Source organism: Planococcus kocurii (assembly GCF_001465835.2).
GTDB lineage: Bacteria > Bacillota > Bacilli > Bacillales_A > Planococcaceae > Planococcus > Planococcus kocurii.
Genome location: NZ_CP013661.2, coordinates 1,038,086 through 1,095,756, shown reverse-complemented (window position 1 = coordinate 1,095,756; position 57,671 = coordinate 1,038,086). Strand labels below are relative to the sequence as shown.

47 protein-coding genes and 1 pseudogene (2 of these 48 running past the window's edge) are annotated in these 57,671 nt (G+C 40.0%); 35 read left to right on the top strand and 13 right to left on the bottom strand.

Annotation, left to right across the window (positions count from 1 at the left end):
- Both gltS and hutG read right to left on the bottom strand, forming a co-directional pair.
- Positions 1-1,052: the 5' portion of a sodium/glutamate symporter gene (gene gltS / locus AUO94_RS05395; protein WP_058386264.1), read on the bottom strand. Its footprint begins 151 nt before the window's first position; 1,052 of the gene's 1,203 nt are visible here — the first part of the coding sequence; its start codon is at positions 1,050-1,052; its stop codon lies off the left edge, out of view.
- Between the two features lie 4 nt (positions 1,053-1,056).
- The gene (gene hutG / locus AUO94_RS05390) at positions 1,057-2,022 is read right to left on the bottom strand and encodes a formimidoylglutamase (protein WP_058386263.1); all 966 of its coding nucleotides are present in this window, start codon (positions 2,020-2,022) and stop codon (positions 1,057-1,059) included.
- A gap of 134 nt (positions 2,023-2,156) precedes the next feature.
- Between hutG and AUO94_RS05385 the strand changes: the two genes are divergently transcribed.
- A complete protein-coding gene (locus AUO94_RS05385) occupies positions 2,157-3,059 on the top strand; it encodes a LysR family transcriptional regulator (protein ID WP_058386262.1) in 903 nt (300 codons plus the stop codon).
- A gap of 421 nt (positions 3,060-3,480) precedes the next feature.
- Here AUO94_RS05385 and AUO94_RS05380 read toward each other — a convergent pair whose 3' ends face one another.
- Both AUO94_RS05380 and AUO94_RS05375 read right to left on the bottom strand, forming a co-directional pair.
- The gene (locus AUO94_RS05380; RefSeq protein WP_058386261.1) at positions 3,481-4,104 is read right to left on the bottom strand and encodes a PIN domain-containing protein; all 624 of its coding nucleotides are present in this window, start codon (positions 4,102-4,104) and stop codon (positions 3,481-3,483) included.
- Positions 4,094-4,537, bottom strand: a complete 444-nt coding sequence (locus tag AUO94_RS05375) for a MerR family transcriptional regulator (protein WP_058386260.1) — start codon at positions 4,535-4,537, stop codon at positions 4,094-4,096. The genes AUO94_RS05380 and AUO94_RS05375 overlap by 11 nt, the downstream gene beginning before the upstream one ends.
- Positions 4,538-4,835: 298 nt before the next feature.
- On the opposite strand from AUO94_RS05375, the gene AUO94_RS05370 reads away from it, so the two are divergent.
- From AUO94_RS05370 to AUO94_RS05350, 5 genes are all read left to right on the top strand, one after another.
- Entirely contained in the window at positions 4,836-7,595 is a 2,760-nt protein-coding gene (locus AUO94_RS05370; RefSeq protein ID WP_058386259.1) for a type I restriction endonuclease subunit R, read from the top strand.
- 464 nt (positions 7,596-8,059) lie between these two features.
- Complete coding sequence (locus tag AUO94_RS05365; RefSeq protein ID WP_058386258.1) at positions 8,060-9,631, top strand: type I restriction-modification system subunit M; 1,572 nt, start codon at positions 8,060-8,062, stop codon at positions 9,629-9,631.
- A complete protein-coding gene (locus tag AUO94_RS17000) occupies positions 9,618-10,781 on the top strand; it encodes a restriction endonuclease subunit S (RefSeq protein WP_082707504.1) in 1,164 nt (387 codons plus the stop codon). The genes AUO94_RS05365 and AUO94_RS17000 overlap by 14 nt, the downstream gene beginning before the upstream one ends.
- Before the next feature lie 49 nt (positions 10,782-10,830).
- Positions 10,831-11,208 carry a DUF6680 family protein gene (locus AUO94_RS05355; RefSeq protein WP_058386257.1) on the top strand — a complete coding sequence of 126 codons (378 nt, stop codon included), beginning with the start codon at positions 10,831-10,833 and terminating at the stop codon, positions 11,206-11,208.
- A 438-nt stretch (positions 11,209-11,646) separates the two neighbouring features.
- A complete protein-coding gene (locus tag AUO94_RS05350) occupies positions 11,647-13,374 on the top strand; it encodes a reverse transcriptase domain-containing protein (RefSeq protein WP_058386256.1) in 1,728 nt (575 codons plus the stop codon).
- Between the two features lie 479 nt (positions 13,375-13,853).
- Here AUO94_RS05350 and AUO94_RS17530 read toward each other — a convergent pair.
- A pseudogene (locus AUO94_RS17530) lies at positions 13,854-13,979 on the bottom strand (ATP-binding protein); the annotation flags it as partial.
- Positions 13,980-14,218: 239 nt separating this feature from the next.
- Between AUO94_RS17530 and AUO94_RS05345 the strand changes: the two are divergent.
- The 3 genes from AUO94_RS05345 to AUO94_RS05335 all read left to right on the top strand — a co-directional run bounded on the left by AUO94_RS05345 (position 14,219) and on the right by AUO94_RS05335 (position 17,381).
- Positions 14,219-14,785, top strand: a complete 567-nt coding sequence (locus AUO94_RS05345) for a DUF4126 domain-containing protein (RefSeq protein ID WP_058386255.1) — start codon at positions 14,219-14,221, stop codon at positions 14,783-14,785.
- A gap of 581 nt (positions 14,786-15,366) precedes the next feature.
- Positions 15,367-15,813: a hypothetical protein gene (locus tag AUO94_RS05340; protein ID WP_058386254.1), complete on the top strand. Its 447-nt coding sequence runs from the start codon at positions 15,367-15,369 to the stop codon at positions 15,811-15,813.
- A gap of 338 nt (positions 15,814-16,151) precedes the next feature.
- A complete protein-coding gene (locus AUO94_RS05335) occupies positions 16,152-17,381 on the top strand; it encodes a hypothetical protein (protein WP_058386253.1) in 1,230 nt (409 codons plus the stop codon).
- 671 nt (positions 17,382-18,052) lie between these two features.
- Here the strand turns inward: AUO94_RS05335 and AUO94_RS05330 are convergent.
- Positions 18,053-18,382: a GGDEF domain-containing protein gene (locus AUO94_RS05330; protein ID WP_058386252.1), complete on the bottom strand. Its 330-nt coding sequence runs from the start codon at positions 18,380-18,382 to the stop codon at positions 18,053-18,055.
- Positions 18,383-18,676: 294 nt separating this feature from the next.
- On the opposite strand from AUO94_RS05330, the gene AUO94_RS05325 reads away from it, so the two are divergent.
- The 6 genes from AUO94_RS05325 (at position 18,677) to AUO94_RS05300 (ending at position 26,728) form a co-directional block, all read left to right on the top strand.
- The gene (locus tag AUO94_RS05325) at positions 18,677-19,192 is read left to right on the top strand and encodes an RDD family protein (protein WP_058386251.1); all 516 of its coding nucleotides are present in this window, start codon (positions 18,677-18,679) and stop codon (positions 19,190-19,192) included.
- A 380-nt stretch (positions 19,193-19,572) separates the two neighbouring features.
- On the top strand, positions 19,573-20,445 hold the full coding sequence (locus AUO94_RS05320) for an SAV1803-related protein (protein ID WP_058386250.1): 873 nt from the start codon (positions 19,573-19,575) through the stop codon (positions 20,443-20,445).
- A gap of 263 nt (positions 20,446-20,708) precedes the next feature.
- A complete protein-coding gene (locus AUO94_RS05315) occupies positions 20,709-22,979 on the top strand; it encodes an ATP-binding cassette domain-containing protein (protein WP_058386249.1) in 2,271 nt (756 codons plus the stop codon).
- Positions 22,980-23,300: 321 nt separating this feature from the next.
- Entirely contained in the window at positions 23,301-24,608 is a 1,308-nt protein-coding gene (locus tag AUO94_RS05310) for a PQQ-dependent sugar dehydrogenase (protein WP_058386248.1), read from the top strand.
- Between the two features lie 333 nt (positions 24,609-24,941).
- Positions 24,942-26,186 (top strand): TerD family protein, encoded by a 1,245-nt coding sequence (locus AUO94_RS05305; protein ID WP_058386247.1) that lies wholly within the window; start codon positions 24,942-24,944, stop codon positions 26,184-26,186.
- Positions 26,187-26,419: 233 nt separating this feature from the next.
- Entirely contained in the window at positions 26,420-26,728 is a 309-nt protein-coding gene (locus AUO94_RS05300; RefSeq protein WP_058386246.1) for a hypothetical protein, read from the top strand.
- 230 nt (positions 26,729-26,958) lie between these two features.
- Here the strand turns inward: AUO94_RS05300 and AUO94_RS05295 are convergent, their stop codons facing one another.
- Both AUO94_RS05295 and AUO94_RS05290 read right to left on the bottom strand, forming a co-directional pair.
- The gene (locus AUO94_RS05295; RefSeq protein ID WP_058386245.1) at positions 26,959-27,690 is read right to left on the bottom strand and encodes a DUF6904 family protein; all 732 of its coding nucleotides are present in this window, start codon (positions 27,688-27,690) and stop codon (positions 26,959-26,961) included.
- Between the two features lie 603 nt (positions 27,691-28,293).
- Positions 28,294-29,298 carry a GTPase gene (locus AUO94_RS05290; protein ID WP_058386244.1) on the bottom strand — a complete coding sequence of 335 codons (1,005 nt, stop codon included), beginning with the start codon at positions 29,296-29,298 and terminating at the stop codon, positions 28,294-28,296.
- 214 nt (positions 29,299-29,512) lie between these two features.
- Between AUO94_RS05290 and AUO94_RS05285 the strand changes: the two genes are divergently transcribed.
- On the top strand, positions 29,513-30,211 hold the full coding sequence (locus AUO94_RS05285; RefSeq protein ID WP_058386243.1) for a DUF4085 family protein: 699 nt from the start codon (positions 29,513-29,515) through the stop codon (positions 30,209-30,211).
- 122 nt (positions 30,212-30,333) lie between these two features.
- Here the strand turns inward: AUO94_RS05285 and AUO94_RS05280 are convergent, their stop codons facing one another.
- Complete coding sequence (locus tag AUO94_RS05280) at positions 30,334-31,326, bottom strand: MsnO8 family LLM class oxidoreductase (protein ID WP_058386242.1); 993 nt, start codon at positions 31,324-31,326, stop codon at positions 30,334-30,336.
- 591 nt (positions 31,327-31,917) lie between these two features.
- On the opposite strand from AUO94_RS05280, the gene AUO94_RS05275 reads away from it, so the two are divergent.
- The 10 genes from AUO94_RS05275 (at position 31,918) to AUO94_RS05230 (ending at position 43,059) form a co-directional block, all read left to right on the top strand.
- Positions 31,918-32,937 carry an asparaginase gene (locus AUO94_RS05275; RefSeq protein WP_058386241.1) on the top strand — a complete coding sequence of 340 codons (1,020 nt, stop codon included), beginning with the start codon at positions 31,918-31,920 and terminating at the stop codon, positions 32,935-32,937.
- 35 nt (positions 32,938-32,972) lie between these two features.
- Positions 32,973-34,568: a glutathione ABC transporter substrate-binding protein gene (locus tag AUO94_RS05270; protein ID WP_058386240.1), complete on the top strand. Its 1,596-nt coding sequence runs from the start codon at positions 32,973-32,975 to the stop codon at positions 34,566-34,568.
- Positions 34,569-34,629: 61 nt separating this feature from the next.
- Positions 34,630-35,550, top strand: coding sequence for a glutathione ABC transporter permease GsiC (gsiC, locus tag AUO94_RS05265; protein ID WP_058386239.1), 921 nt, complete (start codon positions 34,630-34,632; stop codon positions 35,548-35,550).
- Between the two features lie 54 nt (positions 35,551-35,604).
- Positions 35,605-36,468, top strand: coding sequence for an ABC transporter permease subunit (locus tag AUO94_RS05260; RefSeq protein WP_049694922.1), 864 nt, complete (start codon positions 35,605-35,607; stop codon positions 36,466-36,468).
- A gap of 24 nt (positions 36,469-36,492) precedes the next feature.
- Positions 36,493-37,509: an ABC transporter ATP-binding protein gene (locus AUO94_RS05255; RefSeq protein ID WP_058386238.1), complete on the top strand. Its 1,017-nt coding sequence runs from the start codon at positions 36,493-36,495 to the stop codon at positions 37,507-37,509.
- Positions 37,475-38,449 (top strand): ABC transporter ATP-binding protein, encoded by a 975-nt coding sequence (locus AUO94_RS05250; RefSeq protein ID WP_058386237.1) that lies wholly within the window; start codon positions 37,475-37,477, stop codon positions 38,447-38,449. The genes AUO94_RS05255 and AUO94_RS05250 overlap by 35 nt, the downstream gene beginning before the upstream one ends.
- 12 nt (positions 38,450-38,461) lie before the next feature.
- Positions 38,462-39,457: a hypothetical protein gene (locus AUO94_RS05245; RefSeq protein ID WP_058386236.1), complete on the top strand. Its 996-nt coding sequence runs from the start codon at positions 38,462-38,464 to the stop codon at positions 39,455-39,457.
- A gap of 158 nt (positions 39,458-39,615) precedes the next feature.
- Complete coding sequence (locus AUO94_RS05240) at positions 39,616-40,434, top strand: M55 family metallopeptidase (protein WP_058386235.1); 819 nt, start codon at positions 39,616-39,618, stop codon at positions 40,432-40,434.
- Between the two features lie 434 nt (positions 40,435-40,868).
- Positions 40,869-42,527: an SWIM zinc finger family protein gene (locus tag AUO94_RS05235; protein WP_058386234.1), complete on the top strand. Its 1,659-nt coding sequence runs from the start codon at positions 40,869-40,871 to the stop codon at positions 42,525-42,527.
- Positions 42,528-42,603: 76 nt separating this feature from the next.
- Complete coding sequence (locus tag AUO94_RS05230) at positions 42,604-43,059, top strand: hypothetical protein (RefSeq protein ID WP_058386233.1); 456 nt, start codon at positions 42,604-42,606, stop codon at positions 43,057-43,059.
- Between the two features lie 124 nt (positions 43,060-43,183).
- Here AUO94_RS05230 and AUO94_RS05225 read toward each other — a convergent pair whose 3' ends face one another.
- From AUO94_RS05225 to AUO94_RS05215, 3 genes are all read right to left on the bottom strand, one after another.
- Entirely contained in the window at positions 43,184-43,525 is a 342-nt protein-coding gene (locus AUO94_RS05225) for a hypothetical protein (protein ID WP_058386232.1), read from the bottom strand.
- 333 nt (positions 43,526-43,858) lie between these two features.
- Positions 43,859-45,733: an SEC-C metal-binding domain-containing protein gene (locus AUO94_RS05220; protein WP_058386231.1), complete on the bottom strand. Its 1,875-nt coding sequence runs from the start codon at positions 45,731-45,733 to the stop codon at positions 43,859-43,861.
- 348 nt (positions 45,734-46,081) lie between these two features.
- Positions 46,082-47,545, bottom strand: coding sequence for an amidase family protein (locus tag AUO94_RS05215; RefSeq protein ID WP_058386230.1), 1,464 nt, complete (start codon positions 47,543-47,545; stop codon positions 46,082-46,084).
- A gap of 172 nt (positions 47,546-47,717) precedes the next feature.
- On the opposite strand from AUO94_RS05215, the gene AUO94_RS05210 reads away from it, so the two are divergent.
- Positions 47,718-48,560 (top strand): aldo/keto reductase, encoded by an 843-nt coding sequence (locus tag AUO94_RS05210; RefSeq protein ID WP_058386229.1) that lies wholly within the window; start codon positions 47,718-47,720, stop codon positions 48,558-48,560.
- 78 nt (positions 48,561-48,638) lie between these two features.
- Here the strand turns inward: AUO94_RS05210 and AUO94_RS05205 are convergent, their stop codons facing one another.
- A complete protein-coding gene (locus AUO94_RS05205) occupies positions 48,639-49,685 on the bottom strand; it encodes an FUSC family protein (protein WP_058386960.1) in 1,047 nt (348 codons plus the stop codon).
- Between the two features lie 390 nt (positions 49,686-50,075).
- On the opposite strand from AUO94_RS05205, the gene AUO94_RS05200 reads away from it, so the two are divergent.
- The 8 genes from AUO94_RS05200 to AUO94_RS05165 form a co-directional block, all read left to right on the top strand.
- Positions 50,076-50,681 (top strand): ECF transporter S component, encoded by a 606-nt coding sequence (locus tag AUO94_RS05200; protein ID WP_237150178.1) that lies wholly within the window; start codon positions 50,076-50,078, stop codon positions 50,679-50,681.
- A gap of 52 nt (positions 50,682-50,733) precedes the next feature.
- Positions 50,734-51,471, top strand: a complete 738-nt coding sequence (locus tag AUO94_RS05195; RefSeq protein WP_058386227.1) for an energy-coupling factor transporter transmembrane component T — start codon at positions 50,734-50,736, stop codon at positions 51,469-51,471.
- On the top strand, positions 51,471-52,334 hold the full coding sequence (locus tag AUO94_RS05190) for an energy-coupling factor ABC transporter ATP-binding protein (protein ID WP_058386226.1): 864 nt from the start codon (positions 51,471-51,473) through the stop codon (positions 52,332-52,334). Before AUO94_RS05195 ends, AUO94_RS05190 begins: the two co-directional genes overlap by 1 nt.
- On the top strand, positions 52,327-53,151 hold the full coding sequence (locus AUO94_RS05185; protein WP_058386225.1) for an energy-coupling factor ABC transporter ATP-binding protein: 825 nt from the start codon (positions 52,327-52,329) through the stop codon (positions 53,149-53,151). The genes AUO94_RS05190 and AUO94_RS05185 overlap by 8 nt, the downstream gene beginning before the upstream one ends.
- Positions 53,152-53,525: 374 nt before the next feature.
- On the top strand, positions 53,526-54,761 hold the full coding sequence (locus tag AUO94_RS05180; protein WP_058386224.1) for an ABC transporter substrate-binding protein: 1,236 nt from the start codon (positions 53,526-53,528) through the stop codon (positions 54,759-54,761).
- Positions 54,762-54,872: 111 nt separating this feature from the next.
- Positions 54,873-55,856 carry a carbohydrate ABC transporter permease gene (locus tag AUO94_RS05175; protein WP_058386223.1) on the top strand — a complete coding sequence of 328 codons (984 nt, stop codon included), beginning with the start codon at positions 54,873-54,875 and terminating at the stop codon, positions 55,854-55,856.
- Complete coding sequence (locus AUO94_RS05170; RefSeq protein WP_058386222.1) at positions 55,834-56,655, top strand: carbohydrate ABC transporter permease; 822 nt, start codon at positions 55,834-55,836, stop codon at positions 56,653-56,655. The genes AUO94_RS05175 and AUO94_RS05170 overlap by 23 nt, the downstream gene beginning before the upstream one ends.
- A gap of 21 nt (positions 56,656-56,676) precedes the next feature.
- On the top strand, positions 56,677-57,671 hold the 5' end (the start) of the coding sequence (locus AUO94_RS05165) for a glycoside hydrolase family 2 TIM barrel-domain containing protein (RefSeq protein WP_058386221.1). 2,068 nt of this gene lie beyond the right edge of the window; only the first 995 of its 3,063 coding nucleotides appear in the window; it begins with the start codon at positions 56,677-56,679; the stop codon falls past the right edge of the window.

Here is a 57,671-nt window from a genome sequence, read left to right as displayed (position 1 = left end):
GCACCGAGACCGTGACCCGTGAAACCACCAACCATCACGGCAGCGTCGTAGTTTTTGCCGAGTAGACGGAACAAGACAAACGTACCAAACAAAGCGATAAATGCGACTTGAACGAAGATGATCAAGAACAACGGAAGCGCAAGATCAGCGATTTCCCATAGCTTGATGCTCATCAACGCCATCGACAAGAAAATACTCAACGTAATGTCCCCGATAATGCCGATGGTTTTCATTTCAATGATTGAGTCGTTGAATTTGTCTAAGACGTTTCGGACGATCACAGCAACAAACATCGCGCTGACGTAGTTCGGTAAAGCAAAGTCTGTCACACCGGTAAACCATTCACCGAGGTACGAGCCGACTGCCATACAGAAACCAAGGACGAACAATTGCATCATAAAGACGCGAGACGTAATCGGTGCGGCAACGTGTGAGAAAGAACTTGTCGATTTGGAATCTGCCAACTCCAGCTCTTCATCGGATTTGAGGTTGTTTTTATTGATCAAGTATTTAACGATCGGCCCACCAAGCAACCCACCCGCGACGAGTCCTGCAGTTGCTGCAGCTAAACCGATAGATAAAGCACCTTCAACACCCATTGCTTCAATCGTGGTTCCGAATGCCGTAGCGGCTCCGTGGCCACCTTCCATGGACACGGCACCCATCATGACACCGATTAATGGATCCAAGTTTAACAAAGAAGCGAGCGAAATACCGATCGCACTTTGAACAAGTGCAAGAAATCCACAAGCTAGCCAATAAATTACGAGCAACCGGCCACCAATTTTGATAAGACCAAAGCTCGCGCCGAGTCCCACTGTTGTGAAGAACACCAACATGAACAAGCTTTGAAGAGAGGTGTCAAGGGTGACATTGACAACGTCAAAGCCTCTCAAAGTGGTTAAGATAAACGCCAGCAACAATCCACCGACGACTGGCGCAGGAATACAGTATTTATCCAAAATTTTAATTTTTGAATTCAAATAAGAGCCGATTACGAATACCGCGATTGCTAGAAAAATTGTCGTTACTTGGTTGAGTTCTAAAGTCATCGTCTCATTCCTCTTCTCTATGCTTCATCGTAAAGCCGTCCATCACTTCAGCTACTAAGTAAGCGGCAAGTTTCACCGTTCGTTGTTGTTCATCTAATGACGGATTAACTTCCGAAATATCAAAGCTTTTCACGTTTTTCTTCGACATGATATACCGAAGCAGTTTGCAAACCATCAATGGATCTAAACCGAGTGGGGACGGAGCACTGACACCAGGTGCTGCGGCTGCATTGATCGAGTCTGTACAAAGCGTTGCCAGCACGACATCGTATTGCGCACAAAATTCATCAATTGTCTTAGCGGCATTCGGCATATCAGACAAGGTCAGTTCGTCCGCCATCATGTATTTGCAACCTAATAGCTCAGCCGTTTTAAACAAAGCAGGGGTATTGCCAAAAGTTTGCACGCCGAGACATAAGTAACCGGCATTGGTATCGCTTTCAAGAATTTGCCGAAACATCGTGCCAGACGAGGGGTGTTCCGCTTGGCGAAGATCAAAATGCGCATCAATATTAATCAAACCAATTTTAGCATCTTTTCCCGCAAATTCTCGAACTCCTAAATAATGGCCATACAAGGTTTCGTGTCCACCACCGAGAATAATTGGCGTAGCTGCTTGTTCGAGAAGCTTACAAACGGCAGTTCCTAATTCTTGTTGGGCGTGTTCTAACGCTTGGCCTTCACAAACAACATTGCCGACGTCAAAGGTTTTTTGGCAACTATCAAAATTATACGGGAGACTTGCAAGCTTGCTGCGAATTTGATCGGGTGCTGCGGCAGCGCCGAGACGTCCTTTGTTGCGTCGAACCCCTTCTTCGCATTCAAAACCAACAATCGCAAAAGCCTCTGGTTCAGCCGGCAAGCTAGTTAATGCTTGTGTTTGAACAGCTTGGTGAAAACGAAAGCTGTCTGGGTCTGTGCTGCTATCAATCCGTCCTTGCCAGTGTTCGCTAGTAGGTAATTTATACATATGGGCACTCCTTTATGAAAAAGATTATTATTTCAGAAATAACGGTATTCATATTGTAAGGACATTACTCTATAATTACTAATATCAATAATCTATATTTTCATAGTTTTTAACTATAGAAAGGGGGAGGCACATTGGACATACGCTTGCTTCGGTATTTTATCGCCATTGCAGAAAGCTCAACATTTACGAAAGCTGCAGCAAATCTGCACATCGCACAGCCATCACTCAGTATTGCCATTAAAAAATTGGAAACGGACATGGGGCTGATCTTACTAGACCGCAGCATGCGGGAAATTGCCTTGACAAAAGAAGGACAAATTTTATACGAAGAAGCTAAAAAACTGGTGACGCATTTTGAATACGTCGAAAAAGAGTTGAAGCGACTAAAAGCACAAGGACCGATGGAGCTGTCAATCGGCATGATCGAGTCCGCCAAGTTCTGGATTCCGAAAGTATTAAAAAGCATCAAACAAGAGTTTCCAGAAGTTCACATCGAAATTATTGAAGTGCTAGGGCTAGAAGACATCAACCGTGCATTAAACAAATTCGACATCCATTTTGCCATCACCAATCAGCTGATTTCAAAAAGAGAAGTAAAAACCTTGCCGATCTACCGGGAGAAATTTGTCGTGCTGTTGCCACCGGGACATCCGCTAGAAGCACAGCCACAAATTAGCATCACCGATTTAAACGGCGAAGCCTTTATCATCTTCAAAGAAGGCTTCCAAACACGCGTGGATATTCTGAATGCGTTCCGGCAAGCTGGTACAAAACCCAACATCCAATTCGAAGTCGAGCGCTTTGAAACCGCCTGTAGTTTTGTCGAAGAAGGGCTAGGCGTTACGTTCGTTCCGGAAAACTATTTAAAAGTCTCTGCCACTTCCCGCTATACGATCAAGCCGTTAAAAGACCCCATCGCACCGCGTACCGTTTACTTGGCTTTTGACACAAGTCGGTATTTGCCGCCGCTCGTGATGCGGTCGATGGAATTGATTCAGGAGTTTTTTGAGCGTGTGGAGGGTCTGGGGGAGTGAGCGAGAAAAGCGGTGTATGTAGAGTCCTATTATATATATCCGCCTAGCCCATGGGAGATGTTGAATATAAATTAACTAAGCATCATCTAGAATCTCTTACGGATTCTGGATGATGCTTAGTTTGTCTGCTTTCATAGCCGACTGAAAGAATGTCCACTGTCCCAATGGAATTTATGTGGTAGTGCTGCCTCATTTCTTGTAACAACAGGATCGATAAGAGAGCAACTGCTTAAAATGAAGCGATTACGCAGTTGGTGAATGGTGAAGAAACGGTTCGTGAGTTGGTGGGGGAAGATACGGACTTATGAGCATTTGTTGAGGATTGGAATACTTATTTGAAGTAATTCGGTTACATAAAACATAAATGACCCGCAGCAAGTAATCCCGCTGCGGGTCATTTATTCAAGTGAACTGACTTCTATTAATTGTTGTCTTCTAAGGCTGCTTCTAATTCACCTAAATGGCTGAACATTTTTTTGAAAGTATCATCTTGCCATACTTCAGCATAAACCAGTTCAGGTATTTGAATAAATTCATTCGATATCAAATCGTATAAACGATTCTCATGCCGAGCAAACAGGAAAGGATAGAGCAGGAAATCTCTTATATTTGCTGTAACTAGAATGCTGTCTTCATAATAGGCGCTATATAAAATGCGTGCATCGGATACACCGCCATATGCCATCTTTGGATGCCCGATATCACTCTTATATTTTGAACGTAGATAAGCGGACATCACTCTTATCTGATGTTCTAACTCGATAGACACAGAAGGGGAAATTTCGTGGCAGTGTGCCAACAATTTCTGAGTTTTACTATTTTCATTATCGGTCAAAGTATGAGACTGCACCTTCAGTTCCCGCACGACCTCTGCCGGAACCAAAATAACTGCTCGTCCATTTTCAACTTCTTCTTTTATAGTTCGCCAAAATATTTTTGCAGCTTTCTTTAAATCCGGAGCACCTGTTTTATTGGTATCGTATCGAATTACATTTGTATCGATTGTATATTGCTTCAGGTTTTCCATATCTAAATTATTCTTCATCCTGAAGATTTTTAAGCACTTCGTCAGCAAGCCCCACTGACTGATTTTTAATTCTGGCGCGTTTTTCGATAAAACGTTCCCAATTTGGCTTATCCATCAGTTGTTGCGTTTCGATCTGCCATTTTCCGCTTCCTTCGAAAGTTTGCTGAGCTGACATTTTTCCATCAGCACAATGTCTCCGAACCATTTGAGGGCTAATGCCCATTATATCTGCAGCATCACGGACAGTTACGTATTGAGGAATATTGTATTCCTGGCTCAGCACCTCAAATGCCTCTTGCTTTTCATCTTCTCCAAGTTCATTGGTTCTTCTTTTTATTTCCCGTTCTACTTCTTCTGCGATTCTCATGAGTTGTACATACTCTTTTACTCGCTTGTTTTTAATCAATTCATCGGAAGGTCGGGATTTTACATTATCGAGCAGATTAACCATTTTGATCGCTCCTCAACATCTTTTTTACAATTATACTACTTTTCGAAGAGAAACTAAAGAAATAAACGAAACTTTCGAAACAAGAATTCTCGTGAAATATTAAAGTCGTGTTAGATTAAAGAGTGATCAAGCCAATTTTCCTTACGAAGACTGGGCTATTTTTTATATTTCCGAGGAGTTTTGTGTCTCTCGCTTCTCCCTGAAATAGAAGCTTTCTTTGTCTTACCTCAGTTACATTCTCCCTCCAATGTGGTAAAATTATCTAAATAGAATGACTACCATAAGAGGGGGATATCGTATGGTACATCAAGCAAGAACGCAGTCGGAAGCGCAGCTGGAAAACGAGATGATCGAGCAACTCGTGGGACAAGGGTTTGAACGAGTTTCCATTCCTTCTGTCCAAGCGTTGCAAGACAACTTCCGCACACAAATCAATAAGTTAAACGAAGAAAACCTAGAAGGACAAGCGTTGTCTGATAAAGAGTTTGAGCGATTGCTTTTGAAAATTGAAGGCAAGAGCGTGTTTGAGTCGGCTAAAATTTTGCGTGATAAAGAAATCATTTCGCGCGATGACGACAGCATCCTTTACTTGAAATTATTCGATACGCAAAACTATCAAAACAACTTTCTCCAAGTGACGCATCAAACAACGGTAGTGGGACGTTACACAAATCGCTATGATGTGACATTGCTGATCAACGGCTTGCCACTCGTTCAAATTGAATTAAAACGGAGAGGTCTTCATTTTGCTGAAGGCTTTAACCAAATCATGCGCTACCGTAAAGGTTCTTACGGTGGTTTGTTTAACTTTCTGCAAGTTTTTGTGGTGTCAAACGGCGTCGACACAAAGTATTTTGCCAACTCGGACCGGGAGCCGCTGAAGAGTTTGATGTTTTTCTGGTCGGACGATGCCAATAAACGCATCACGAAACTAGACGCATTTACTGCGTCTTTCTTAAACCCCGTGATGTTGCAAAATGTTTTGTCCAAATACATGATCATTAACGAAACCGATAAACACTTAATGGTCATGCGCCCGTATCAAATTTATGCAGTTGAGCGCATTCTTCACCAAACCATCGAAAAAGAAGAAAATGGCTATGTGTGGCACACGACTGGGAGCGGGAAAACCTTAACTTCCTTTAAAGCCAGTGAGCTTTTAGCACAGCAAGAAGACATCAAAAAAGTCATTTTCCTCGTTGACCGAAAAGACCTGGATTCGCAAACGATGGAAGAGTTTAATAAATTCGAAAAAGACTCTGTTGACCGAACAACCAAAACCGGAGTGTTGGTCAAGCAGTTAAAAGATCCGAACCGGAAACGAATTATCACAACGATTCAAAAAATGGCACATGCCGTTAAAACTGAAAGGTACCGCGACGTGATGAAGTTGTACGAAAACGAAAAAGTCGTTTTTGTTATTGATGAATGTCATCGCTCGCAATTCGGAGAGATGAATTTACTGATCAAACGTCATTTCAAACGCGCGCAATACATCGGTTTTACCGGCACCCCACGTTTTGTCGACAACAAATCACAAGACGGCCGCACCACGTCAGATTTATTTCAAGACTGTTTGCATACGTACTTGATTAAAGACGCCATTCATGATGGCAACGTGCTCGGCTTTTCAGTCGAATACATCAGTACAATGAAAGGCAAAGAAGGCATCGATGACGCCACCAAAGTGCCCGGCATTGACCAACAAGAATTATGGCTAGCAGATACACGCATTGACATGATCGCACGTCACATTACAAGCATTCATTCGAATAAAACACATAATAAGAAATACACAGGCTTACTGACAGCTGAAAGCATTCCAGCTGCGATCAAGTATTACGATGCCTTTAAGAAAATCGATTCGGGTATGAAAATCACGTCGATTTTTAGTTTTGGGACAAACGAAGAAAGTGTGGAAGGCGAAGAACATTCGCGTCATTCACTCGAACGCATCATGGAAGATTTCAATCAAGAATTTGGCAGCAATCACACGACGGAAAACTTCGCTGCTTATTTTGCAGACGTTTCGAAAAAAGTGAAATCTGCACAAATCGATTTGCTGATTGTCGTTGATATGTTTTTAACGGGCTTTGACGCCAAAACCTTGAGTACCTTATACGTAGACCGGCCGTTAAAGCACCACGGCTTAATCCAAGCGTATTCCCGGACAAACCGTGTCGAAGGGCCGAAAAAACAATACGGCAATATTGTGTGCTACCGCAATTTGAAAGAAGAAACAGACACAGCGGTTCGGTTGTTTTCTCAAACCGGAGACACGGAAACGGTTCTTATGAAGCCTTACGATCAATACTTGGCAGACTTTAAAGACCAACTAGATCAACTACTCGACATTGCGGTTTCACCAGAAGCGGTCGACGACTTGGAAGGCGAATCCAAGCAAAAAGAGTTTGTCATCTCATTCCGAGACTTAACGCGCATCCTCACAAAGTTAAAAACGTTTGTGGAATATGATTTTAACCAACCGGACATGGGCATTAGTGAACAAACCTACAAAGATTTCAGAAGCAAATACTTACTGCTTTATGAAAACGATAAAAACGCCAAAGATAAAGTGTCCGTCATCAACGACATCGATTTTGAAATCGAATTGATGCAGACAGATAAAATCAATGTCGATTACATTCTTGAGCTACTTCGTAACACAAACTTTGAAAATAAAAACGAGCGTGACGCAGCGGTGCGTCGTGCGATTAAAGAAGTGAACGAGGCATCAAGCGACGAAATGCGCTTGAAACGAGATCTATTGTTGGAATTCTTACAAGGTGTCGCGCCAACGCTTACGAATAAAGACTCGATTGATCAGAAATACCACGACTTTGAAAACGAACGTCGCAAACGTGAAATTCAAGCGATGTCTGAGAAGGTGCAAGTAGCAGAAGACCGGCTTGAGTATTTTATGAAAGAATATGAGTATACAGGCGTATCCCCTGATCAAGAAATCAATGACGCGATCAAAGCGCCGTTTAAAGAAAAGCGTAAACGTGTTCAAGCGTTAAAGGATTTTATCTATGATAATGTGAGGAAGTATTCGTAGCTTGGAAGTATTCGCTGCAGGCGGACGCTTTCCGCGGGCTCACGCTGAGTCTCCTCGGACTACGTCCTGCGGGGTCTCAGCGTCTTCGCTTTCCCGCAGGAGTCGCCGCCTTTCGCTCTTTCTTTTAAATGTGATTCACTAGAGTTAGCGCATGTTACGATTAGACTATAATAGTAGAAGAATATAAAACACTTCAGACGCTTTGGGGATGCCTCCCACAATAAGTCAGGCGAAGGGACCGCCAGTCTTATTGCTCCGGCTACCCCGTGGACGCGCCGGCGCTTAGTGCGTAAAATCTAATAAAGTATCTGATGAGAGAATATAATAGTAGAAGACCTGCAAAGAGCAGACATAACAAACTTCGTGCCACGGTGACAGACACAATTGTTCCTCAAATTGTGACTGACGCGGGGGCGCAATTGTAGAAAGATAGAACATATCGATCACACCAAAGGAGAATCACAATGACAACTTCAGAAAAACAACGTCAGCAACAAGCTGAATTGCATAAGAAACTATGGACAATGGCCAATGACTTGCGCGGCCAAATGGAAGCGTATGATTTTAAAAACTATATACTGGGTCTTATTTTTTATCGTTATTTGTCAGAAAAGACAGAAGCGCGAATTGCGAAGTTATTAGAAGAAGACAATATTTCATATGAAGATGCTTGGAAAGACGAAGAGTATCGCGAAGGGTTGATCGAAACTTTGCTCGAGGAAATCGGCTTTGTCATCGAACCAGAATTCTTGTTTTCATCGATGGTAACGGAAATTCCAAAAGGGGATCAAGGCAAGTTTGATGTAGAACTGTTACATAAAGCGATTAAAGCAATTGAAGAGTCAACTTTAGGAACAGATAGCCAACAAGACTTTGAGCATCTTTTTGATGACATGGATTTAACGTCAACAAAATTAGGGCGTGACGTAAAATCACGTTCAAAATTAATTGCGAAAATCATCTTAAGCATTAACGATATTCCATTCTTACACGACGATGTAGACATTGACGTATTGGGCGATGCTTATGAGTATTTGATTTCACAATTTGCGGCGAACGCCGGCAAAAAAGCGGGTGAGTTTTATACGCCGCAACAAGTATCGAAAATTCTAGCGAAAATTGTAACACATGAAAAGCCCGACTTAAAGAATGTTTACGATCCAACGTGTGGATCGGGTTCACTGATGTTGCGTGTAGCTAAAGAATCAAATGTACGCTTGTTTTACGGTCAAGAATTAACAACCACAACGTTTAACTTGGCGCGCATGAACATGCTGTTGCATGATTTGCGCTATACCGATTTTGATATTCAAAACGAAGACACCTTAGAAAACCCGAAACATGTCGACATGCGCTTTGAAGCCGTTGTGGCCAATCCGCCATACTCGGCCAATTGGAGTGCGGACGCGAAGTACTTAGACGATGAACGTTTTAGTGATTACGGACGCCTTGCACCAAAATCAAAAGCGGATTTCGCCTTTGTGCAGCATATGATTCATCAATTGGACGATAACGGAACGATGGCTGTTGTATTACCGCACGGTGTGTTATTCCGTGGTGGAGCAGAAGGCGTTATCCGTCAATTTTTGATCCAAGACAAGAACTATTTAGATGCAGTGATTGGCTTACCCGCTAACGTGTTTTTCGGCACCTCTATTCCAACATGTATCTTGGTTTTCAAAAAGACGCGCAAGGAAGATGCCAACGTTATTTTCATCGATGCTTCAAATGAATTTGAAAAAGGCAAAAACCAAAACAATTTAACAGACGAAAACGTCGACAAGATTGTCGATACGTATAAAACGCGTGAAACAATTGAGCGTTATTCATACGCAGCGAGCTTAGAAGAAATTAAAGAAAACGACTACAACTTAAATATTCCACGCTACGTGGATACGTTTGTCGAAGAAGAGCCGGTCGATTTGGAAGCGGTACAAGTAAGGTTGAAAGAAATAGATAAGGAAATTGAAGAGATTGATCGTGAGCTAGAAGAGTATTTTAAGGAATTGGGGGTTCTGAATTATGAGCACTCCTAAGGTTGTATTAAATAGTACTTTAAATCGATATCAAATGTCTGAAATTCTAATCAGAGTAAAAAATCCAGTAGAGGTTGAAGGGAGTAAATTATATAACCAGATTGGTATTCGCTCTCATGCTAAAGGTATCTTTTTCAAAGATTCTGTTTCTGGAAATGAATTAGGGAATAAACGTGTTTTTTGGATAGAACCCGATTGTTTTATCGTAAATATTGTATTTGCTTGGGAAAGAGCAATTGCTCGTACAAGAGAGGAACATAGAGGGTACATTGCCTCGCATAGGTTCCCTATGTATAAAGCGAACGAAAAATTAGTGGATTTGGATTATATAACTTACATGTTCAAAACAAAAAAAGGGCAGTATCTATTAGAATTAGCATCTCCAGGAGGAGCAGGACGAAATAAAACGCTCGGACAAAATGAATTTGGAAAACTAGAAGTATTGCTTCCTTCGTTAAAGATACAGAAGGAAATTGTGAAACTACTTTTGCTACTAGATAAAAAGAGGAACAAGCAAAAAGAAAAAATAGAGGAGTTAGAGCAGTTAAAAAAAGGCATGATGCAGAAGGTTTTCTCGCAGGAGTTGCGGTTTAAGGATATTGATGGTGGAGAGTTTGGGGAGTGGGAGAATAAGAAACTTGGAAAAGTAGCAGAGGTTGTTATGGGACAATCTCCTAAAGGCGAGAATTACTCTACAGATACTGCGAATACGGTTTTAATACAAGGAAATGCTGATATGAAGAATGGAAAAGTTATTCCTCGTATTTATACTTCAGAAATCACAAAAGCATGTCTGCCAGGAGATACTATTATGTCGGTGAGAGCACCTGTTGGAAAATTAGCTTTAACAGATATAGAAGCTTGTATAGGACGAGGGGTTTGTGCTATTAGAGGCAGTAAATATGTATACCATTATTTGTCTTATTTTAACGAGATGAATGGTTGGAATAGCATATCTCAAGGAAGTACGTTCGAATCCGTAAATGGTAACGATATAAAAAACCTTTCTATTCCCAGTCCTTCTATGAAAGAGCAAAGGAATATCGCCAAATACTTTGATAAATTAGAGAGAAAAGTAGAAGTCGAAAAAGAGAAGTTGGTGGTTTTGGAGGAGCAGAAGAAGGGGGTTATGTGGGGGATGTTTGTTTAAAAGGATGCTTTGACTACTTAATTTCAAAAGAGATAAAGGGGGACTTTTAGTGGAGTGGGCATTTGTAATAATTCCATCATTACTTTCTGGAATTATAGGAGTGGGGATATCTAGTTGGTATCACAAAAGAAGCGAAAAAAGAAGACAAAAGTATATAGTTTTAGAGCAATTAATCGGAAATAGGTATGACTTAAGCGGTGAAAAGTTCTCGGAAGCACTAAATAAAATATTTATTGTCTTTAATGATTCTAAGGATGTTTTAATTGCTCTAAAAGCTTTTCATGAAAGTATAGTGGTTCAAAATAGAGAATCTAATATAACAGACCAAAGGTTAATGGAACTGTTTAAAGCACTTTGCAAAGACTTGGATATTAACACCGATATCCTAACAGATAGTTTTTACTTACAGGCTTTTAATAATAGATGAATTACTTAGTGTATAGGTGTCGCTTATTTAAATCGGTAAATTTCAGTTCTCTAGTTAAATAACGGATTCAAGAGAAAGAAAAACTCTAAACGATTTTAACCATAAACTATATTTCATACACTGTATAGCTCTAAAATCAACTTTTCTTGCCGTAACTTTTAGACTTAGGAATTGTGTAACTCCCCTAGGAAGTGAAACCTTTTAAGGTATTGTCACACCCTCTGAAAAGCGAAATTTTAATTTAAACTTTAGTACAGAAGCATGATATAATCTAATTGGAGTAGCTTCGATATATTGCCGGTGAAATCGCCGGATTCAATTGAATAAATGAAATATTTATTCCGCATCATATTATACTATTACTCGCAACTTTGCTTTGCGTATATCTAGAAAAGTGGAAATGCTACTCCGCTTTATCATTTTCTGAGGTGACTAAATTTGCATGTAGATTTAAAAAGTGAAGATACAGCTATTTTAAATAAGTTCAACTCATTGCAAACGTTTGATGACATAGCAGATTTATTAGAGATCCCTCCAAAAAAATTGTGGGAAGCAGTTATTCAAAATAAGACATACTCTGAATTTACAATTCCTAAAAAAAATTCTTCAAATTTTAGAGTGATTAATAAACCATCAAAGAATCTGGATATCATTCAGAAAAAAATGAACTATGTACTATCACTTGCATACAAATCAACGAGTAATGTCTCACATGGATTCGAAAAGAATAAAAGCATACGTACTAATGCGCAAGTTCATTTAAGAAAAAAGTTAATTTTAAATATAGATTTAGCAAATTACTTCTCATCAATAACTTTCCCTAGAATTCGGGCAATGTTTTTAAGCTACTTTAGATTTAATGAAGTTGTCGCAACAACTTTAGCGAATATTTGTTGTGATAATAATAATGAGTTGCCACAAGGAGCTGCTACATCGCCTATTATCTCTAATATAATCACTTATAAATTAGATAAAGATTTAGTTAGGCTGGCAAGAAAGCATAGATCTAATTATACTAGGTATGCCGACGACATCACTTTCTCAACGAATAGAAAAGAATTTCAGAGTGATATATTCAATATGGACGAAGATTTCTACGATGTCGGAGATAAAGTAATAGAACTTATATCTAAGAACGGTTTCAGTATAAACACTTCAAAAACTAGAATTCATGATAGTTCACAACCTAAGTACGTTACTGGTGTAAAAGTTAACACGAAACTGAATCTTAATAAAAGATATATAAGAAGGATACGTTCGATATTACATTGTATCGAGAAAAACATTAATTCTTTAGATGAAGCAATAACTATCTTTGAAGCAAAGTATCCATTTAGAAAAACTAAATTTAAGAATCGAGATATGTTTAATATTGTGCGCGGTATGATTTCGCATTTGGGGCATATTAAAGGAAAACAAGACCATGTTTACCAAAAGTTAGCTATTCGTTATAACTTAATTATAAGTGCAGTAAATGGAAGTAGTAATGAGAATTATCCTTACATTCATCGGCCTTTAACTCATTCAGAATTTAGGGAACAAAATGTATATGTTATTGAATCTGATTTTGTAAATTACAAATTTTTTGAGTCGAAAAAAAATATTGTAACTTATCAAGGATCTGGATTCTTGCTAAAAGAGGTTGGCCTTGTAACCAATTATCATGTAGTGAAAGAGTACATAGAAATTCTTGAAGAAGAGAACACTTCTTTTGAAGAAGAATATTATATTCCTCTTTCTAAATCTAGATATTCTCAAGATATTTGGTTTGCAAAGATAATAATGTACGATAAAGCTAGAGACTTAGCCGTCTTGCATATAAATATTGTAGATCATTTTGAACATGGATTTAACTATAATCAAAGTATAACCGAGGGCATGGATAGCGTAATAATTGGTTATCCAGAATATAAAGAGAGTTCATCGTTACATATTGACCAGGGGAAAATATTAGGGGAACGCATACATTATTATAATGATAAGAGATTTACTAGATATAGCACCAGAATGCCTATTCATGGGGGAAACAGTGGTGGGCCAATCGTAAATATGAAAAATGAAGTCATAGCAGTAGCTGTAAAGGGAAAGGATAACAGTGTGACTGAGGTAATACCTGTAAGCGATTTATTAAAGTCTATCGAAGCTAAAGAAATGTGTCTTGTTTAAATCTAAAATCGCATCCCTGTGTAAAAAACAATTCTAAACGATTCCGAAAATACACGACAATTTATACTCTATACATTGCCACACCTGCAGCATCAAAACTGCGGGTGTGGTTTTTGTACTTTATTCATTCGTATGAATTGTGTGGAAATTGTACGTAGCACAGGGAACATTTGGAGACTGCTAGAAGGGGAAAGCCTCTATTTCTAACTCTTTAATTAATCGCGTCCCTGGAAAAGAAACAATTTTAAACGATTCGGACAATACTCTACAATTTATATCATATACATTGCTGCACCCGTTGCATCTATATTTAAGGTACATCTTTTACATATTATTCATCTGTATAAATTGTTTGCAAATTGTTCCACTCCCTGGGAAGCAAAATACTAAGTATTGAGTATGAAAATACGATGGATTTTTCTAATAATTGTATTTCGCAAATGAAAATTGAGCCACAACGCAATTTAATTTTGAGCCACTTATGAATGGTTGTTTTCGAGCCATTTTTTCGTTTCTCTCATTCGATAAGAAGGACCTACCATATTCACCACATGTGATTTGTGCGTCAGCCGATCCGTCAATGCTGCAGTCAAAATGGGGTCATTAATGAATCGCGTCCCAGGGAAAGAAATAATTCTAAACGATTCGGACAATACACTACAATTTATATCACATACATTGCTGCACCCGTTGCATCTATGCTGAAGATGCAGCTTTTTCATATTATTCATCTGTATAAATTGTTTGCAAATTGTTCCGCTCCCTGGGACGAAATATTTACGAGCGTTTGATAACCTGCTCCTATATAATGATGAAAAGTCTTTGGATAGGAGTGGACCTTCTTATGGAGATGATTCTTGCAATATGCATCGGGCTGGCTTTAAGCGCAACAGTCGGATTCCGGATTTTTACGCCTTTATTTATTACCGGTGTTTTTGAACGGGCAGACTGGATTACCGTGTCAGAAGGATTTAGCTGGCTCGGCAGCACCCCTGCGTTGATTGCTTTCGGAGCGGCAATCGTATTTGAAGTAGCGGTTAACTATATTCCGGCTGTCGGGTCAATGATGAAACTTATTGCCACACCGATCGCGGCACTTGCGGGTATCCTGCTGACAGCGTCATTCATCGGAGATATGAATCCGCTGCTAGAATGGAGCATCGCCATTATTGGCGGCGGTGGAGTTGCCACGGCATCACATACTACTGTGACTGCTGTTAAAGGGATAAGCGAAACTGCGCTGCTCAGTCCTGCTGTCGCCGTTGTGGAAGATGTAACTGCAACGACAGTACCGATTGCCATTTTCCTGATTCCGGTGCTGGCCATTGTCTTTGTTGTGCTGATTCCACTGCTGATTTTCATTTATTACCCTAAGCGAAAACGGCGGAAGAATAATCATAATACTGTTTAAACCTATATGAGGAACTGAATTTTATGGGCTCTAGAACTTCTAAGAATTTCGTGTGTACCACGAGATTGAATAAAGAATCCACAAACTACGGGAAAAATGGATTCTTCATGTATTTAGAATCGCGTCCCAGGTAAAGAAATAATTCTAAACGATATTGACAATACACTTCAATTTATACTGTATACATAGCGACAAGGTCTACATTAACATTTCGGCTATGGTTTTTTCTTTTTATTAATCCGTATAAATTGTTGGGAAATTGTACGGTTCCCAGGGGAATGGTGTTAAAAAACGCGCCCCTGGGAAAGAAACAATTCTGAACGATTCTGACAATACACAACAATTTATATCACATACATTGCCCCGTTGCGTCTATGTTGAAGGGTGCGACTTTTTTATACTATTCATCTGTATAAATTGAGTGGGAATTGTTTCGCTCCCAGGGAAGCTAAGTATTAGATTGTCGGGGGCTATCCCTCAAACAATCATCGGATGGCGAGTTGCTACGATGCTATGTACGACGCAGATGAATTCTCAAAGATTTTTTAACTCAATCGAAGAGAAGAGTGGGAAGTGCTGAAATGGTCGAACAGGAACTAATAACAACAATCAAGAGAATCGGGGTTACATCAGGCGTTGTTGAAGTGTTTTATGGTTCATCCGATCCATTAATCTTTATCGAGTTTAATGATGAGGATACTGGTGTACATTATGTTTTAGATACAATTCAGCTTGGCAGACTTTGCCATATTAAAGAAACCTATGTGATTGGAAATATTACTTTGAATAACATCAAAACAAGCGAAGGGGAAGAACAAGCGGGTAAATTGCTCCTCCAGCAAGGTGAAGGGATGAAGAAAGAGTTATTACAGAAGACGCGGCAATATGCTAAAGAGATCAATGAACGGGCAGGTATTCCTGTTGAAGTTATCGACGAGATACAAGGAAGGCCTGGTGTAATGACCGAGCATGATCAGAATATGTGGCATGCAGCAGAAGTCTTAAGAGGAATTGATGATAATTATTGAAAATCCAATAATATTAAAGATGAAATTTGAAGTGCCATTCACTCATGTCGCTAATAAACAGCTTCCCTGTGTTGAATCCAATTCAAGACATACAACTATGCTGCATAAGAAAACTAGCAATCTCAGCAGTAGTTAGAATTCCCATTGAATTTATATAACAATAGGTAAGTATCCATAATTGAGCGGCGCACAGAGATTGAATGGGAATTAATGGGATTAAATAGAAGGAAAAAAAGAGCTTTTTAGGAAACTGGAAAGCTCTTTTAAACTCTTTATGAATGACGTCAATGTTAAAATAAATCGTATTCAAAAAGCTCAAAAGAGATGAGGAGTAAAGTGTGGAAAATATCTTTCCGATAGCAGCAGTTTTGGTGATTTTGTTAATTGTTCTTTTTACCTATCTTAGTAGAAAAAAAGTGACCGTATCAGATGTTGAAAAAACATCAAGTCAAGAAAGTAGAACAGAAATCAACAACGATGAATTAGCTATAGAAGAAGACGCTTGTGAAAAATTCATGCCAGAAGTGACAGAAGTTCAAAATGAAGAAACAGTAAAAAGCAAATACAAAAAAATTGAAATTCCTACAATTTTGAAGGCAGATATCCAGCAAACCCTTGCAGCCGGAGCGATGGTTATCGAAGATTATAAAACGTATAAGGTGGAATTTAGCCCAGAGGTTGTAAAAGGTTTGAAAGATAAGAGCATGACTCTTATTGAAAGATTAGACGGCAAAGGATACCTCCCTGCGGTAAAAAAAGAAGGCGTAAAAGGTATTTATAAGCAAGGAGTATTAGTGAAAAAAGTCAATCCAGGAATTATTGCACATGCGAGTTTTGGCCTCTTAACAGCCGTTGTCGGACAACAACAATTGGCTGAAATCCAAAGTTCATTAAAAAGTATTGAAAGAAAATTAGATGTCATCATTCAAAATAGAGATAATGACTTTGCAGGGGAAATTGAATCGAGATTTAGTTATTTTAAAGAAATAATAGAACGTTTCCGAAGAAATGGCATCACGCTCGGGGGAGTGGAGGACCATAAAATAGAAGATTTTTATGCAGACACTCTTCAAGATTTGAAAATTCTAATGAAAGATCTTAAAGCAATTGGAGCAAGTATTGAAGAGTTGAAGGAATATGAAAATATTCGTAAATGGGGTGAAGCTCCAGTGAAAAGGGAGTATGAAAAACTCATTGAGCAGTTCAACAATAAACAAGAACTTGTCCTTTTAAACGTGAAATTTATAGAAGAATGTTACGAGCCTTATCTAAGCACAATAAGGAACTACCAGGAAATAAATGTTAAATCCCAAACCTTGGCTGAGTTGATTGTTGAAAACAATTCACTTATCCACAATATTGAAGACAAAGTCAGAAGTATTGAAGAAAATTATAAAGTAAAGGTCAACTTTGGCATAAAAGCAATGAAATATCGGGACTTGAAGAGCTTAAAAGAACTTGCCCCAGTAAAGATCAGCCAGCAACAAGCTACAGCTCAAGCAATTCCGTCTGAGATATTAGTAGAGATGTCTGAAGAAGGTAAGGTTTATGCGTATGTGCCGAAGTAAAGTTTTGTGGTTCAAACTGAATTAATTTGTAAAAGTCCCAGAGTAAATCGCGTCCCTGTGTAAGAAACAATTCTAAACGATTCTGACAATATACTACAATTTATAATCTATACATTGCTGCACCCACTGCTTCTATGTTGAAGGTGCAGCTTTTTCATATTATTCATCTGTATAAATTGTTTGGGGGTTGTGTCGTTTCCTGGGAAGCAAAATTGAAAAGGCTGAAATTGAATATAATTGAATTGCTTAGAAGTTTTGGACTTATTATTTGGATGGAAAAGAAAAGTTACCGTTTGTCCGCTCATGCTGTGATTTGCATTGTCACACATAAAGGAATAACGAGATCGCGCCCCTGGGAAAGAAACAATTCTAAAAGATTTTGACAATACACTACAATCTATAATCTATGCATGGACATACTGAACACCTCAACATTTCGTGTAGGGTTTTTTCATTTTATACATCTTTATAAGTTGTTTACAAATTGTCCAACTCCCAGGGAAGCGAAATAATTTATTCTGAATATACAAGACAATTTATGTGGTATACACTATCTTATCCATTGAAGAAACATTTCTAGCTATAACTGTATTGCTCCAGGAAAACGAAATTCAATTGAATTCAACTCTAAAAAAAGAGTGTGCCAAAAATCCAATGGCACACTCTTTTCATTATGTCAGTGCATACTCCACGCGATTTCGTCCTTTATCTTTCGCCTGATACAGGGCATGGTCGGCTCTCGATACTAAGGTGTTCAATGTGTCACCCTCCATATAGGCTGTAACGCCGAAGCTGCATGTTTTTCGTTCAACCGCTTGAAAGTGATAACATTCAAATTGTTCGCGAAGTTTGGAAGAGAGTTTAATCGCATCGTCGATTTGGGTGTCGGGACAGATGATCAAGAACTCCTCACCACCCCATCTCCCTACAGTATTTCCCGCTTTACATAAAAAATCGCTTCCCTGTGTAAGAAACAATTCTAAACGATTCTGACAATACACGACAATTTATACTTCATACATTGCCACACCTGTAGTATCAACACTGCGGGAGTGGTTTTTCTACTTTATTCATTTGTATGAATTGTGTGGGTTTTATACGGAACACATGGAAAGGGGAATTTGGGAACTGCTGATGTGTATTGTATAAGACCTGTAGATTATAGGAAATAGAGGGAAGGTTCTATAAAAGGTTGAACTGGGTATACCTTGATGAATTATTTTAAAAACGAAGATGTGAAGGAAAGAGATGGGGAGTAAGCGAATACAATAGTAAGTAAGAAAGGAAGTGGGTTGATGCATTCAGCAGGAATATGGATCAGGCTAAAAGCTTTCACCCTAGATTACCTATGGATTTTTCTTTATCTCATTTTGGTTGGTCTGTTGACAGTGGTTCTTGCGCCAGAACTTCAGGATTACTTTAATGATTCGGCAGGAGTTGCGCAATTGACCGGTTTTCTTTTGGTGACGCTGCCGGTTTCTTTGTATTTTGCGATAGGTGACTCCGCTTTGTTTAAAGGCACATATGGAAAAAGGAAAATGCGAATCCGAGTCGTGGATATACACGAGCAACCGACCGGTATTTTGCGTTCTGCTGTCAGAGTGATATTCAAATTTTTGCCTTGGGAATTATCGCATTTTCTCGTTTATCGGCTAGTCAGACTCGGAGAAGATGAGTTCCCTCTGTCTCTCATGTTGATAGGGTCAGTAATTTATCTATTAATTTTCATTTATATCCTGACAGCCATTTTCTCAAAAGAAGACCGGTCGTTCTACGATTGGATGAGTGGAACAAAAGTCATCCGAACTTAAAGACCGGCAAGGGCGAGAAAGTAAATCAATTTAAACAAAGAAAGGAAGAAGCAAAGTATAAAAACGTGACCCGTGTTAAAAAGAATTCAGTTTATTAACCACAATTACATGAAGAATAAGCTCTATACACAAACCTTAATAGTTAACAGATACGGCTTTCGTATTTTTATTTCTAAAGAATCGCGTCCCAGGGAAAGAAACAATTCTAAAGGATTCGGATAATACGCTACAATTTATATCATATACATTGCTGCACCCGCTGCGTCTATGTTTAAGGCGCAGCTTTTTCATATTATGCATCTGTATAAATTGTGTGGAAATTGTTTCGCTCCCTGGGACGAAATATTAATTCTTTATACGAAGATTAGGAGGAAATATCATTGGATAGCTATAAAGAATACTTGAATTTATTATCTAAGAGTTATGAAGAAGCGATTGATTGGTTACTTCAGAAATACGGTCCTGCACAAGATGATTATTTTAGGGAATCTTCGTACCAGAGATTTATGAATGGAGAAATAAAAAACATCACAAGAGGTAAAGCATCAAGAACAATCGAAGGCCTTTACTGTCATCACATAGATGAGCTCAAATGGTTGAAAATATCTGACCAAAATTTTGTGAAGGAATATAAGATACCTTTTGAAAATCAACGAAAAAATAGATTAGTATACTGTGACTTGGTCGAGCATACTATTCTGCATGTATTGATAATAAATGCAACTTCTTCTGAATATGGTTATCCAGGTTACGAAGCATTTTTAAAACCAACTATTGAAGAATGGTACCTTGATACAAAAATGCCTAATCCAGAATGGATGAAAAAATGTTATGTGAAATCATTCTTAGAGCCTCCAAAAGCGTTTGAATTGATAAAAGAAATGCAAAAAGTGATAGGAGAAAGTTATTTTAATACTTTAGTGGATTATTATAATGAAAAAAAGAAAATTGAAGAAAAAAGAATGAAATGGCAAGAACAGCTTAAGCAAAATCGAATAGACGCAAAAGAACGTTTGATAAAGAATGCAAAGCAATTACATTATAAGAGTTCAAGAAGTGAGATAGTCTCTGCTAGCTATTTTATACGGATAGACTACAAGAATGGAATGGAGTTATATAACAACTGCATTACGCTTAAAGAATACGACCACTCAATGAAAAAATATATGAAAGAAGAAATACTGGATGAACTTTTGGTGTATATAGAAAGCCTATCCGAACTTGGGGGAGAAGAAAATAACAAAAAGGAGTAGTTTGTTAGCATCAGGTATTAATAATAAGATACTCATATGAGTAAAATCGCAATCTGTATAAAAAAGTTATAATCGATTCCGACAATACACAATATCTTATATGCTCTAGATTGCCACACTCGCTACTTCAACATTGCGGGTGTGGCTTTTCCGGTTTATTCATTTCCTCATCCAATAAACGCTTGTGTAAACGGGACCAAAACAGGGAACTCTTATATCAATAGGTTAGTTACCTGACTTGATCAGAAAAGGGGCAGTTCACTATGGCAGAAAAAAGAGATGAAATCATCCTGAGAGGGTTGCAGGAAAATAATTTGAAGAATGTCGATTTGAATATCCCGAAAGAAAAGATAAATGTGTTTACCGGCCTGTCGGGTTCAGGCAAAAGCTCGGTTGTTTTTGATACATTAGCGACAGAAAGCAGAAGGCAAATGACACTGAACTACCCGCTGTATATCCGGCACCAGATGCCGAGGTATGAACGGCCGCGTGCCGACTTGATGCAGCATTTAAGTCCGGTGGTCGTTGTCGAACAGAAACCGGTAAGAGGAAATTCGCGTTCGACGGTCGGCACTTATATGGATATTGATCCGTTGATCCGCTTGCTGTTTTCGCGGATCGGCAGCCCGTCGATCGGCTCAGCCGCCGAGTTTTCGAGTGACAGTTCTTTCGGCAAATGTCCGGAGTGCAGTGGACTTGGTGAAATTATTGCGCCGGATGTCCACAAACTCATCGATCATTCGAAGTCGCTTCGGAAGTCCGCGGTGAGATTCAGACCTCTCGCGCCGCCCGGCTGGCAAGGCAGATGGATGGTGGATGGTGGATTGTTTGATCCCGATCTTCCCATCAAGGATTACACGGAAGAAAAATACAATCTTCTGGTCTACGGTCCGCGGGAAGGCGAGCGGGCATTTAGCACTTACTACTACAAAGTAGGTAATCGGGACATCGAATGGGACGGTATTCTTCCCCGGTTTATCCGTCTGTACATTAACCGTGACCTCTCGAAACTGAAAGTAACGTCACAGGAAGATGTGCTAGCGGTGACGGCACGTACACCGTGTCCGACTTGCGAAGGTTCTGGGTTGAATCCGAAAGTGCTGGAAAGCAAAATCAACGGCTTGAATATCGCGCAATACGACCGGCTGGAAATGACGGATTTGCTGGGTGAACTGGGGAAAATCAACGATCCGGTTGGCACATCGATTGCGCAGCAGGTGTTACCGGGTGTCAAGCAGCTGGTTGATTTGGGACTTGGCTATTTGTGTCTGGCGCGAAAAGTGGGCACTTTGTCTGGAGGGGAAGCGCAGCGCGTGAAAATTGCGCGCCACTTAGGTAGCAGTCTGAACAACATCACGTATATATTCGACGAACCGAGTGCCGGGCTGCATCCAGAAGAAATCGAGAAGCTGACGCACATGCTGAAAAGTTTGAGAGACAACTACAACACTGTCGTCGTCATCGAGCACAATTTGGCCGTCATCAAAACAGCGGATGAAATTATCGAAATGGGTCCGGGTGCAGGTGTCACCGGCGGTCGAGTAGTTTATCAGGGCGCGCAGGAAGGCTTGCAGAAAGCATCCGCGATAACTGATTTAAACCATAGAGTCGCTGTCAATAAAACCCCGCGACAGGTAGAAAATAGTTTTTCAATCAACAATGCATCTGCGAATAATTTGAAAAACGTAAGTGTGGAAATCCCAAAAAACGTGCTGGTGTCGGTCTGCGGTGTGTCGGGTTCTGGGAAGAGTTCGTTAATGTTTGACGCGTTTATAGAGAATCACCCCGAAACTATCTCGGTGAGGCAAAGCAGCATCGGAACATCGAGCCGTTCGACACTCGCGACCTATATGGGGATCATGGATGACATCCGGTCGATTCTTGCCAAAGAGACAGGACAGCCTGTGGGCTTGTTCAGCTTTAACTCGATAGGAGCCTGTCCTGTTTGCGAAGGCAAAGGCGTCACCATGCCGGATGTGGCATTCGCAGATCCCGTCACCGTTACTTGCGAAGCATGCAAAGGGACGCGCTATTCTGATGAGGCGCTGTCGTATCGCCACTTAGGGAAAAACATCGTAGAGATTTTGGAACTGTCGATCGACGAAACCAATCATTATTTGAAAATGCCAAAAATCGTCAAAAAAGTGGATACTTTAAAAGATGTCGGCTTGGGCTACCTGACACTCGGGCAGACGACCAGTTCGTTGAGCGGCGGCGAAGTGCAGCGGCTCAAACTCGCCAGTCACCTGAAAAAAGAAGGACAGATTTACTTGCTCGATGAACCCTCATTGGGGCTGCACACAAAAGACAATGCCCATCTACTAGCTGTATTCCAGGGACTCGTTGACAGAGGGAATTCAGTTATCCTCATCGAGCACAATCTGGACTTTATCGCGGCAAGCGACTGGGTCATCGAAATGGGTCCAGGTGGCGGTAAAAAAGGAGGAGAAATCCTATTTGAGGGAACACCGGAAGCGATGCTCGAGTCGGATACGGTGACGGCGAAGTGGCTGAGAAAAGATGCGGAGAGATGAAAAGATTTTTCTGTGTGAGGCGTCATCAAATCGCGCTCCTGTGCAGAAAACAATACACGACAATTTGTTTACTATACATTGCTGCACCTTTTTGATTTTATTCCCCTCTATAAATTTGTGAGAATTGTGCGGAACACACTGCAAATGACTCGTTTATGCTGGATAAATCGGTTTGCAGGAGTAGGTTTAAGGAGAAGTGCATTTATAAGGGAGTTTTTAGTTAGAATAGGCACCTCTTAACTAATTTCTGGTAGTTGATTTCTGAGAACTGAATTTTATAGTTACTCAGTTAAAAAATTTTAAAAAAGAGGAGGAAAAACGATGACGAAAGTTTCGTGGTCAAAATTAATGTTATCTGCAATGCTGATGTCTGTATTGACTCTGGCAGCCTGTGGCAATGATGATACTGCAGACGAAAAATCAACTGAGGACTCGGATGCTGTAACAGAAGAAAGTGCTGACGAGGGCACTGAAGAAAGTGCTAATGAAAGCGCAGAATCTCAACCAAAAGTTACGGAGTTTGAACCGGCATTTCCAGAACAAACACGAGCACCTGCAGTAAAAACTGAAACAGAAATTGAGACAGAAGTGGTTGTTGAGGGGCTTGGTGTGTCTTGGGGGATGGTAGAGTTTGAACCCAATCGCTTACTTGTGACCCAAAGAGATGCAGCAGAACTTTTGATTGTAAACCTTGAAGACGGCGCTGTTTCAGATCCAATCAAAGGGACACCCGAAGTAAATAACGAAGATCAAGGTGGTTTACTTGATGTAGCGGTTGCACCTGATTTTGACGAAACAAGGTTAGTCTTTATGACGTTTGCTCAAGATGTTGAAGGGGGTACGGTAACGGCTGTCGGTAAAGGTGTATTATCAGAAGATGAAGCTTCACTAGAAAATTTTGAAGTCATCTTCCAAGCGACACCAGCATATGAAGGTACTTTACACTACGGCGGACGGATTATCTTTGATGAGGATGGCAACCTATTCTTGACGACTGGTGAGCGTTCAGATGACGAAAGTCGCGATCGTGCACAAGACTTGGATGCTTATTTAGGGAAAGTCATTCACATCACTCAAGACGGAGAACCCGTAGAGTCGAATCCGTTTGTCGAAGATGAAAAAGCACTTGATGGTATTTACAGCTACGGTCACCGTAATATTCAAGGTATCGATTACAACCCTGCAACAGGAGACTTATGGATTGTTGAATTCGGTCCACAAGCTGGGGATGAACTGAATATTATTAAACCCGGTAATAACTATGGTTGGCCTATTGTTTCTTATGGTATCGAGTACACGGGTGAATTGATCAATGATGGTGTTTCAGAACACGAGGCGCAAGGCTTTATTGAACCAAGATATTATTGGGATCCAACGAGTGCACCGAGTGGTATGGCATTCTATGACAACGACGCCATTCCTGAGTGGGAAAACAACTTGTTTATCGGTGGTTTAGCGCCGAGCTATGTTGTCCGTGTCGTTATTGAAGGAGACACCATCGTTGGAGAAGAACGTCTATTAACTGACGAAGGCGAACGTTTCCGTGACATTCTCGTAACAGAAGATGGCGCGCTTATTGCCATCACGGATGGCGGTAAGGTTTATAAGATGTCTGCAGCAGGAGAATAAGTTATGATTTTCTAAAAGCAGTGCACCTTATGTCAATGTCGTTAACTTAAGGCGCACGACCATATTAAAGAAGCCGGCAATCGTGGAAATTCATGATTGCCTGCTTCTTTTTTGTTGCCTGTGCAGGTATTAACATTATTGAAGTTTGTCTCTGTGGAAAAACAACTTTAACAATTCATGATAATGGATGATTTAAATGCGGAAATAGCTGTATATATTTTGTTAATGGTATTGTTTCCGGTAAATTACTTTTCAAAATTCTGTAAACAAAATCCAACATGTATTATAGTGAAATTAGGGAATAGATTTAAGTAACTAAAAGGAGGAATCTTAATGGTAGTTTTAGTAAAAGGGCAAAAGGTGGATTTAACAAAAACGAATCCTGCACTGACAAAAATTAAGGTGGGACTTGGTTGGGATACTGGTAGCAATGGTCGCCACTTTGATTTAGACGTTTCTGCATTGATGGTCAATGAGGCAGGGGAGCTTGCAGGGAAAGAAGGCCTTGTTTTTTACAATAACTTAAAAAGTGTGGATGGTGCAGTTCAATTAACTAAGGATAATCGTACAGGTGAAGGTGCCGGGGATGACGAGGAGATCCTTATTGATTTAAAGACCATTTCTTCTGGTATTAAAAAAGTTGTCTTAGCAATCCATGTGTATGATGGAGAATCCAAAAAGCAGGACTTCGGCCAAGTGGCAAACGCTTACGTTCAAATCGACAATGCCGAAAATGGACAACAATTACATAGGTACGAATTAGGAAAAGATTCTTTAACCGGGACAGGCATCATTGCGGGTGAAATCTATTTGCATAACAGGGAATGGAAGTTTGCTGCTATTGGACAAAGTTCTAGTGACGGACTAGCTGAGCTATGCAAAAGCTATCACTTGCAGACGAGTCTCGATTTCTTTCAAAAAGCACCAACGCAAGTAGAGCCAGCAAAACAGCCAGCAACTGCTTCGATTAATCTTACGAAAGTAGAACTGAAAAAGACCGGAGATAAAATCAATTTAAACAAAACGAATGCCCCACTTGGAGAAATCCTTGTGAATTTAAATTGGAATCAGAAAACAGCCAAAGGATTTTTGTCTTCAGTCCTAGGCGCAGGCTCTTCTGTCGATTTGGATCTGGGCTGCCTCTTTGAACTGGAAGATGGCTATAAAGGAACTGTTCAGGCTCTTGGAAATAGTTTTGGGAACTTAAGTAGCGAACCATATATTGCACTGGACCAGGATGATCGGACAGGGGCCATAAAAGGCGGCGAGAATCTACGAATCAATGGCAATAAAATTACTAAATTCAAAAGACTTCTTGTCTATGCGTTCATCTACGAAGGCGCAGCGAATTGGTCAGAAGTGGATGGCGTTGTGACGATGAAACAGCAAAGCGGACCGGACATTGAGGTTCGTCTCGATGAACACCGAAAAGGCAAGAGAATGTGTGCGATCGCGCTTCTCGAAAATGTGAACAATGAAACGATGAGCGTAAAAAAAGTAGTCGAATACTTTAATGGCCATAAGGAAATGGATAGAGCGTTTAAGTGGGGAATGAACTGGAGTGCCGGATCGAAGTAGTGGAACTGATTTTTGAATGGAGATGAGGGAACCGGTGACAGAAGCAGTTTTTTATTTATACGCCTACTCATTTTGTCGACTATTAAGCATGCGAAAAAGTAAAAGAGTTAATTTAAATTAACTCTTCGATCTTAAAAATACGAAATATTCACACTTTTTAAATTTCTGACTAGTAATCGAACATAAGTTCTGTTATATTAAATGCATACCACTATGGAATGAGGTGTATTTCGATGGTGCTTGCGATCAAAGACGTGAACGGATTTGAAAAAGGGAAGAAATATACGAGGGATCTTAAGCTTTTGTCGTGCTTTAAAAATGATGAACACCGCGTAGTCGCTTTGGTGGATAAAGATGGCAATGTCCTTTATTGGATGACCACAGAAAATTCACCTGAATATCAAAACTTCCGTATAAAAGCTACCTATACTTTTACAGTTAGCTATATTTCTACAGTATTTGACCCTTCCACCCCTAAGGTTGTTATTGCCGAATTGAATGAGTTAACAACTGAGAACGGCATGTATGACAGAGCAATATAAATTAAATGCTTAATATATAATTGCAAAAAGAACCTTGACAACCTCAAGGTTCTTTTTGTTTGGCTATATAGTCAGTTAATGTCCTGTCCTAGAAAAAGAAACCATTCTAAACGGTTCATACACTACAATGAACTGTGCGGTGCACAGGGAATGTATGGGAACTGCTGGGAACAGCACAAACAATACTGCATATCTTCGAAAAGACTTCGTCATATAAAGCGACAGCCGTCTCACCACTCAAAATCTTCCGGATACTCTTCGTTAAATCGGATTTCCGATTCAGGCACATTCAAGTCGCGGGCGGCATCCATAATCCCTGCTCTTGCATCTATATAGAGATGGTCCAGTTCACCGAGACGCTTTGCCATAATGCTGATGTTGGCCAGGCGTCTTTCTGGCTTCATTTTCAAAAACTTGATATTCAAGTGATCGACGTATTGAGTCGCATAGTTGTGGTAAAGGCCGTACGTATAGTTCATATAAGGGCGGATATACTTTTTGAGGTGGCCATATTTTAATTCGGATAAGGTTTCTTGCAAGCAACGCGCAACGGCCCCTTGAAATTTACGGACGGCAATGATGGTCGGGTCCCAGGGGTGCGTGTTGCTACGCTTTTCATAGAGTTCAATAAAATCATTGAGTGAAAAGGAAACGAACAGTAATTCCGGCCACATGACTTCAAAGGTTAGGTAGATATTGGTGTCAGGGCCGATAATTGGCATGTAGCGAGCCCGTTCTTTATCGAAGCCATTGGGCACAGCAGTTGCACCGCGGCCGCCCATCATCGCGTGACGGATATCGTAACAGACACCAAGCACCCGAATCCGGACAGAGTCGTATGCAGGCAGTTCACCTTCTTCACCAACGATTAGATGCAGCGCTTCGTATAATTCGTCAAGATCCTGGTAGTCGCCAGCAACGGTAACACCGGCGTAATGTGGGGTATTGTTGATTTGCAGCATGTGAAGTCTCCTTTGAGGTTTTTCTCCATTGTAGCAAAAATCAGTCTTTTGCATACGAGTAATAAGAAAAAATGACCAAAAGCACAGTTTGCATTAAAATTATTTCTCCGAGTTAGCTCTATCAGAATCCGTAGTAAAAGGTTTTTCTGTATAAGTTGATATGTCATACTCTCGAATTGATGGATATGTTTCAGAAGTTGAGTTATCAAGAATTGTGTCGTTCCCTCGGAAGAAAAATGCATACTTGAGTTGTTCATAGGAAGAACCTGGAGGCTGATGGAAACAGAAAAGGTAAAGGAGAATATTTCTGTTTGATTTTGAGGCAGTGACTGCCGAGATAACGGTTTCGCACACAGGGGAACCGTTTTAGCAGTTGAAAGAAAAACTTTGAAAAGAGTATAATTCTTGGACAAAGCAGTGAACTGCTTAGTTATGTCAAACACAATTTTAGCTAAAAAAATGCATGAGGAATGCCACCCATTTCTGGACTGGCTCATCGTCATGCATTTTTTATGTGTTTGCGATAATACATACAGTTTTAATATCATGAAAGGGTAGGATAATAATATAAATCTTACTAGTGTTACAGGGATTTTGAAGATGTTAAGCTTTTTTTTGTTGACTTAAAAACATTTCGTATACAGATTTTAATTGATCTGCATTTAATTCGATATCATTTTCATGCATATACTTAATGGCATATCCAAGTGCCACAGTAGTGGCTCCGGCGACACTGGCACCTATAACAGAACCAGCACCTGGAATCACTTTTACAATTTGCCGGAATACTGTTTTACCGATGTTTCCTATAACAGTAGCGATAATTAATTCCTTAGCGTTTTCTTTCGATACTGGTTTATTGTAGAGAGTAGACAACTTTATGATTAGTCCTACTTGAATGGAGATAAGAGGAACAAAATCAGATCCTGGAATTGGAAGAGCCCCAACCGCGGCCGAAGATCCGCCTGCGCCTATTATCCACCGATTTGCGATTGAGGCCTTGTCCTTTAAATTTGTGGCCAGTAAAATATCTTTAGATTTTTTTTCGAGAACATCCATCAATTTATTTTGAAGGAAGGAGATGTTCTCACCCGTTCTTGAGGAGATAGGGGCGACTGGATAGTTGTAATCAGTATGGTCTTGTATATATTTAATAAGTTCTGGAATTTCGTCAGCCGCATCAATTTTATTTAAAACAATGATAATGTCTTGATTCACTTTTTCAATTTCTTTTAAGTTTTTAAGTTCACTTTCAGAAAGAACAGTTCCAGCAGCATTTAAGAAAAACAGAATGACATCAGAGTTTTTATAATACTTTAGAGTGATATCCGAATTAGTCTTAATAACATCGTCTAGACCTGGAGTGTCAACAAAAATAATATTCTCTCTGTAAGCAATCTCTTTAATTTCTTTTGTTTCACCGGGCTTAGCACCAACACTTACAATGTCTTCCTTCATGAGCCTATTGATTGTCGAAGACTTACCACAGTTAACATCACCTACCATTGAAATTATCAACTTGCGAGTTAATTGCTCATTAATTTCATCACTTTTTTGCTTGAAAATATCCTCAAAAACATTATCGAAGTTCTCAAAACCTGAAACCATTCAACTCACTCCTTTTTAACTATTATATCATTCAGATGTTTTTTCCCCCTAATAATTAACTAATGATATTAACGCATTCTAGCCGATTTTGACACCGCATTACCGTTTATAAGATATACAACGCTACCCCTGACTTATTAATCTTTTCGATTAAATAAGTTGATTGGAATTTTTGTCGCTCTAAAGAAAGCGGAACACTTAGGAGGTTTATCAAATGAAATACTTCACGAAGGATTGGTATGACGAAATGCAGGTTTCGGGTTTTCTTGTATTGCATGACTCGGAAAAGGATTGGGAAGAAGAGGTGGAATATTACCGTAAGGAAGGAAAGGATTTACGGGAATTGAACTTGCGCAATCTGGCCGATATGCGGGAAAGTTTGCTGCGCTACTTACCGGAGACGTTTTATCCATATATCCATGACGGTACACTAGTGACAGAATACCCGACTCCAGAACTGCGCACACTCGTTAATCGGTGGGAGCGGAACTACGAGCGGCGTATGGAGGAGCTTGATAACCGGTATAAGCAACATTTCGAATCGATCAAAGCGGAGCTCCCGCCAGCTGCAGTCGAACTGATGGAGAATGGCCTGCATGATGCCGTCGTTCTTTCTGTTGAAAAACCGTCTGAAGATCAGCTTGTCCTGACGCTCGACTGCAGTGGAGGTTTCCATTATTTCACCGATATCCGTGTCACTTTTGAAGAGGTCACTTATTCGGATATTCCGTTAGATTTTAAAGGGGCATGGTGGTTGTATGATGAAATTTACAAAACGGATGATGGCTTCGAACTTCATACATTGTTTGACTCCCCGATGATTGAGACGGTGATTCGTGCGCGCAATGTGAAAATCGAACTGCTAAAATTGCCGCTAATGCGTCGATTGAAAAAGTGGTTGAGAAAAAGGTAGACGTTGTTAGATGAGTTAGGGAAGATTCAGTAGAAGCAATCACGCAGTGAAAAAAGCCGGACCGGTTGACCTGAAGAGGTAACCGGTCCGGCTTTCCTTTGTTTATTTATTAAATGGATCCGTTACAGTAATTGCTCTGCCAGTAGTTGGTAAACAGCCAATCGTTTTTCTTGAGAATGCGGAATGCTGCAGATCATGGCTTCTTCAAAACCATATTCCATTTGCTCGCGCTGCAATTGATCGGCGACGTCTTTGGCGGAACCGACTAAATGGATGCTGCGGCTTTCCTTGATCTGCATGCGGTCCATTTCAGTTAACGCGGAATTTTGTGCCTCTTCGGGTGTCATAAGAGGCATAATCCGACCTTTCATCAACATCAGGCGTGAAATGTCTTGTGGCAATGCTTCGTATTCTGCTTCTTCGGTCGTTTCAGCTGTTGTCACTAAATACGATACCGAAATTTCGGGTTTGTCCATAAACGCTGACGGTCTAAAATTTGCACGGTAAGATGCTAAAATATCTTTCGTCATGCCGCCATTGAAAAACTGGGCAAATGAATAGCCGACGCCCATACGTCCTGCTTCTAATGCACTATTGCCACTTGAACCGAGTAGCCACGCTTCTGGCAACTGAATATGTGTCGGAGCCGCGATGGTTTTAGTGTACATCGTCTCTTCCGGTACTTCGTCATTGATCAGTTTTAATGCCGTGTCGAATTTTCCGTACATGTCGTCAGTCATCGGGCGGCGTCCTTGAGCCAACGCGTAAATGGCGCTATGGTCACCACCGGGTGCGCGGCCAACGCCAAAATCGATACGGCCTGGCGCAAGGGCAGCCAATGTTTTAAAGACTTCTGCCAGTTTTAACGGCGAATAATGCATCATCATCACACCGCCTGTACCGATGCGAATGTTTGTTGTTTTGGCACTTAAGTATGCGGCCGTGACTTCGGGTGCGGAGCTGGAAAATGCGCTAGAGCCATGATGCTCAGCCATCCACATCCGGCTGTAGCCCAACGTGTCGGCAAGAACCGCAAGTTCCACCGCATTTTGCATCGCTGCTGCGGCTGTGTTTCCAGTCGTAACAGGCACTTGGTCTAAGACACTTAGTTTCATTTCGATAACTCCCTTTCTTTCCCTGCCAGTTTCTTCATTGAGGAGTATAGCAGTGTGGTGTAGCGAAATCCTTTCTTTTGTCTCAAGGGTTTTATCCAGCTTTATGAGTGTAGTTCCTTTGAAAGTTATTTCTAACTGAGTGGCGCATTCCAGGAAAAATAAGCAATATAAAAAAGCATACTTTGAAAAACTTTTATAAGTTCCTGTGGCATGGAATTAAGTAGCTATAAAATGCAGAAAAATAAAAGTGTTGAATATTACTCTAAAAAGCATAATACGAATAAAGTCGGATTATGTTGTTTCATTTGTAAAGATTATTTGTGCTCTTTCAAAGTACTTTTACTTTTTATTTTTTAAGTTAGAGATATTTAGTGTAAGTATTGAAAAATAATATAGATTAAATGTGTTATTTTGTGTTCTTATGTGTTGTTAACAGAGATTCATAAAGATTTATAAGCTCTTTATTGCCGTTTTATTTATGAAAGTAGAACGTTATTGATTTCAATAAACTAAATTTACGAAATATTTTAAATTAAGTGTTGTAATGAGTTGGAATGTGATATATATTATTAGAAAATACAAACAAAGGGGATGCTAACAGTGGACGCAGAACATCTCGTAGATGTTATTAGAGGCAAGATGGTAGAAAGTGAACATTGGGGACATATTGCGGTAGTAAATAGTGCTGGCGAACTTCTTTATTCTAATGGGAATCCAGAAAAAGTAGTATTTGCAAGGTCTTCAATGAAACCTTTGCAGGCAATTCCCATAGTAGAAACAGGCGCTGCAGATCATTTTCAGTTAGAACCAGCGGACTTATCGTTGGCATGTGCATCCCATAACGGAGAAAATCAGCATACAGACCGAGTAAAAAAGATTTTAAGTAAACTAAGTTTAACTACAGATAGTTTAAAATGTGGTACGCATCCGCCACGCTGGCAAGAAACGTATGAAAAATTGATGCAATCGGGTACAGAGATTACAGCTGAATATAATAATTGTTCAGGTAAACATAGCGGGATGCTGGCAACTTCTATACATATGGGAGAAAGTGTGAAAGATTATTACAAAACGGATCATCCAGTTCAGCAGAGAATACTCGAAGTCATTAGTGACGTTACAGAAACTCCAGTTGAAAATATAGAAATTGGTATTGACGGGTGTGGCGTTCCGGTTCATGGAATTCCGCTTAAAAATCTAGCGCTTGGTTTTGCAAAAATGGCCAATCCAACCTCATTTCCAGCTAAACGAAAAACAGCGATTGAACGAGTTACTTCTGCAATGATGAAAGCGCCAGAAATGGTTGGTGGGACCAATCGGTTTTGTTCAGACTTCATGAAGGTTGAAGATGGGCAAATGTTTGGAAAAGCTGGAGCAGAAGGTGTTTATTGTATTGGAGATCTTAAAAGTGGATTGGGAATAGCACTTAAGATTGAGGATGGGGCGGGACGTGCAACTTCCACTGTCGCGGTTGAAGTTCTGCATCAACTAAATCTGATTTCTGAAGAGCAAAATGAACTTTTAAACGAGTATCACTATCCTAATTTAAAAAACGCTAGAGAAGAAATTATCGGACATTTACAGCCAGTGTTCACGCTGAAAAATGCATAACGCATTTTATCATAAAAAAATTAGGGGGAAAAAAGATGAAAAAAAGTTACGGTTTACTTTTGTCGCTAGTTCTACTACTTATATTTGCTTTGGCAGCTTGTTCAAGTGATTCAAAAGAAGGCGCTGATGGTGAAGGAAAAGAACAAGAGCAAGCAACAAAAGAAGGGAAGGATATTGTAGTAGCAGTGGCTAGTACACTCACAAGTATGGATCCGCATGATACGAATGATACATTGTCTGGTTCTGTTCAAAGAACAATTTTCGAAGGACTTCTTGGGTTTGATGAAGAGATGAACGTCGTTCCAATGTTAGCAAAAGAATATTCCGCAAACGATGAAGCAACTGAATTTACGTTCATTTTAAATGAAGGCATTAATTTTCATGATGGAACACCTTTTAATGCAGAAGCAGTAAAAGTAAACTTTGATCGTTTAGCAGATCCTGATAGTGGTCTGAAAAGACATAGCCTTTATAGTTTAATTGAAAAAACTGAAGTTGTTAGTGAGTATGAAGTGAAATTCACATTATCAGAGCCATTTGGTGCCATGATCAATACATTTGCACATCCAGCTGGATTGATTCATAGCCCTAAAGCTTTGGAAGAGTTTGGTAAAGATGTTGCTACAAATCCGGTAGGAACAGGTCAATTTAAGTTTGTTGAATGGAAACCAGGGGAAGGTTTGGAAGTTACTAAAAATGAAGATTATCGAATAGAAGATCAACCAAAAGTTGATGCGATTACGTTTAAACCAGTTACAGAGAACGGATCAAGAATTGCTATGTTGCAAACAGGTGAAGCGGACTTTATTTACCCAGTGCCAACAGAGCAGGCTGATAGCATAGACGGAAAAAATGGAATTGAAGTAGATAGTAAGCCTTCTATCGTTGTCCGTTATATGACAATGAATACATTAAAAGAACCGTACGACGATCTTAAAGTACGACAAGCTTTAGATTTAGCTGTTGATAAAGAAGCATTTATCGAAGTTGTGACAAATGGACATGCAAGTGTATTAGATTCTATTATTGCCCCTGCTGTTCAATATTATTCTAAACAAGAAACTACAAAACCCGATATTGAAAAAGCTAAGAGTTTACTAAAAGAAGCAGGACTTGAAGATGGTTTTAAAGCTAAAATATGGGGTGCAAATAACTCTAGTGCCATGAAGGCAATGCAATTTTTACAACAACAATTTGCGCAGATAAATGTTGAAGTTGAAGTTGTACCAATGGAAGCAGGAACGCTTTCTGATAAAATTTGGTCTGTACAAGATCCAAAAGAAGCGGAAATTGAAATGTATTATGGTGGTTGGTCTCCATCCACTGGAGATGCAGATTGGGGAATTCGCCCACTTCTAGGAGGAGCAGAAAACTTCCCACCGAAATCTTATAACGTTTCTTACTATGATAATCCAGAAGTAAATGGATTGATCGCAGATGCATTAGAAACAGCAGATTCAGACAAGCGCGCAGAAGCATACGAAAAAGTTCAAAGTGTATTATGGAATGATCTTCCATGGATCAGTTTATCAGCAGAAAACACAATTTCTGGTAAGAAAAATTATTTAACAGGCATCTATTTATTACCTGATGGTTCACTGGATGTTAGGAATCTTGAAATCAAGCAATAACATGTGAATGAAGCGCTATATTATATAGCGCTTTTATTTTTAACAAATAGGAGGGATGATTTTGTTTCGTTTTCTTATTAAAAGACTAGTGGAGATAATTCCGATTTTAATAGTTGTCTCCATCCTTATCTTTCTATTCGTACATATGATTCCAGGAGATCCTGCACGTCTTGTTGCAGGTCCGGATGCAACAATAGAAGATGTAGAATTGGTTAGTAAAGAATTAGGTTTGGATAAGCCTCTAGTTGAGCAGTATATTACATATATGGGAAATCTTTTACAAGGTGATTTAGGTACATCTTTAAAAACAAATCGTCCTGTCGCAGAAGAAATTGGTGCGCGATTTATGCCAACTTTTTGGTTAACACTTTGGAGTATGGTGTGGGCAACAATTGCTGGACTTATAATTGGAGTAATATCAGCTACTAAAAGAAATAAATGGCCCGATTATTTAGGGATGTTCGGAGCTGTTTCAGGTCTGTCACTGCCAGCATTTTGGTTGGGACTCATGCTTATTCAGCTTTTCGCAGTAACACTTGGGTGGTTTCCTACTGGAGGACTCGAGTCGTGGAAAAGCTATGTCTTACCTGCCTTTACTCTAGGAACTGGAGTTGCAGCAGTAATTGCTCGTTTCACAAGGTCAGCATTAATGGATGTTCTGAAGGAGGATTATGTTCGAACTGCTAGATCAAAAGGTTTAAAAGAAAGACATGTTATTTGGGAACATAGTTTAAGGAATGCAATGATTCCAGTTGTAACAATGACAGGATTACAATTTGGTTTTTTACTAGGTGGATCTGTAGTTATTGAAACGGTATTCAGCTGGCCTGGTCTCGGAAAATTATTGATAGACTCTGTTGCATTTAGAGATTATCCAGTCATTCAAGCTGAAATGCTTATCTTTGCATTAGAATTCATCATTATTAACTTGATTGTAGACTTACTTTACGGAATATTAAATCCACAAATTAGATATGAGTAAGGAGGGATCTCTGTGACAGAAGTGAAACTATCTAAACAAGAAGAATATATACAAATGTCTTTAGAAAATATTGAAGCTCGAACACCTTTCTCAGAGTTTTGGAGAAAGTTCAAAAAACAAAAGCTCGCGTTTATATCATTCTTTTTTGTTATTTTTTTAATTGTACTTTCGATCATTGGTCCTTCTATAGTGCCCTATGATATTACTGAACCCGATTATGTGAATGTGTTATCAGGGCCTTCAGCAGAGCATTGGGCAGGTACAGACGCATTTGGTCGTGATATTTTTAGTCGAGTAATAGCAGGTACACAAATTTCCTTGATTGTTGGATTAAGCTCTGTCCTACTTGGTGCAGTTGGTGGGACATTACTTGGCTTGATTGCAGGATACTACGGAAAATGGGTTGATCGAATTATTATGAGAATCTGTGATATCTTACTTGCTTTTCCAGGAATTCTATTAGCAATTGGGATCATTGCAATTTTGGGTCCAGGTCTTAGTAATGTAGTAATTGCCGTAGCCATATTCGGTGTTCCAGTTTTTGCTCGGATTGTCAGAAGTTCAACTTTAGCAGTGAAATCGACGTTATATGTTGAAGCGACAACGTCAATAGGTGCAAGACCCCTTAGAATTATTTGGAAACATATTTTTCCAGGAACAGTTTCAAGTATTATTGTTTATTTTACGATGCGAATTGGATCAGCTATTTTGACAGCTGCCGCCTTAAGTTTCCTAGGATTAGGTGCACAACCACCAACTCCTGAATGGGGTGCGATGTTAAGTGGAGGTCGAGATTATTTGAACATTGCACCACACGTTACACTTTTCCCAGGACTAGCGATATTTATTACTGCACTTGCTTTTAACTTATTGGGTGATGGATTGCGTGATGCACTCGATCCAAAGATTAAAGAATAGAATGTAGAGAAAGGAGGTTCTCAAATGGATAATAATCTATTGCTAGAAGTTAAAAACTTGAAAACTCATTTCATCAGCGATTCTGGTACAGTGAAAGCAGTTGATGATGTTTCTTTCAAAATTTCGAAAGGTGAAACATTGGGGATAGTTGGAGAATCTGGAAGTGGGAAAAGTGTTACTTCTCTATCTATAATGGGACTGCTAAAAGATACTCCGGGTAAAATTGTCGGTGGAGAAATTTTATTTGAGGGAAAAAATTTAGTTGGAATTAGTGAAAGTGAAATGAGAAAAATACGTGGAAACGACATTGCTATGATTTTTCAAGAGCCTATGACTTCGTTAAATCCAGTGTTTAGAATCGGGAGACAAATTGAAGAAGCAGTCATTCTTCACACGAAGCTATCAAAAAAACAGGCCAGAGGTCGTGCGATTGAAATCTTAACTGCAGTTGGGATTTCAAGACCTGCTGAAATTATTCATGATTATCCACATCAGCTTTCTGGAGGAATGCGACAACGCGTTATGATAGCGATGGCGATGGCTTGTATTCCTAAGATACTAATTGCTGATGAACCTACAACGGCTTTAGATGTTACGATACAAGCACAGATACTAGATTTAATGAGAAGTTTAACGGAAGTATCAGAAACCGCAATTTTATTAATTACCCATGATCTAGGTGTAGTTGCAGAAATGTGTGATCGTGTAGTTGTGATGTATGGTGGTCGAGCGGTAGAAGAAAGTGACGTACATTCTATATTTTCAAATCCCAAACATCCTTATACAAAAGGGTTACTTGCTTCGATACCAAAAATGGGGGAGAGAGTAGATCGTTTACCATCAATTGCAGGGAACGTCCCAATTCCATCAAGAATGCCTGAGGGATGTAAATTCGCACCGAGATGTCCTTTGGCAATGGATATTTGTTGGGAAGAAGAACCGCTCCTAAAAGAAGTTTCACCAAATCATTCGAGTAGATGTTGGTTGCACGAGGAGGTGCCTGAAGATGAATCAGTATTTGTTGGAAGCCCAAAATATTAAAATGCATTTTCCTTTTAAAAAAGGAATGTTTAGTCGGAAAGAGAATTTTGTTAAAGCAGTAGATGGAGTTTCTTTTGCTATCAAAGCAGGTGAAACATTAAGTATTGTAGGAGAAAGTGGTTGTGGAAAATCAACTACGGGTAGAGTGTTGATGAAGTTGTTAGATCCGACAGAAGGAAGAATTATCTTTGAGGGAGAAGATATTACTGATTTCTCAGCTGATAAAATTAGACCATACCGAAAAGAATTTCAAATGATATTTCAAGATCCTTACGCTTCACTTAACCCGCGTTTGACGGTAAAAGAAATTATTGAAGAACCTTTAATCGTGCATAACCTAGAAAAGTCAAAAAGGCAGGAACGAGTAATTGAGTTATTAGAAGTTGTTGGTTTGAATAAGTATCATGCAAATCGATATCCTCATGAATTCAGTGGGGGCCAACGACAAAGGATTGGAATTGCACGCGCATTAGCTGTAAATCCAAAGCTCATCATTGCAGATGAACCTGTATCAGCATTAGATGTTTCGATTCAATCACAAATTCTTAATTTATTGAAAGATTTACAAGAACAGTATAATTTGACGTATCTATTTATCGCGCACGATTTAAGTGTGGTTGAACATATTTCTGACCGTGTAGCGGTTATGTATTTGGGTAGAATAGTAGAATTAGCCGAGCGAGATCAATTGTTTAACCATCCACTTCATCCTTATACAAAAGCATTGCTGAGCGCGGTTCCAATTCCTGATCCTTCAGCAAAAAAAAATCGAATTGTTCTCACGGGTGATATACCAAGTGCTGCAAACCCACCATCAGGATGTACATTTCATACGAGATGTCCATTTGCAAAAGAGGTGTGTGTAGAAACGACCCCTGAATACAGAGACTATGGAGATAATCATTTTGTTGCGTGTCATTTTGCAGAAGAACTAGAATAGAAGGGTAGTCAGATGAGAAAACTTCATATTATTGCACGTCAAAAAGCTTATTTAAATACGATATCTAATCAGTTGTTGGAGATATTTGGTGATAGTATTACCCTGTCTTCAACGACTGTGCAAGATATGACAAAAGATTTAGTGTTAAAAAATGATATTGTCGTTCTTTCAAAAGAAGTATTAATTGGTATTACACGTCCATTTATTCCCGAGACTTGTCCCGTCATACTTGCTAAAAGAGAAGTAAATATTGTGGCAACAAAAAAATTGCTAAGCTTGCCGAAAAAACAGCAAATCTTAATTATTAATGATACATCGGAACATGCTGTGGAAACAGTAAACTCTTTAAGAAATATATTCTTTGAACATGAATATAGTGCCTATGATTCTATTAGTTCAATAGAACCGACTACAGATTGGATAGTTACACCAGGGGAAATAGAACTAGTTCCCAAAGGTTTTACGAATGTGATTGATATCGGTCCTAGGATTGTTGACTTCAATACGGTTTTGGAAATTTCAAGTTGTCTAGATATGAATATTAGTCAGGCGTCATTGATGAATCGCTTTTTTAAGTCACAATTAGTTGTGTCTGAGAAATATAATAATGAACAGTATTTGATTAATAGTATGGATAGTAATGATGGTCATTCTTATGACTATGAAGATAAAGTGCATAAAAATATAGAAACTCAAAAAAAACATCAGGGTTTAAAAGAAATGAGTTCAATGATAGAGAAAATAGAAGTACATGGATTCTTAGATGAAAGCTTAGCGATTTTAAGGATTTATCAATCTGGAAAAAAAGAACTTAAGTCTTTTGGACGAACAAAAGTTAAGTCGAGATTGCTAGATATGGGAATTAATTTAACTGATCAGCAACTTAGGCTACGCTTAGAAATTCTGCATGAACTAGGTTTAGTTAATGTACAAAAAGGTAGAGGTGGTACAAAGTTATCGGATAAAGGAGAAGTCTTTTTGGATTTTCATCAGTCAACTCATAACTAAGTAACTAACCAGTGCAAAGTTTCAACATATAATTTTAATCGAGAAGGCTTCTTTTAATAAGATGGATGGCAGAAACTTGAATCTGACATACCTGTTATTAAGAAGCTTTTTAAAAAAACATCATCAAGTTTAAAGTGCTTTTATTGGGAGGCTAAATATTGAAGGTTTTTATTTCTGCAGATATTGAGGGTGTTTCGGGTGTTGTTCACGGGGAACATACGATGCGAGAAGGAAGAGAGCATGATTATGCGCGAATGTTAATGACAAAAGAAGTAAATGCTTGTGTGCTTGGAGCTTTAGAAGCTGGTGCAGACAAGGTTATTGTAAATGACTCGCATGGGACAATGCGTAATATTTACCATGAGCAATTACATGAAAAAGCAGAATTGATTTTAGGGGCACCTAAAAAACTTGCAATGATGGAGGGTATTAATCATAATTTTGATGCAGCATTATTTGTTGGCTACCATACAAAAATGGGGTCCCAAGGAGTCTTAAACCATACATTTAATGGAAGAGTTATTAGATCAATTGAAGTAAATGGTATAGAGCTTGGAGAATTCGGATTAAATGCTTTAGTTGCTGGATACTTTAATGTACCTGTTGTTTTTGTATCAGGATGTGATTTAGTTGCAAAGGAAGCAAAAGCGTTAATCCCTTCTATTCATCAAACAATTGTAAAACAGACAATTAATAGAACTACTGCATTAAACACACATCCTGTTTTGGTAAGAGAGCTCATAAAGGAAGATACGAAAACAGCATTATTAGCTTGTAAGGAAATTAGTCCTTATCGTATTGATTCGCCTTACACAGTAAAAATGACTTTTTTAAACACCGGACAAGCAGACGCAGTTGAAATACTCCCTTACGTAAAAAAAAATGGGCCATTAGGAATATCATTTGTTTGTAAAGATATATTGGAGTGCTATCAATTAATTCGAAGTTCGATTATGATTGCTGGTTCTATCTCCTAATTATTTTGTGCCCTAGAGAAAAAATGCAAAACTGTATATGATACAGAAATACCTTGCCGAGTAGAAGGAGTAATTTTAAAAATGTGTGCTACTACTTATTAAGGTATATTTCATATGTTTCTATACTTACATAATCAAAATTGCGGATGTAGATTTTTAATTTATTTACATGCTTCAATTGTTTTGAAATTCTATTGTTCCTGAGAAAAGGACATCATGTCTCTGGAAAAAATTTCTAAACGATTCCAACGGTACACGACAATTTATATCCTTACATTGCCACACCCGCTATACCTGCATTGCGGGTATGGCTTTTTTATTTTACTCATCTCTAATACGCCTGGTTATACATCGTCAACTATCCCGCTCTTTATAAAAGAACTACCTGCAACCTTAGTTCCACAAAGGTTATAATCAACTCAGGGGGGATTCTCATGAACTTACGTAATTTGAAGACCTATGTGCCGGCAGTGATTTACAAGCGCGGCTTGGATTATTTTGAGCGAGATTTTGTTGAAGAGCTGACGGAAAACGCGCCGAATCGTTGGCATGCGGTTGTGGAGGGCACTTGGGATTATGATATAACCGTCAAGTTGACGGGAGAGGAAACGATCGTGTCGACTTCTTGTAACTGTCCGTTTGAATCGGATTCGCTGTGCAAGCATGAAGTGGCCGTGTGTCTCGCAATCTGTGAAGCTAAAAAAGAAAAGAGTTCGGCAAGCGTGGATGTGCGGGCGCAATTAAAGGCGTTGAAAAAAGCAGAGCTACTTGAAATTTTTGAAGAGTTGTTGAAAAAGCAGCCAGCAGTAGATCTTTACTTAACAGAGAAATTTTCGAATGCGAGCGGGTTGGACGAACAAACGGCACGTCGTATTATTCAGAATTCAGCTAACCGCGCGAGTCGTAGAGGATTTATCGAATGGGACCGGGCAAATCAGGCAATTGAAGGGGCAGAAGAAGTTCAAGAATATGTAGATAGCTTGCAGATAGAGCAAGATGCTGAGAAAATGATCTGCCTCAGTTTGATCGTCATCGAGGAATGCAGTGAAATGATGCAAATGGCGGATGACTCAGGAGCAGATATCAGTTCGACAATTAATGAGAGTCTAGCTAAAATTGATAAGACACTAGCAGAGTGGCCAGAACAACTGGATGAGTCGACTGTTGATCACATGCTCGAACTACTATATCCACACATCTTATTCCATTTGAAACAAGACATTATAGACGTTGCGGGTGATTTACTACAGTCAGTGCTGCTATGGAATGAAAAGGGCGATTTCGCGGACAAATTCTATGATTTTATTGAAAAAGTGATTGGCAGTAGGGAAATGCAAAATCAGTCGTATTCGTATACTGAAGAGCAGTTCCGCATGTGCCAGCTCGTGATTTTGCAGCAGGCTGGCGATCAGCAAGCGATCGAATCTTTCTGTATGAAGCATCATCGCTATTCGGGAATTCGTAAAGCACAGATTCTACAGGCGCTGGATGCGGGTGAATTCGAAAAAGTCATCCGGTTGTGTGCCGAGTCGGAACAATTGGATGTGAAGTCTGCAGGATTGATACAGGACTGGAAAAAATTGCGCTTTCGAGCTTATGAAGGCATGGGCAACAAAGCGGGGATGGTTGACCTCAGCTACCAATTCGCATTAGATGGAGAGCAAGAATATTATAACAAGTTGAGAAGTTTAGTAGTTGTGGAAGACTGGCCGAAAAAGATGGAAGCGATGCTTGCGGAGATGAAAATGCGTCCGCGGTGCCGTCCGCTTTATCTGGGTATTTTGATTGATGAAAAAAGATTTGCTGAGCTGCTGGACTATTGCGAGAAAGATGTCGCTGCGATCGAACGCTTGCATCCGCATTTAGTAGCTGATTACCCACATGAAGTGAACGAAATCTATACAAGCTATATCTACCGCTTAGTTGAACCTGCTTCTAATCGCAAGGCATACTGGAGTGCATGTCAAAAAATCAACGGTTTCCAACAAGCGTTGGGTGCTGATGCAGCGAAGAGGTTGATCGAAGAGCTGAAGTTTATGTATCCGAAACGAAAAGCATTTTTGGATGAGTTGGGGAAGGTTGAGGGGAAGTAAGTAAAAAGCGCGCTCTGTGAAACGAAACGATAATATGCAATGATAGGATCAGCAAGTAATTCAAAGGAGTGACAAAATGGACGGAATAGTAAAACAAAAATTGAAAGAAATACGCGAAGTGTTTGAGGAACTTCCTCATTGTAAAGTTGAAACGAGCGTAGATGAGCAGCTTGTAATCACAGGTGACAAACCGGTCTCTTGGAGTGACTCTCTTGAAAACCCAAATGCGGAATCTACGCATAAAATGGGAACGATTAAACCGCATAAAGCTTCCCTTGGTCTTTATATTGATTTTCCGCACGGGTATTTGGATGTGGATAAGTTGGAAGCCATTATTAACCCAGAAGGAACGTTAATGTATTATCCACCGGGTACAAAGGCGCCTACTATAAAAAGCTGGTGGCGATTCCGTTCTGATGAACAATTTGACAGTCTTCACCTCGTTCTCAGAAAAATTGAGTTAGCTTATTATAATTTTAAACGAGAAGATTGGGTGGGGTTAATGCGAGAGATTACGGATGCTCATGAATAAGACAATTGAAAGTCAATTCCTCGGAAAAAAGCAGTTCTAAACGATTTGAATTGTTTCGCTCTCTAGGAAGCGAAATCATCAAAAAGCAAGCACCTAAAGGGCCGCTTGCTTTTTTGTCTGCTGTTTAGTCAAACTGTTCGTTTTCTGGTGGTCCCAATTTATCGGTCAAAATCTCTAGGATGTCGTCAAAATACTTGCCGTCATACCACAATTCTTTATACGAAGCTGAACGGATAATTGCCCGTGGCTCCACTTTTGTTACATCAATCTGAGCCGTGTGGCTAGAGCCTGTTTCTTCAAGTTCTTTCTTCTTCTCACGAATAAAGCTGTCCATGTCATCCACTTCGTAATGCTGAAATGTTTCCACCACATCATCAAATAACGGCATCGTGTCTTCGGGGCTTTCAAACAGCCAAGAATAACCTTTTTTGTCATTGACCAAGCGTAGCGTCAGTTGATATTCCAAAAAATCATCTCCTCGTATAGTATGTTTAAGGTGCAAATCCATCTTGTAGCTGAGCATATCGTAGCAAAATGGGCTGTAATAAGCGTATACCCGATTTTCACACAGTCAGTCCTGAAGAAAACAAAATTGCTAAGTGAAATAACTGTTTCGAAAACAGTAGATACGGATACTTTTAATCCATCTCTTCACTGAAAAAGATATGTGAAAGCCCGACAAGCGAAGGAAGCTTAAGGATTATACCGCTTCCCAAAAAGTGAAATCAAAGCCCGTCACAAGAGCGTCTACTCACTCGTGATGGGCTTTTGCGTTGATTTTATTCGGAAGGTAGTTGCATCAAATAAACTTCTTAATTCCTGGCATGCCATAGATCAGCCAGTAGATGAGTTTTGCTTCGTCTTCGTTGCCACTTTCAAGAGATAGCGAACGAGGAAATTCACCTGGATTTTTGTCCTCTTCGATAAGATCAAGGAGATCCACGTTCCAGATGACCGCTTCTATAGAAAGCTCTTCTAATTCGCTGCCTTCGAGCGTACCATCATGCATATCCATGATGGAATCAAAGTAAAAATCGATCGCTTCGTATTCTTCTGGCGGGAATTCGGCCATAAAGTCTTCTGCTTTGCTCCACTTTCCGGCACGAATATAAGTGCTTGCGAGCAACCACCGTGCACCTTGCTGATCATTCGGATTCAGTTCTAATAACGTTTCAAATGGCTGGATCGATTCAGCATATTTTTTCTGACTCATTAACCAAGCGCCATAGGCAAATAAAGCACGCAAGAATGGTCGGTGCAACACGTAATCCCAAGTGATGTCAGCATCTTTTTCAAGTTCTGACTTTTGCTGCCCGGATTGGATAGCCTTCAGGTAATGTTTTTGTTTCTCCGCAGGATCTGACGTGATTTCAGCCATCAGCAAATTGGCATCTGTATTTTCAGCATCCAGTTTAAACGCCTGCTTTGCTAGTTTTTGGCGTTCTTTTTCAGTGACAGCGTCATAAGCTTGATAGCTCAAAAGTTGTGCAGCTTCCCTATCATCTGCGGGTAAGTAAGGCGAGTTCATCGATTGTTGAACGATTTGGTTCAGGTCAATTTCAGATTCGGCATCTGAATGTTGTACCCGCATAACCATCTGCCACATGCCACTTTCGGTGATTCGCGGGTCGGTTCCCATTGTCGTTAGCATTTGTGGCATGAACATGTCTGGATCAACATCCATAGCAACATCCGGATTTTGCATATGTTCCGGCATATCTTTCATGCGATCCATCAAGTAATTTTCCATGAGATCCCGGTACTTTGTTAAGGAAGCAACGGAAGTGTCGAAATACTCGGCAAGGTTTTTTTGCGAGACGTAGAGATTTCCGAAAAAGCCAAAGGTGTTAATGGTTTGTAAAATGCCAGCAGCAACACCTTCTGGTTTACGAGCGTTGAGCGGAACTTCGGTAAGGAAAGCGTAAGCCATAGTCTTCGGAAGTTCACTTTGTAACTGATGTCTTGTCAAGAAGCGTTCGACCAGATCTAATACATCTGTGCCAAATGCGGGAAGTTCCGGCAATTGAGCGTGTTCAGCAAAAACTTTATATAGCTCTAATGAATCATGGACACCGTCTTCTAGCTTAGATTTAATGCTTTCTACTACAACTGTCTGAAAGTGTGGGATAAAAAGGATACCGGAAGTTGGCTGTAATTCTTTTTCATTTTCCAAAGGGTTGCGCATAACGAGCCCAAATAGCCACTCGCCTGGTCGAGCTTGCGTTGATAACGGGAAATGATAAATGTCATTCGTAAGTTCATCACGAATGATGAAATTACCATCTTCCACTGCCTGTATTTTTGCAAGCAAATAAAACGGGTCTTCCCAAGAAGTGAGGATATCTAAGATACGTTGGCGTTTCTGATGCTTTTTTTGACGAGTGATGTATTTTCTCCAAATGTCCACTCGGTCATAAAACACATAAGCTTCATACGCGACCGCTTCAATCATATCCTTGTCAAACACTCCAGACAAAGCTTTATGCCAGTGACGAGTGAGTTGTTCCGCTTCGAAATAATTTGCCGGCTCTAGTCCTTCTTCAGAAAAACCTTCCATAATGCTTTCCAGTTCTAAATTAATTATTTCCTGTATATCCACCACTTGCTCTTTACCGCAACATTTTTTGTATTTCTTGCCACTGCCGCATGGGCAAGGATCGTTTCGTCCAACCACAAGATCATCTCTTTTCTTTAGTTGTTTTCTTCATCGTACAGAGACTGGGATCCAAGTTCAAGAGTGAGTTGAGAAAAAGAAGCGTGTCCTTGAAAAGGGAAATTTCTAACTGATTTTGACAATTCCCCAGTTTATAACTCACTCATTGCGGCGCTTATTAAACGAACAGCGCAGCAGTAGCTTTTTGTTTTTTCTATCTTACAAATTACGAGGCAGTATCCACACAAAAAAAGGAGGTCTAGCCACCAATCCCGCAAAATTATCAGAAACTGTAATGAAAAACACCCTTACTGAGCGACGGGCATCTCGATGCCGACGATCCAATAAAGGGTGTTTTAAATGTCTCAATTAAACTCTATAAGATTCCAAATCCGGTGCTTGGCGTTTCAAGCTTGCCTGTTCATAAGAAAAGGCGAGCTCGATCAAACGTGCTTCGCTAAACGCTTGTGCGCTAAACGTGACACCAACGGGATGCCCGCTGCTCGTATAGCCGGCCGGAACGGTGATGGATGGGTAGCCTGCTTTTGCGGGCATATCGGCACCGCGGTTGTTTTGGAATAATAATGCGTCCAGTTGGTGTTCTCGAGTGACGAAATCCAATCCTTCTAAAGTAGAAGTACGTAAATCAGTTTTGCGGTGTTCTAGGTATGTCGGATTGTTCAGATCGTCGCTCAAAGCCTGCGATTTTTCCAGCTCGGCTTGGCCGAATCTCATGCGACGCTCGGGTTCTTGTTTGTTGAACTCGATAACGTCTGCGAGTGATTTGACCGACACTTCAGTAGGTGTGGTGCGCAAATAGTCGTTGACGTTTCGCTTGAATTCATACCACAAGACGTCTGACTCAACTGATGACTTTGGAATCGTTACTTCAATAACTGTTGCACCGAGTGCTTTGATTTGCTCGATGGCCTCATCCATAATGGCACGCTCTTCTGGTGCTTTGTCGTTCAAAAAACTCAGGTCGACGCCAATACGGGCGCCGTTCAAGCCGTCTTTTTTCAAGTACGGTGTGTAATCAGTGAGTGCATGGTCTGTGCTTTTTTGTGTTGCCGCGTCTTGTTCGTCGACACCAGTCATCGCGCCAAGCAAAATTGCCGCATCTGTCACAGTACGCGCCATCGGTCCGGCAGTATCCTGGCTTTCAGCAATCGGGATGATGCGCGAACGACTGACGAGGCCTAGGGTTGGTTTGATGCCGACAATCGAATTGGCACTCGATGGACTCAAAATTGAGCCGGATGTTTCCGTACCAACACCGACGACAGCGAAATTCGACGCAATCGCGGCGCCTGTCCCTGAACTCGAACCGCCAACGTCTTCTGCTTTAAAGACACCGACGCCGTATGGGTTTAGCACTTGTCCGCCGAGTGAACTATAGCCACTCGGTCCTTCTTGCGACATAAAATACGCCCATTCGCTCAAGTTTACTTTGCCGAGAATGATGGCACCTGCATTTCGTAATTGCTTGGTGACAAAGGCATCTTCTTTAGCGAAATTGTGTTCGAGTGCAATCGCGCCGGCTGTTGTCGGCATCAGGTCAGCGGTTTCAATATTGTCTTTGAGCAACACAGGGATGCCGTATAGGGGACCTTGGTTATCTTGTCCGCGATTCTCATCTAGTTGTGCTGCGATTTTCAGTGCGTCCGGATTGATGGTCAAAACGGAATTGATTTTCGGGCCATTCTGGTCGAAAGCTCTGATCCGCTCAAGATAAGCTTCGACTAGTTCCACGGAGGTAAGTTTATGGTCACGGAAAGCTTGTTGAATGTCTTGGATTGTCGTTTCGTTCAACTGGAATGTATTTGTTTTCATATGTAGGCTCCTCACTAAAATGATGTGCTGTTGTTAATTGTACATTAATTCTTAATTTTACATAAAGTATAGTGTATCGCTGGACTTGAATAATAGTTTCGAAAACCAAATCGTTTGAGTTTGGAGAGATGGAAGAGTAATCTGAAAATAGAATTGAGAGGAGTGGGAGTAGATGGAAAAAGCAATTCCAGAAGTGACGTTAAACGACGGAACAACTTTACCCGTTATAGGACTCGGTACATACGGACTGTGGGGCAACGCGGGAGCGAACGCAGTCAGCAGTGGGATCAACGCCGGTTACCGGTTGATTGATACGGCATATAACTACGAAAACGAAGGAGCGGTCGGGGAAGGCATACGACGCAGCGGCATTCCGCGTGAAGAACTGTGGGTAACGTCCAAATTGCCGGGACGTTATCACACGTATGAAAAAGCTTTAGTAGCCATTCAAGAATCGTTGTATCGTTTGCAATTGGATTATTTCGACCTGTACTTGATCCACTGGCCAATGCCAAATCAAGACACTTACGTAGAAGCGTGGCAGGCATTGATCGATGCGCAAAAATGGGGGCTCGTCCGGTCGATTGGTGTCAGCAATTTCTTGCCAGATCATTTAGAGCGCATTATTCAAGAAACGGGAGTGACGCCGAGCTTGAACCAAGTGGAATTGCATCCGTTCTTTAACCAAGCACATCAGCGAAAAGTGCACGCGGACCACGGAATCCAAACACAGTCGTGGAGCCCAATTGCTAAAGCGAAAGATATTTTGACGAATGATACTATTGAGGAAATTGCCGAAACGCACAACAAAACCATTGCCCAAGTCGTGTTACGCTGGCAATACCAAATCGGTTCAGTCTCAATTCCACGTTCTACTTCACCTGAGCGGCAACGGGAAAACTTAGCTATTTTCGATTTTGAATTAAGTGAAGAGGAAATGACGTCAATTTCAGAGCTGTCCCGCCCAGACGGCAGATTGTTTGATATGGACCCGGCTACGCATGAAGAATTTTAAGAATAGGTGTTAATCTACATGCTAAAAAACGGCCGTGTTAGAAACTACTCAGTTTCTAACACGGCCGTTTTTATGTTATTATTTCTCCGCATTTTTTTCTATCTTCATACTCTCCGGATCAAAAAACTTATCCACTAAATCGTAAATCGTGATGAGCTCATAAAGAATGGTGAATTCGGGTGGGAATTCCGTTGGGCGCAGAGCATCGCTTGCGGTGATGTTTTTACTATTGTCCCAAAACAAATCGGTCATGTTTTTTAATTGGCATTGGTGCTTTTCGTGATCGTAGTCGACTGAGTGTTTCAAATCGTTTGCGAGTTCCGTGACGGCGTGCATAATAATCTCTCGCTCAGCGGTGCTCCATGTCAGCGTATGCAACGGGATATAAAGTAAGGCATCTAAATGGAATTCTAAGTTATGTAAGAAGAGCAATTGCTTTTCCGCCATTTGAAGCTCGGCTTCTCGCTCGCGCACCCACGGGTACAAACTGGATTCGTCGCGCTGGAAATGGATGAGTTTCTCGGTCTTCCGAACTTCGATGGTCAGTCCTTTTACGATTAACTTTTCTTCTTGGCGATTTGCATCACTGTTAAAAAGGATCGTTTGGAATGTTTGCTCCAACATGCTACCAGCTCGTTCACTGATGGATTGAATGCTTTGCAGAATATCTTTTCGGTAGTTAGGTGGGAACACCAGCATGTTGACAGTCGTAGACACTAGCAATCCAATCGTTGTTGTTCCTAGTCGAATGAAGAACGACACTAAGACATCGTCATGGATCACTTCGACCATCGCAACAGAGGTCAATGTGGCAACGAGTAATCCAGCGTGCAGATTGAGCCGGTAACAAACTAAAATCGTAGCAACTGCAGCGAGTGTATACGTAATCGGGGAATTCCCGAAGAGTGAGATAAAGAGGACAGCGAAGGCAGAACCAATCGCGGATGCCGGAAACCGGACCAGTCCTTTTTTAATCGAATCGCTCACGGTCGGTTCGATTGTCACAATGGCTGTGATGACCGCGAAGACAGGCGGCCAGCCAAACCATAAACAAATCGTCGCTGTCAAAAAGATCGCAATGCCGGTTTTCACAATTCGCCCGCCACTGAAATGAAAGGATCGCATCATCGTTTGACCCCCCTTCCTTTTGTGTAGTATTTTTTCCTGTAGTCCAGTATATCATTCATGTCTATAGAGACTCTAACTCAATTAGCAACATGTCCTTGGGGAGATTTCGTATCTATTCTGGAAATCACGCAATATTTAAAGCATATTGACTATTGACAACGTTTACATTAGCCTAAAGAAAAGAAATAAAAACGTTTTCTTAAAAGAAAATAGTAAGAAAGTTGGTTGTATTCGCCTTATGAGATCTTGTGTTTGAGACTGTTGTTCAACTACTACTAGTTATCCTGTACTAAATAATAAAAAAAGAAGGAATGCCGAGAAAACGAAAGTAAATAATCATCAAAGCGAGACAAAAAGCGACGCACCTTACAAAAGGAGGAAATGAAAATGAAGAGAAACTATAAAAAAGATTTTACTTTACTAGCACTTTTACTTATTCCAATCGGGGTAGCCATTAACTTTGTTGGGTTTCAAGTAGCCCAAGTTTTAAGGTTACCCATTTTTTTGGACACAATCGGCACGATCTTAGTCGGTGTGATTGCAGGTCCGTTAGTTGCGATTGTAGCAGCTTTTATAACAAACTCAATTACTGCGATTTTTAATCCAATCTACTTCCCGTATGTTATTACGTCCATGGCAATCGGTTTAGGTGCAGGTTTGCTTTCAAAATACGGCATGTTCCGCACGATTTATAAAGCCATAATTTCAGGTCTTATAATTACGGCAATCGCGGTAATAGCTTCTGCACCTATTACGGTTTTGTTTTTTGGAGGAGCGACAGGCAATACATCGTCTGCCATTACGGCGACATTTTTAGCGATGGGTCAGAATATTTGGAGTGCAGTTTTCACTTCAACAATTATTACGGAAATTGCGGACAAAGTGATCTCGGTCTTATTTGTTTACTTTATCGTGAAAAGTATGTCGGATCGCTATTTATCCAAAATGAAGTATGGCCATTTGTATATGAAAAAGAGCAATCGCAATAAATAAGTATTTCGTTGCTTTGACTAAGCGAAAAGTACGTTAAGGGAGATAATATAGGATGAAAAACTCACTAGTGAATTTGTATCCGTTAACCAAATTTTATTTTGCTTTATTTATTGCTGCTACTGTCATCATTGTTCCTAATTATGTGTTTGCCTTTGCTTGGTTTCCGGTGTTGGTACTGATCGCAGTTGCTGCTGGTGTGGCCAAGTCATTTTTATCTTTTATCTTAAAAACGTTAGTTATCTTGTTAGTCATTGTATTTTTGATGCAGTTATTCTTTTATCCCGGAGAAGAAGTTCTTGCCTCCTGGTGGATTTTTGAGATTTCCAGAGAAGGTTTGAATTATGGATTGACGTTAACTTCACGAATTTTAGCAATTGGTTCTGCTTTTATTTTGTTTTTCCGCATTGTGGAAGTAAAAGATTTTGTGAAATCACTGGAAGATGCCGGCATGCCATCTGCAGGAGCGTATGTTGTATTGTCGACATTACAAATCATTCCAGAGATGCGACGTCAGTCAAACACCATAATGGAGGCTCAAAAAACACGAGGAGTCGAAACAGAAGGTTCGATTATAACTAGAGCAAAAGCTTTCTTTCCGACATTAACACCGCTCATTCTTTCTTCGATAGCAAGTACAGAAGAGAGAGCCATAACTTTAGAGGCACGGGCTTTTTCTGCACCTGGGAAAAAGACCAGTCTTCACAAGTTGACTAAACGGCCAATCGATCGTGTCCTGCCGTGGATTTATATCATTATTGTGATAGGACTTATTATTTGGAGGGTTTTCTGATGACATCAATCATCCAACTGAAAAACGTTTCTTACAGGTATCCCGTTGGTGATGAATGGGTACTGAAACATATAACAGTAGATATAAAAAAAGGAAGCTTTGTATCCATAGTCGGAAATAATGGATCAGGTAAAACGACACTTTGCAACATCATCAGAGGCTTTATTCCACATTTTCATAAAGGAGAATTGGACGGTACCGTTATACTGGATGGCAAAGATATGAATGACTATGAACTTGGCCAACTAAGTGAAAAGATTGGGTATGTTTTTCAAAATCCATTTACACAAATATCGGGTGTAAAAGAGACGGTTTTTGAAGAAGTGGCATATGGTCTAGAAAATTTAGGAGTTCCTGTAGAAGAAATCTATCCGAGAGTAGAAGAAGTTTTAACACTCGTTAATATTCAGGACTTACGTGAAAAAAATCCATTTGAACTTTCAGGAGGCCAGCGACAGCGTGTAGCACTAGCTTCTATTATTGTAATGGATCCAGAAATTTTAGTAATAGATGAGCCTTCTTCCCAGTTAGATCCTATCGGGACGGATCAAGTATTTGAAATCATTCGATTAATGAAGGAAAAAGGAAAAACAATTATCCTTGTAGAACATAAAATGGATTTGGTAGCTGAGCATTCGGATACATTAATTCTTTTAGACGAAGGCGTTATTTTAGTGCAAGGCGAGACGAGGAAAGTATTGAGCGATCCTCTTTATGCAAGCGCAAATGTCCAGTATCCTCATGTAACCGAAGTAGCTCTTGAACTTCAAAAAGCCGGAGTTCCGCTAGAGTTTTTACCTATAAAATATGCTGAAATAATGACTTGTTTTAAAACTAGTGTAGGGGGATTAACTGATGACTAATCTCGTTTTGAACAATATTGGTTTCAAATACCCCGATGGAACACTGGCATTGGAAAATTTATCACTGGAAATTCCGCAAGGGCAGAGAGTGGCAATAGTGGGACAAAATGGTGCAGGAAAAACAACGGCAGTAAAACTGATGAACGGCTTATTAAAACCAACCACCGGCGAAGTTATTGTAGGAGAGTGGAATACAACTTCCAAGACCACCGCACAACTGTCACGAAAAGTAGGTTACGTTTTTCAAAATCCAGACGATCAAATCTTTCATAACGAAGTGATAAAAGAAGTGCGATTTGGACCGAAAAATATGGGATTTGATCCGGAGCGTATTGAAGAGATGACTCAATGGGCATTAGAGCTTTGTGGCATTTCACAGTATGCAGAAGAAAATCCGTACAATTTGCCGTATTCCATGAGAAAATTTGTGACGATAGCATCTGTTATCGCAATGGATTCTGACGTGATTATTCTGGATGAACCAACAGCGGGACAAGATAAAATTGGTTTGGAAATACTGGGGAATCTGTTGAAAACACTAGAGTCCATGGGGAAGACCGTAATAACCATCACCCATGATATGGAATTTGTAACCGATCATTTCAAGCGAATCATCGTGATGGCGAATCGTCGAATTGTAGCAGATGATCAAGCAATCGCCATTTTTTATCAAGAAGAAATTTTAAAAGAAAGTATGCTGAAACCTCCGGCAGTTGCTCAAATGGCTGCTTTACTGAATATTCCTCATGCGGTTCTATCAAAAAAAGAGTTGATTGAGTATATAAAAAGTCACCATCAGTCTGTAGAGAAAGTATAATGCGTACGAAGACAATTGATAGTCCGTCACGGCCCTCACTCGTCTACATTGATGAACGTTACAAAGAGAAGACTGCGAATGTTTTACTGGAGAGCGGAGAGGCCATTTCTATAGATACGACCGTGCATAAAGGAAAGCTAGTTATAGCGGAATAGAATAGCTACAATTCAATGGAACCGAAAAGCTCAAGAGGATGCGCGTCACAGGCATTCTCTTTTTTCATGGTCTCTTTTGAACTTTACTATACAAAGCCTTTTAATAAAATTGGATTTTTCAGATTAATAATTATATTTTAGTAAAAATTATGATGAAAGGGTTTACTTTTAGTAAAACTATTGATTATAATACATTTATAAATAGCTAGGAGGGATAGGATGAAATTTTCAAAGGGGTATGTATTTCTCGTCTTTACTTTAGTGCTTGCCATGTTGTTATCGGCATGCAGTTCGTCAGAATCAAGCGATGGAAAAAACGAGGATGGCAAAGTCACACTTCGTTTTGCGACATGGGATGTAGGGGAAGATGTTGAACTTCAAGAGAAACTAATCGATCAATTTAACGCAGAAAACACAGATATTAATGTGGTTTTGGAGGCATATGGTGGGGATTATGATACCAAAATCACCGCAGGCATCGGGGCTAAAGATGCGCCTGACGTCATGTATATGTGGAATTACCCGCAATACAAAGATGCGCTTGAGCCATTAGATCCTTATATTGAAGAACGTGACAAAGAGTATAAAGAAAATTTCTATGAGGCATTATGGAACTACAACTCAATCAACGAGGATGTCTATGGACTTCCAGTAGGATATACAACTCATGTTGTTTACTACAACAAAGACTTGTTTGACAAAGCGGGTCTAGCGTATCCGAAAGCTGGATGGACATGGGACGAATTCCAGGAAGCTTCTAAGAAGTTAACAAATAAAGGGGACAAGACGACAGGTTTCGCTTTCCCAGGAAAACCAGATCCATATGATTTTGAAATGTATCTGTGGGGTAACGGTGCGTCTTACGTCGATGACAAAGGAAACCTAGACGGCAGCTTGAATTCACCTGAATCAATCGAGACGTTTGACATGTTTTATAACATGCTTAAAGAAGAAGTGGCTATCACTTCTGAGAGTTGGGGCGATACAGAAATGAAATCAGGCAAAGTTGGTATGATCATCAATGGCGCTTGGTACCTATCTGCTTTTGAAGAAGCTGGCATAAACTACGGCGTTGTTGAAATTCCATCGTTTGGAGACAAGCCAAGTGCAAGTATTGTAAGTTCTTCTGGAGTTGCGATGTCTAAAGACTCGGAGCACAAAGAAGAAGCATTTCGATTCATGGAATTTTGGACTGGGGAGCAAGCAAACAAAGAAAGACTTTCGTTTGAATTGCCAGTTCTTAAAAGCGTCGTAGAATCAGAAAAGTTAGAAGAAGATCCAACTAAAAAAGTATTCTACAGTATGTTGGAACAAAGTAAAGAATATACACCAACCTCCTTTATAACAGAGGATTGGAGTCAGTTATCGGAAAATTTAGAACTTACTTTCGAGCAAATGTTCAACCCGAGTACTCGAGTCGAACCGAAAAAAGCCATTAAGACTGTAGTGGAATAATCGTGGACAGTTAAGAAGATGAAGAAAAATGAGAAAGTATTTAGGTTCGTTCTCATTTTTCTTTATAAAGTGATTTATTGTTTTTAGGTCAAACCAATAAGAGGGAAAAACATGCCCATTAAAAAGAAAAAAGAAAAAAAGTTCACATTAATCCGTAAACGTGTTCCTTATCTATTCATCATGCCATGGATTATTGGTTACCTTGCATTCACGCTGGGACCACTCGCTTTTTCGCTAGTCATGAGTTTATTTGATTGGCCGATTGCCGGTGAAGCGAAATTTATCGGTATAGACAATTTTACTAAAATGTTCACAGCTGATCCTCAGTTTTACAATTCACTTCTTATTACGTTCAAGTTTGCCCTTATTTTTGTTCCGCTCAACTTGGGAGTGGCATTGATTCTCGCACTTCTTATTACGCAGCCAATTAAAGGGATGAAGTTTTTCAGGACCATCTTTTATCTGCCAGCTGTCGTATCGGGTGTAGCGGTATCCATTATTTGGGGATGGATGTTTAACACGGAATATGGGGTGTTCAATTACTTACTGTCTTTTCTTGGACTTGAAGAACCGAGTTGGCTTATCGATCCGAAATGGGCAATTGTAGCCATCGTCATTGCCAGCGCATGGGGCGTCGGCACAATGATGCTGATTTTCTACACGGATATTAAAAGCATTCCGCACGATATGTACGAAGCGGCTGCAATTGACGGCGCCGGTGTGATTCGCCAATTTATTAGCATCACGATTCCGTCTATTACACCGACCATTCTCTTTAACGTGATTACTTCTGTCATTGCCGCATTGCAGCAATTAACGCTGGTGCTACTCTTGACGGGTGGCGGTCCGTTAAAATCAACGTACTTTTACGGACTGTTTGTCTACAACAATGCATTCAAGCACCATGAACTGGGCTATGCCAGTGCCAATGCGTGGTTCATGTTTATCATCATCATGCTATTTACATTAATGATCTTTAAATCTTCCTCAGCTTGGGTCTTTTATGAAGCCGAAGTAAAAAAGGAGAAAAAAGAAAAAAGGGAAAAAAAGAAAAAAAGTGAGGTGAAAAATAATGAAGATTTCCAAAAGGCATAAAATTATTGTTTACTCTGTCCTTGTTATTTTTTCCCTTTACTTTGTCTTTCCTTTTTTATGGGCATTGATTACTGCGATTAAAACAGAACCTGAAGTATTTTCGTACCCGCCAAAATTTATACCGGAAGAACTATTGTTCGGTAACTTTGTTGATGCCTGGAATAGCCAAAATTTCGGGGTTTATTTTAAAAACTCGGTGATTGTGACGGTCCTAACAACAATTGGCCAGCTAATTTCCTGTTCTCTCGTAGCTTATGGATTTGCGAGATACGATTTTAAATACAAAAACTTTCTGTTTGTTCTCTTGTTGTCCACCATGATGATTCCGTGGGACGTCACAATGATTCCACTTTATATGCAATTCAACATGCTTGGTTGGATCAATACGTTAAAACCTTTAATCGTTCCGGCGTTCTTTGGTTCTGCGTATTATATCTTTTTACTTCGCCAGTTCTTGATGAATATACCGAAAGATTTGGAGAACGCTGCCCGTATTGACGGGGCGAACGAGTTCCAAATATTTTATAAGATTTTCTTGCCTATTATGAAGGCGCCTCTCGTACTGGTAGCTGTTTTGAATGTTATTTTGGTGTGGAACGACTACCTTGGTCCTTTAATTTATTTGCAAGACAAAGCAAAATACACGATGACCCTTGGACTGGCATCGTTTCAAGGAGTCCATGAACTGCAAATCATTCCGATTATGGCTATTACACTGGTCATGGTTATTCCGCCAGTACTGGTCTTTATATTTGCCCAGAAATACATCGTTGAAGGAATCAGCGGTTCAATAAAGTAACGCTAATACGGAGGGAAATACATGCAACGAAAAATGAAACGATGGGAGGACGTCAGCCTGCTCGCTATGAACAGGTTGCCTGCCCATTCAGACTTTTATAGATACAAACAAATCAAAGAAGCTTTAGAAGTAACGAAAGAAAAAAGTGATGGATACCAAAGCCTTGATGGAGATTGGAAATTTCTTTACCTTCAGGCTCCGGAATATTCACCTCAGCATTTTGAGCAAGCTGAATTCGACATTGCGAGCTTAGACACGATTGCAGTGCCCTCTTGCTGGCAGTTACAAGGATATGGAAATATGCACTATACGGATGTTTTATACCTCATTCCGCTTAACCCTCCATATGTGCCGCATGAAAATCCAACCGGCATTTATTTCAAAGATTTAGTAGTCGAAAACATCGCCCAAGACGAAAACATTGTCTTAAAATTCAATGGCGTTGATTCTGCTTTTGACTTATTCGTCAATGGACAACATGCGGGCTACAGCAAAGTCTCAAGACTGCCGTCTGAATTCGACATTACGGATCTTATTCACGAAGGAACCAATCGATTGACTGTCAGAGTGTACCAATTTTCTGATGGAACTTACTTGGAAGACCAAGACATGTGGTGGTTTTCGGGTATTTACAGAAGTGTTGAACTTTTTAGAAACCACAAAGATACGCTGCAGGATGTATGGATTGAGACGATTCCTGATGAATCTTATGAATCGTTTACGTTCCGTATCAACGGTTCTTTTTGGACGGACAGCATCAAAAAAGTAGACATACAGATTTACTTGAATGGCAAAGAGCAGAATTCCTTAGCAGTCCATGTTGAGGGCGGCAGTTTCCAAGCGACCAAAGAAATCAGTAAGCCTTTACTATGGAGTGCTGAAACCCCTCATCTCTATACAGCTGTCTTGCAATATGATTTGCCGTCAGGAGTCTCTGAGTCTGTACCGGTTCGATTTGGGTTCCGGTCTATTGAAATCAAAGACAATGAAATGAGAGTGAACGGCAAACGCATTTT

Coding starts and splice junctions, on each gene's coding strand:
- AUO94_RS05370 (WP_058386259.1), top strand. CDS start 4,836: ATGGTACATCAAGCAAGAACGCAGTCGGAAGCGCAGCTGGAAAACGAG.
- AUO94_RS05300 (WP_058386246.1), top strand. CDS start 26,420: ATGGTGCTTGCGATCAAAGACGTGAACGGATTTGAAAAAGGGAAGAAA.
- AUO94_RS05280 (WP_058386242.1), bottom strand. CDS start 31,326: ATGAAACTAAGTGTCTTAGACCAAGTGCCTGTTACGACTGGAAACACA.
- AUO94_RS05260 (WP_049694922.1), top strand. CDS start 35,605: ATGTCTTTAGAAAATATTGAAGCTCGAACACCTTTCTCAGAGTTTTGG.
- AUO94_RS05215 (WP_058386230.1), bottom strand. CDS start 47,545: ATGAAAACAAATACATTCCAGTTGAACGAAACGACAATCCAAGACATT.
- AUO94_RS05305 (WP_058386247.1), top strand. CDS start 24,942: ATGGTAGTTTTAGTAAAAGGGCAAAAGGTGGATTTAACAAAAACGAAT.
- AUO94_RS05290 (WP_058386244.1), bottom strand. CDS start 29,298: ATGGTTTCAGGTTTTGAGAACTTCGATAATGTTTTTGAGGATATTTTC.
- AUO94_RS05295 (WP_058386245.1), bottom strand. CDS start 27,690: ATGCTGCAAATCAACAATACCCCACATTACGCCGGTGTTACCGTTGCT.
- AUO94_RS05235 (WP_058386234.1), top strand. CDS start 40,869: ATGAACTTACGTAATTTGAAGACCTATGTGCCGGCAGTGATTTACAAG.
- AUO94_RS05245 (WP_058386236.1), top strand. CDS start 38,462: ATGAGAAAACTTCATATTATTGCACGTCAAAAAGCTTATTTAAATACG.
- AUO94_RS05175 (WP_058386223.1), top strand. CDS start 54,873: ATGCCCATTAAAAAGAAAAAAGAAAAAAAGTTCACATTAATCCGTAAA.
- AUO94_RS05230 (WP_058386233.1), top strand. CDS start 42,604: ATGGACGGAATAGTAAAACAAAAATTGAAAGAAATACGCGAAGTGTTT.
- AUO94_RS05210 (WP_058386229.1), top strand. CDS start 47,718: ATGGAAAAAGCAATTCCAGAAGTGACGTTAAACGACGGAACAACTTTA.
- AUO94_RS05380 (WP_058386261.1), bottom strand. CDS start 4,104: ATGAAGAATAATTTAGATATGGAAAACCTGAAGCAATATACAATCGAT.
- AUO94_RS05200 (WP_237150178.1), top strand. CDS start 50,076: ATGAAGAGAAACTATAAAAAAGATTTTACTTTACTAGCACTTTTACTT.
- AUO94_RS05345 (WP_058386255.1), top strand. CDS start 14,219: ATGGAGATGATTCTTGCAATATGCATCGGGCTGGCTTTAAGCGCAACA.
- AUO94_RS05205 (WP_058386960.1), bottom strand. CDS start 49,685: ATGCGATCCTTTCATTTCAGTGGCGGGCGAATTGTGAAAACCGGCATT.
- AUO94_RS05365 (WP_058386258.1), top strand. CDS start 8,060: ATGACAACTTCAGAAAAACAACGTCAGCAACAAGCTGAATTGCATAAG.
- AUO94_RS05275 (WP_058386241.1), top strand. CDS start 31,918: ATGCTAACAGTGGACGCAGAACATCTCGTAGATGTTATTAGAGGCAAG.
- AUO94_RS05180 (WP_058386224.1), top strand. CDS start 53,526: ATGAAATTTTCAAAGGGGTATGTATTTCTCGTCTTTACTTTAGTGCTT.
- AUO94_RS05185 (WP_058386225.1), top strand. CDS start 52,327: ATGACTAATCTCGTTTTGAACAATATTGGTTTCAAATACCCCGATGGA.
- AUO94_RS05250 (WP_058386237.1), top strand. CDS start 37,475: ATGAATCAGTATTTGTTGGAAGCCCAAAATATTAAAATGCATTTTCCT.
- AUO94_RS05285 (WP_058386243.1), top strand. CDS start 29,513: ATGAAATACTTCACGAAGGATTGGTATGACGAAATGCAGGTTTCGGGT.
- AUO94_RS05340 (WP_058386254.1), top strand. CDS start 15,367: ATGGTCGAACAGGAACTAATAACAACAATCAAGAGAATCGGGGTTACA.
- AUO94_RS05375 (WP_058386260.1), bottom strand. CDS start 4,537: ATGGTTAATCTGCTCGATAATGTAAAATCCCGACCTTCCGATGAATTG.
- AUO94_RS05315 (WP_058386249.1), top strand. CDS start 20,709: ATGGCAGAAAAAAGAGATGAAATCATCCTGAGAGGGTTGCAGGAAAAT.
- AUO94_RS17000 (WP_082707504.1), top strand. CDS start 9,618: ATGAGCACTCCTAAGGTTGTATTAAATAGTACTTTAAATCGATATCAA.
- AUO94_RS05325 (WP_058386251.1), top strand. CDS start 18,677: ATGCATTCAGCAGGAATATGGATCAGGCTAAAAGCTTTCACCCTAGAT.
- AUO94_RS05310 (WP_058386248.1), top strand. CDS start 23,301: ATGACGAAAGTTTCGTGGTCAAAATTAATGTTATCTGCAATGCTGATG.
- AUO94_RS05195 (WP_058386227.1), top strand. CDS start 50,734: ATGAAAAACTCACTAGTGAATTTGTATCCGTTAACCAAATTTTATTTT.
- AUO94_RS05255 (WP_058386238.1), top strand. CDS start 36,493: ATGGATAATAATCTATTGCTAGAAGTTAAAAACTTGAAAACTCATTTC.
- AUO94_RS05270 (WP_058386240.1), top strand. CDS start 32,973: ATGAAAAAAAGTTACGGTTTACTTTTGTCGCTAGTTCTACTACTTATA.
- AUO94_RS05170 (WP_058386222.1), top strand. CDS start 55,834: ATGAAGATTTCCAAAAGGCATAAAATTATTGTTTACTCTGTCCTTGTT.
- AUO94_RS05190 (WP_058386226.1), top strand. CDS start 51,471: ATGACATCAATCATCCAACTGAAAAACGTTTCTTACAGGTATCCCGTT.
- hutG (WP_058386263.1), bottom strand. CDS start 2,022: ATGTATAAATTACCTACTAGCGAACACTGGCAAGGACGGATTGATAGC.